Here is a 56723-nt window from a genome sequence, read left to right on the forward strand (position 1 = left end):
TCGTAAACGCATGGGCGCACATCCAAACCCAGAGTGTCGATGCGCCATGCACCGCAAAACCGCGCATTCGACAGCAGGCACACGCCCGCACTTTAGATCAATCCAGCTTGTCGATTTCAGCAAGGAGTGTCTGGCGCAGATCCTTGGCCATCTGAAAATCGACGGGGGTGTGCGTTTCATCAAACACTGTCAGCGCCTTTTCAATTTCGACCAGCGCTTGCTTGAAATAGCTCTGTCGGTCTTTGCGAAAGTCCGGAAAGGCGAAAAAGCGCAAGGCCATGGCTTTGTTGATTTGCGTCGTGCCCCATTGGTACGGCGCGGTGTCGCGAGAGAAAAAGCCGAGCGCGTTGTCAAAATGTGTCATCGACCACTCGATCAGACGATACCCATCTGCGCTATAGGTGTAGGCCGCCCTATAGCCCAAGGTCGCTGAGCCGTTTGGATTGGCGCGCAGCCAAGGCGTCAACTTCGCCCATCGCTTTTTTGCTCAGTTCAGCCCCCGGCTTGCGCAGTGTCGGATGCGCGATGATCCCCTGTTTGGCGAGCGAGTATTTTCTGGTGGCCAGCCCCATACCCGGCTGCGCCTCGTAACGGACCATGGGCATGTAGGCGTCAAAGATATCTCTGGCCCGTTCGATATCGCCGGACCGAAACGCGTCCACAACCAGCCACATCATTTCGGGATACCCAAACCCAGTCATCGCGCCATCCGCGCCCCGCAGCATCTCTTCGAGCAGATACATCCCGCCATTGCCACACAGAATGGAAATGCGACGCGCACCGTCATCGGACGCCGCGCGCAGTGCGGTGATTTTTTCCAAACCGGGCCAGTCTTCGTGCTTGAGCATGACGCAGGTCGGGCAGGCATCGACGATTTTGAGGATGACCGAGGTCGAAATCTGAACACCCGTCGCCAGTGGAAAATCCTGTAGCACAAAGGGGATATCGCCCAAGACATCTGCAGTATTCTGAAAATACCCGATGATCTGCGCATCTGTCCTGAGCCCCATTGGCGGGGCAACCATGACGCCGGATGCGCCTGCATCCATTGCCACGCGGCTTAGTTCGGACATGGCCGCAAAGCCCGGGGCGGAGACACCAACCACAATCGGAACTGTGCTGCGCGTCATAACACGTTGAATGACGGCGACGGATTCGTCTGCCGAGAGCTTGCCCGCCTCACCCATCATGCCCAGTATGGTCAGCCCGGTGGCGCCCTTTTCAATGTAGGCGTCGATCATGCGGTCGAGGCTGTCGAAATCAAGAGCGCCATCGGGCAGGAATGGCGTGGCGGCGATGGTGAACACGCCTTTGGTGGTTTCATCAAGCATGATCGGCCCTTTGTATTTTATGTGACAGGGACAGGCAGATTTGACCAAGGGCGGCGCTGACAGCCGCTTGTGTCGGCTCAACAACCGGGAGGCCTGTCGCCTCTTGGAGTGGGGCGCGGTAGCGCGCCATACCTGCGCATCCCATGATCAGGACATTCGCCCCGTCTTCATCGCGCAGCCGTTTGCCGGTCGCAATCATGGCCGCGAGGCTTTTGGATTCATCCGCCAGATCGGCCACCCCCAGCCCGAGGGCGCGGTCGCCGGCGAGCCGGTCCAAGACCCCCATGGCCCCAAACGCGCGCAGGTGGCGCGGAATGGACGTGGGCAGGATCGCAATCACACCGAAACGCTGCCCGAGGGTCAGCGCCGTCATCACCGACACCTCTTGAATACCAACGACAGGCAGCGCGGTTTGATCCCGCAGCGCATGCAGCCCCGGATCACCAAAGCACGCGATGACGTATCCGGCCGCATCCTGCTGGTCTGCGGCCAGTGCAAGCATCGGCGCGATGGTCAGGTCCGCCTGCCGCTGGCTTTCGATGCCGGGGGGGCCTTGGGCCAAGGTAAGGCAACGGATCGGAATGCCAAAGCGGCGCAAGGGATCAACAGCGGCGTCGATGCCGTCGGTCACCGCTTGAGAAGAGTTCGGGTTGATGACAATGAGCGTTTTCATGCGCCGGGCCGCGTCGCCGTTTGAATTTCGATCTGATATCCCTCCGGATCGTTGAAAACAAAGGCCCGAATGCCGAGTGCATCATTGGCAAACAGGTCTGACAGGGTGTCGAGCGCCTTTGCCTGCGCGTAGGCGTACCAGTCATCGACATCAGGCACGCGGATACAAAGTTGAACCGGTTTGACGGGCGCCCATTTGTTCATGCCCTTGGCTTCGTCTACCAGCCCCACATGCGCACCGGGGCAGATTTGGTAAATCTTGCACCAGCCCTGATCAATCGCCAGTGGGAGGCCCAAGACGTCTTCGTAGAACTGCATCGCGGCAGGTAGATCACGATAGTAAAAGAACGTAATCGCCAGTTCATTTGGCGCATCTGGTCTGTTCATTTTGCCCTCGTTCTTGGGCGTGACCCGGTTGGTTTCGTCGCAAGCTCAGGTCGGTCGATCCATTGGCCGCTTCCGGCGTTGCCAAAGAACGTGCCCTCTTTCACGAGGGTTTTGCCGCGCAGGATGACATGTTCTGGCCAGCCTTGGATGCGGCGCCCTTCCCACGGATTGTAGCCGACGTTGTCGTGCAAGTCGTTGGCGGTGTAGGTCACCTGTTTGTCTGCGTCCCAGATGGCGATATCTGCGTCCATTCCTGTGGCAATTGCCCCTTTGCGCTGCAGCCCATAGAGCTGAGCGGGTGCGAATGAGGTCAGTCTGGCGAACGCCTCGGGCCCACCGCGCCCGTTCGACACTATCGCATCGAACAACAGCGGTAACCGCGTTTCGATCCCCGGCAATCCGTTGGCAATCTGGTGAAACCCAGCATCCGGACCCGCCGACAGTTTGCCCGTTTCGTCAAAGCGATACGGCGCATGATCTGAAGATACGAGGCTGAGCGTTTCGTCATGCAGCGCGCTCCATAGCGCCTCTTGATCGGCTGGGGTGCGTTGTGGCGGCGAACACATCCATTTCGCGCCCTCAAGCCCGGGTTTGTCGAGCACTTCGGCTGTCATAAACAGATAGTGCGGACAGGTTTCAGCCCAGACAGGCGCCCCCCGCGCCTGCGCCGCTTTGAGCGCCGCGGCCCCCTCGCCAGTTGATATGTGGAACAACATCACAGGCTGGTCGAGGTATTCCGCAAAGCGGCAAATACGCTCCACCGCTTCGATTTCTGCCATTCTGGGTCGAGATTTGGCATGATCGCTTGGGCTGACGTGACCTGCCGCGATCAGGCTTTCTTTGGCTTGCGTGATGATCGCGTCGTTTTCTGCGTGTACGCAGACCAAAGCGCCGTTTTGGCGAGCAAGCGCGAAGATCCCAAGAAGTTCGGCGTCGTTCAGTTGGATGTTGTATGTTGTGAAAACCTTGAGCGACCGGTGGCCCGCATGGATCAGTGTGGCCAGATCGTCTTTGAACCCCGCGACATGCGTGTCGGTCAGCGTGATGTGAAAGGCATAATCGATCATCGCCCCCCGCGTGGCGCGCGCAGCGTAGTCTGCGACGGTATCGGCAAGAGACTGTTTGGGGGCTTGGGCGGCAAAAGAGATCACACTGGTCGTCCCGCCCATTGCCGCTGATTTGGTTGCAGTTTCAAACGTGTCGGCGTTCCATTGGCCCATGCCGGACATCTGTTCGATATGCGCATGTGGATCGACGCCGCCCGGCATGACCCACCTGCCCTTCGCCGATATCGAGGATTTCGTGTCCGAAACCGGTGTGCCGACCGACACAATTGTTCCGTTTGCGATTGCTACATCACCCTCGACGATGCCCTCAGGTGTGACAACCCGGCCCTCGCGGATAACAAGGTCTACGTCTGCACCCATCAAAATCCGCCTTTCCTGAACGACCTGCCCCGTTGCACAGCATGCAGCCAATTGTCTGATCTGCAAAGCGCAACACTGTCAAAAACTTGCGCAGGTATCACTTGGCCCACAACTCAAGCAGCGACGCGGCCATGTCGTTCTTGCTATCCGCATAGACGGCCACTTCCAAAGGTTCCTGTCCCAGCCGGTTGGCCAGAGAAATCAAATCGCCCGTCTCGATTTCTCGGTATGCCATGCTGAACGGCAACCAACCGACCCCAAGCCCATTCAGAACCATTTCGCGTATCCCGCTAGAAAAGGCCGTTTCACACACCGGGTTGGCGCTGTGGGCTTGGGTGCCGAAGGGGCGTTCCCGTTTGTGCAGCAGCGCGCCAAAAGAACTGTTTTCGGGGTAAACGATTGCGGGCGTGTCCGAAGGCAGCGTGCCGGTGTCCCGGATTGTGTAGCGAAGGGCGCCGCCGACCACCGGGATCAGGTAGTCGTTGCCCCATTTGCCACGCACCACGTTGGGACCAAATTGCAGGGTCATGGCCCCTTCGGCCTCGTAACACAAAAGCATGTTTGTATCCCCGCGCAGGAACAAGGCGACACAATCGCTGAGGTTGCCGGGCCGAACCCGGAACCGCACCTGCGGAAAGGCCGTTCTGGCCCGCAGCGCCATGTCGGGAAAGGTGGAATAGACCGGAGCATGCTGCGCCGAAATTGCTATTGTGGACGCCGCCGCGTCATGGTGCGCAATTTTTGTGCGCAGCTCTTTCATACGCGACATGAGCGCCCGTATCTCGACCTCGTTTGACTGCAAGGCCGGGCTGATGTCGATCCGGTTGGTTTTGCGGTCAATCACGGGCGTGCCCAACCAGTCCTCAAAACTGCGAATCCGCCTTGAAAAAGCGGGCTGCGTGATGTTTCTGCGCGCCGCTGCACGGGTCATATTGCCTTCTTCCAGAAGAGCCAAAACGTCGTCCAACCATTGCATATCCATTGAGACACCTCGCTTGCCCAAACTTTTTGTATGGGCAGCCATAGGAAAAAGCACTGTTTTTCTAACCCACCACAGGCAACGGTTTCAGCCGACTCACCGCGGAGGAGCTAAAGAGTGGCAAGCACAGACCAAGTCATCGACGAAACACAGACCGATCACGCAGACATGGCAGCAAGCCACTGCAAGGAATTGTCGATCGCGCTTGCCCAATTCCCAAGGGTCTCGTTGGGTCATTTCCCAACACCGCTCGAACCGATGGACCGCCTGAGTGAGATCCTTGGCGGGCCGCGTCTTTGGGTGAAGCGCGATGATTGCACCGGGCTGTCTTCGGGCGGCAACAAAACGCGCAAGCTGGAATATTTGATGGCTGATGCCGTCCAGAAAGGTGCGGACACGATCATCACCCAAGGTGCGACTCAATCCAATCACGCCCGACAGACTGCTGCGGCGGCTGCCAAGATGGGTATGGCCTGCCACATTCTGCTGGAGGACCGGACCGGGTCGAACGACCCCAATTACATTATGAATGGTAATGTTTTGCTGGATCGGCTGCACGGCGCGACAGTTTCTAAGCGGCCCGGTGGCACCGACATGAACCAAGAAATGGCGGCCCTAGCCGACCAGCTGCGCCCGAGCGGTAAGACGCCCTATGTGATCCCCGGCGGTGGTTCAAACCCCATTGGTGCCCTTGGCTATGTCAACGCGGCCCGCGAGCTTGCTGAACAAGCCGCACGCATCGGTTTGAAGATTGACGCGCTTGTCCATGCCACGGGAAGTTCGGGCACCCAAGCCGGTCTGGTCGCCGGGCTGGCCGCGATCCAAAGCGACATCCATCTGCTCGGCATTGGCGTGCGCGCCCCGCAAGAGAAACAGGAAGGCATGGTGTTCGATCTGGCCGTAAAGACGGCCGAACATCTGGGCACCGGCGTCGAGATCGACCGCGATGCTGTCCGTGCGAATTGCGCGTATGTCGGCGGGGGATACGGGATTGCGACGGACGGAATGATCGCCGCAACCAAGCTGTTGGCTCAAACCGAAGGCTTGCTGTTTGACCCGGTCTATTCGGGAAAAGGCCTTGATGGTCTGATCGACCTTGTCGGCAAGGGATATTTCGACGGCATGGACAACGTCGTCTTTCTGCATACGGGCGGCAGCGCTGCCCTGTTCGGCTATTCCGAAAGTTTTGAATTGCCAGGCTACACATCATAAAAAAACCAAAACTCATCAACTAGGAGACCAAAGACATGAAACTCACCAAAACACTGATCAGCTCGGCGCTTGCCAGTGCCCTCTGCGCCCCGGCCTTTGCCGAAGAGGTCAAGATCGGCGTCCCATCGTGGACCGGCGCGCAAGCCATTGCCTATGTGCTGGGCGAAGTTGTCACCTCGCGCATTGGCGGCGAAGTCGAGTACGTCCCCGGCAACAACGCTACGATCTTTCAGGCGATGGATCAGGGCAAAGGCGACATCGACGTGCATCCCGATGTCTGGCTGCCCAACCAAGAGAGCTTTACCAAGAAATACGTGGACGAAGCGGGCACTGTGACGCTGAACACGAACCCCTATGAAGGCAATCAAGGCTTCTGCGTGTCCAAAGCCTTTGGCGAAGCGAACAACATCACCGACATCGCCGATCTGGGTCGCCCGGACGTGGCTGCACTCATGGACAGTGACGGAAATGGCAAAGGCGAGATGTGGATCGGCGCGCCCGGTTGGGCTTCGGCCAACGTGAACGAAGTCAAAACGCGCGACTATGGCCTGCTTGATTTCATCGAACCCATCCGCGCCGAGGAAAGCGTGAAAACCGCCCGTATCAAGGACTCTATCGCCAAGGGCGAAGGGTATGCTTTTTACTGCTACAAACCTCACGCGGTGTGGTTCATGTTCGACGTTGAAATGCTGACCGAGCCAACGTTCGACCCGGCCAAATACACCATGATCCAACCGTCTGACGACGCAGACTGGTACGAAAAATCGTCTGTTGCGACCAAGGACGCTCTTAAGCAGGTTCAAATCGCATATTCCAATTCGCTGGCGGACCGGTCGCCTGCAATCGCGGATTTCTTTGCGAACTTTGCTTTGACAGCGGACGACGTCAGCGGGCTGGCGTTTGAAATCAGTGCAAACGGCATGGAGCCAGCCGCCGCAGCCGCTGCATGGGTCGAGGCGAATTCGGATCGCGTCGACGCGATGCTGGGCCTCTAAGCCTTAATCAAAATGCAGCACCGGCTTATCGTCGGTGCTGCCCACCTTTCCAGCGGGCGTATCCAAACATGACAAGCGACACCGTCATTGAGATTTCTAACGTCTGGAAGATCTTCGGCGCCAAACCCGAGGCTGCTTTGCAAGCCATCCGTGACCGAGGCCTGACCAAGCCGCAAGTTCTCGCAGAATTCAACGCCGTGGTCGGGGTCGCAGATGTGAGCCTGTCGGTAAACCGGGGCGAGATCTTTTGCATTATGGGCCTGTCGGGAAGTGGCAAGTCCACACTCGTGCGCCACTTCAACCGCCTGCTCGAACCCACAGCGGGCAAGATCGAGATCGAGGGCACGGATGTGATGGCCCTTGGTCCCAAAGATCTCCAAAAGTTTCGCAACCAGAAGATCGGCATGGTGTTTCAGAACTTTGCGCTGATGCCGCACCGCTCGGTGCTCGACAATGTGGCGATGCCGCTGGAAATCCGGCAGGTCGCCAAGAACGAACGGATGCGACAGGCCGCAGCCATCCTTGATATCGTGGAACTGGGCGCGTGGGGGGCCAAGTTCGCCCATGAGCTGTCGGGCGGGATGCAACAGCGCGTTGGTCTGGCACGAGCACTTGCCGCCAACCCGGACGTTTTGCTTATGGATGAACCGTTTTCGGCCCTCGACCCGCTGATCCGGCGGCAATTGCAGGACGAGTTCATTCGTTTGTCCAAGATCCTCAAGAAGACCACCGTGTTCATCACTCACGATCTGGACGAGGCCGTGCGCATCGGGGACCGCATCGCCATTATGCGGGATGGCAAGATGGTTCAGATGGGAACTGCCGAAGACATCGTGATGAACCCCGCCGATGATTATGTTGCTGATTTTGTGGCCGGAATATCGCGCCTCAAAGTGGTGCACGCCTCTGCTGTCATGCAGCCCATTGCTGAGTTTACCACCACTCACGGTCCTCTGCCTGCCGATGCTCCGCGCGTCGGCGAGGCCGAAACGCTCAGCACACTGATCAATATGGCTATCGACGATACCAATCCGATCCTTGTCCAGGAGGGCGGTGTAGATGTGGGCGTCATCACTCGTGCAGACTTGCTGCGTACAGTTGTCGAAGGGACGGAAATGTCATGAGAGACGATGATTTCAACCCGCTCGAGGACACCGAGAGCGAAGCGGCCCTCGCCTATGCGGAAGAGCGGAAAGCCAATATTCGCACCTTTGTGCGCACCAGCCCCGATTACTACATCGCCAACTTTGACAAGGTTGGCGCCTCTGCTCGGTTCACCGCCACTTTTAACGTGATGGCAGGCCTGTTCGGCCCGATCTGGTTTGGTGCGCGGGGTCTGTGGTCTTGGGCGCTGTCGTTCCTTGTGATCGAAGCCATCGCCTTTGTTCAAATCGCGCGCGGCCTGTTTGGCGATCTTGGCGCAGACGCCATGGCGCGCATCGCGTCTATCGAAGGTACTCTGGATTTGCGCCGCCAACAGTTGGCAGCAGCCATAGAGGCCGGATCAGATCGCGCAGATGCCTTTCAGCGGGCGGTGGATGGGCTTGAAGCCAATATCGGCGGCATACGCGCCGAAGCTGAGGCGCTGGCAGAAACCGGCCCGACCATCGCCCTGACCGGTCTTGCCATTCTGATCGTCGCCAAGCTGGTTCAGGCCACTGTCGCCAACTGGGCGCTCGAGGCGCGGTTCTCTGACTGGCTTTCGGACCGTTCGCTGCGCTCGGGCATGCCGGTGCCACAGATCGTCTTTTCCGCCGCGTTCATGATCCTGATCGTTGCGGTGGCCATGGTCCACTACAGCTTTCCTGACCGCTTCGCGCTTTTGTCGACCTTTCCAACCGATCCAAACATTCGCCTGACCAGCATCGACGGCGTCGAGGCGTTCTTTAACTGGGCGGTGCTGAACGGTGAGGCGCTGTTTGACGGCATCACATATTGCATCCGCCTTGTGCTTGATGCGCTGGAATTGGTGTTTGTCTCGACCCCGTGGATCGTGATCGTGGCCCTGATCGTCTTGCTGACATGGCTGACTGCGGGCGTGCGCATGTCGATCTATTCAGGTGCGTTCCTTGCGTATATGGGCCTTTTGGGGTTCTGGGAAAAAGCGATGACAACGCTGGCCTTGCTGGGGACAGCAGCGTGCCTTTCGATCCTGATTGGCATCCCGCTGGGCATGTTCGCGGCGCGGCGTCCGCGGTTCTATTCAACCATCCAACCCATCATGGACTTCATGCAGACCATGCCTGCCTTTGTGTTCATGATCCCTGTCATCGCGTTCTTCGGCACCGGCAAACCTGCGGCCGTCGTGACCACGATGATCTTTGGTGGCACGCCCGTTGTGCGCCTCACTGTGCTGGGTTTGCGCGGAGTTCCGGAAAGCGTGCGCGAGGCCGCGATCAGCTTTGGCGCGAACAAGTGGTACTTGCTGACCAAGGTTGATTTGCCACTGGCCAGCCCATCCATTCGGGCCGGGATCAATCAGACGATCATGCTGAGCCTCGCGATGGTTGTTGTCGCCTCTTTGATCGGGGCCAAGGGACTGGGCGAGGATGTGCTGGAAGCCCTTCAATATGCCAATGTGGGTCAAGGTATTCTGGCCGGCTTTGCAATTTTGTTCTGCGCTATGATCCTTGACCGCATCGTTCAGGGGCAGCGCAAGTGACACCGCTTGTTCTGGTCCATGGGTTCATGGGCGGCAGCGCGCAGTGGGACGGTCAGCACAGGGCATTTGCGAATGGGCGCGAGGTCATTGCCGTTGATTTGCCTGGGTTTGGCAAACATGCCCATCTTCCTCCAAGCAATAGTATCGAAGGGTTTGCAGACTGGGTGATCGCGGACCTGCGCGCCAAGGGCGTTGCCCAATATCACCTTCTGGGGCATTCCATGGGCGGCATGATCGCCCAGGAGATTGCGCGCAAAGACAGCGCGCGCACCGAGCGCCTTGTGCTTTATGCCACAGGTGCCAGCGGCGTTTTGCCGGGCCGCTTCGAAACCATCGCGCAAAGTAAGGCGCGCGCGATCGCTGATGGCGCGCGCGCCACAGCGCGGCGTATCGCGGCGACTTGGTTTTTGGACGGCAAAACGGCGCCCGGGTACGAGGCGTGCGCGCAAATCGCGGAACAAGCGTCTTTGGATGCCATTCAGGCCGGGCTCGATGCGATGGAGGCGTGGTCTGGCGCGACAACCCTCAAGAAGATCGGGGCCGAGACATTGATCATCTGGGGCGATCGGGATCGGACCTATGCGTGGGAGCAGACAGAACGGCTGTGGCGCGACATACCGTTGACGCACCTTGCCGTTGTCCCCGGCTGCGCTCATGCGGTCCACCTTGAAAAGGAAGATTTTTTTAACGCATTGCTGGCTGGTTTTATCGAAGCAGGCTCGTAAGCTCCGACGCCAGTTCTTGGATCGGTTTGAGGTCACTCCTTGCCCTCGCTGCTGCCCTGACCAGCGGGAATGAATATTGAACGAGGCTTGGGTGCTGTTTCTCAAGCGATCGCCATGGAGTATGAGACCAAGCAGGCGGCCAAAGCTCAAGGAGGATTCACTGAATATGAAAGCTCTGGTTTATGAAGGGGTCGAGACATTACGCATCCGCGAGGTCGCCAAACCCGAAGTGGGCAGAGACCAGTCTTTGGTCCGCATTTTGGCGTCAGGCATTTGTGGTTCGGACATGCACGCCTATCTGGGCCACGATGACCGTCGGCCTGCGCCGCTGATCCTTGGCCACGAGGCGGCAGGTGTTGTTGAGGGCGGCATCCGCGACGGAGAGCGAGTGACCATCAATCCACTGGTCAGTTGTGGCGTTTGTACCGCCTGCGCGGCTGGCCGACAGAACTTGTGCCCAGAACGCATGATCATTTCAATGCCACCGCGCGAGGGCGCCTTTGCTCAATACTTGGTGATGCACAACGACAACCTGATCCCGGTACCGGACGCCGTGCCGCTGGAAAAGGCCGCGTTGGCCGAACCACTTTCCGTCAGTTGGCACTCGGCGCGACTGGGGTTGGCCGCTTGGGACCGCGCATTGGGCTCCAGTGCACTCATTGTAGGTGGCGGCGCCATTGGGCTGGCAGCTGCGCTGGCGCTGAAGGCGCAGGGCCTTGAAGATGTGACCATCACTGAGCCCAATGATGCCCGCCGTGCGTTTCTGACCGATCAATGCGGGCAGCAAGCTGTGTCCAGCAGCGGCGAACAGTTTGCGATTGTGATTGACGCGGTTGGGTATGCCGCCACCCGTGCAATCGCCTCCGCGCGTTGCAGCCCCGGCGGTGTGATCGTGCATATCGGTTTGGGCGAAGACCTGGGCGGCCTCGACGTCCGTCGCATGACCTTGCAGGAAATCACCTTTATCGGCACCTACGCCTATACGCCGCAGGATTTCCGGGACACGTGCGCTGCAATCTTTGATGGATCACTTGGCGCCCTAGACTGGACGGAAAAGCGCAGCCTTGATGCAGGGCCTCAGGCCTTTGCCGATCTGCGCGCAGGCAGCGTTGCAGCGCCAAAGATCATCTTGCGCCCATGGGACGACTGACAGGTAGTCACAGCTGATGAAAGAGCTTAGGCCGACCGTTAGGTCGCGCCCATCTTTTGGTCTTCCAGAATCATGTCCGACGCCTTTTCACCGATCATGATCGCCGGGGCGTTTGTGTTGCCAGACACGATTTCCGGCATGATGGAACAGTCTGCCACCCGCAGCCCGGTGATCCCGTGAACCCTCAGACGTTCATCTACGACCGCATCCTTGCCGTTGCCCATTTTGCAGGTTCCGGTTGGGTGATAGATTGAGGCGGTGTTGTTGCGTGCCCAATCCAACGTCGCGTCGTAGTCGTCGATCGGCAGGTCTGCATGGGGCCGGTATTCCTCGGAGATCTTCGACGTCAGCGGCGCATGCCGCGCGATGCGGCGAGCGATGTTCACACCCTCGACAATGGTACGGCAATCGGTTTCGGTGCTGAGATAGTTGGGAATGATCTTGGGATAGGTGCGCCCGTCCTTGCTTTGAAGGCGGATTTCACCTTTTGATTCAGGGCGCAGTTGGCACACTGACATGGTAAAGGCCGAAAACGGGTCTGCTCCTTTGCCCGGGTTTTCCGCCGACAGGGGTTGTACATGGAACTGAATGTCGGGGGTCTCAAGATCGTCCCGTGTTTTCATAAAGCCAGTGGCAAGACTGGCGGCCATCGTCATTGGACCTGCCCGGAACATCAGGTATTTCAACCCGATCTTGGCTTGGCCAAACATGCTCGACACTTCGTCGTTCAACGTGGGTTCGTTGCATTTGTAGACCAGTCGAGCCTGCAAATGGTCCTGCATGTTTTTACCAACACCGTGCAGGTCTTGCACCACGTCAATGCCGTGTTCCTGCAACTGTGCTGCTTCGCCAATACCGGATAGCATCAACAATTGCGGCGAGTTGATCGCGCCGCCTGACAGGATGACCTCCTTGTTGGCCTTCACGCTTTGCCATGTACCGCCCTTGTCGCGATAGGACACGCCCGTGACCCGGCGACCGTCCATTTCCAGCTTTTCCACTTGCGCGTGGGTGACAATGGTCAAGTTGTCCCGGCTCTTGACGGGGTTCAGGAAGGCCACGGCCGACGAACATCGGCGCCCGTTGCGCGCGGTCAATTGGAAGAAACCGACGCCTTCCTGTTCTGCGCCATTGTAGTCGGGGTTGAATTTGTAGCCCGCGGATTGCGCTGCCGCCACCCATGCGTCGGTGATGGGACGTTGGATGCGCATGTTGGAGACGGACAGGTTCCCTTGGTCGCCGTGGAATTCATCGGCACCGCGCTCGTTCTTTTCGGATCGCTTGAACAAGGGCAGTACGTCATCCCAGGCCCAGCCGCGATTGCCCATCTGCGCCCAGCGGTCGTAGTCCTGAGGTTGTCCCCGCACATAGAGCAACCCGTTCAGTGACGATGACCCGCCCAGAACCTTGCCGCGCGGCCATTCAATGGACCGTCCGTTCAGGCCGGGATCGGGTTCTGTCTTGTAACACCAGTCCACGTTCGGGTTATGGATCGTCTTGAAGTACCCAACCGGAATGTGAATCCACGGGTTGAGATCGCGCCCACCCGCCTCAAGCAACACAACCTTGTTGTTTGGGTCAGCGCTGAGGCGGTTTGCGATAACGCAGCCCGCTGAGCCGGCCCCAACGATCACATAGTCCGCTTCCATCTTCAAAAAATCTCCCCCGGTATAGAAAAAGTTCTATGAAAACTGGGAATATTAATCTAGCCTTTTTTGATAAGATCAATATCAAAAATTACCATTATGGGAGGAAACAATGGGAATACTTGATCGAGTGAAGGGCGTTTCGCGCCGTGATTTCTTTAGGATTGCAGGCACTTACGGCATGAGCTCAACGCTCTTGGCGGCGGGTACATTTGGTGGGGCAATGACTGCCGCCAACCTCGCGAAGGCTGCAGAATCTACCTACGACAAGCGTTTTGCCAAGGAAGCAAAGTTCACGCTGAAGTTTGGTGCTGCTGGTTTTAACCCGCAAAACCTGCTGATCGAGCGTGCTGGCGCACTCGAATTTGCACGCGACCTCGAAAGCCGCACAGACGGCGAGATTCGCGTTGAATTCATCGGCAACAACCAGATTTGCGGTCAGGTCTCCTGTGTTGAGAAAGCACAGCAAGGCATCGTCGACATCTATGCGGCTTCAACGCAGAACTCTGCGGGTGGTGCGCCATATCTGAACGTTCTGGACTATGCGTATATGTTCCGTAACCGTGCGGACCAGTACCACTTCCTGTACTCGCCCAAATCGCAAGAGCTGCTGCGCGAGCCATATGAGCGTCGTCACGGCCTGAAATTCCTGTTCAGCCACGCTGAACTGCGCGGGATCCAGTTGGGTCTTGCATGGGAAGACAAGCCAACCGTGACGTCTGTTGAGCAACTGTTCGGCACCAAAAACCGTGTAACGGGCACACAGCTGGGTCGCATCGCGATGACAGCCCTGAACCTGAACCCGGTTCCGGTTGCTTGGGAAGAAACGCTCGACGGTCTGAAGCAAGGTCTGATTGATGGCGCGGAAACATGGGCCTCGGCCGTGGCTTACGCCAACATGTCTCCGGTTGTATCTCAGTCGGTTCACCTGAACTTCTTCTGCGGCACAGAGCACACGGCGATGAACGCCGGCGTGTTCGACAGCCTTGGCGGTGAGTTGCAGGATGCAGTGATGGAATCCTCGTACTGGGCGCAAACCCACGTACAGGCGGCCAACGAAGCTGCGCTGGTCAAGACGGTCGGTCAGTCCGATCCACAACTGCCAGGAACAATCTTTGCGCAAAACAACGTGCGCAACGCATTCCTGTCGGATGCAGAGATCAGGAAAGCCGAAGAGATGTGTTCGCCAGAGTTCCAGCCGCAACTGTGGGAGCAGTGGCGCGAGCGGATCAACGGCTGGCAAGGTGGCGCAGACACCTACCAGGAAATCTACGACGAGGTCCGCACGATCCCAGGCGACACACTGCCCGAGAACGTCGAACCCCGCCGCTGGTGGAAAGCGTAATCTCGACTTAACATCAACAAAGCCGGCTCCATCCCGGGGCCGGCTTTTTTGTCCAAGAGCGCAGCAAATGCGCCAATGTGGCTACTTCGGAACGTAGGGAGGATCCCCGGATGTCAATCTGGTCGGATATGTCCACCATCGTCGGTTCGACGTTGAGTGGCGATATTAATTTCAATGTCGTGAAAGCTTATCGGTCAGATGCCGCGTGGCTTGTGTTTGGGCCCCTCACTTTGATTGGCGCCATTGTCTTTTACTACCGCGAAAAGTGGGCGATTGGTTTGGAGGAGCGGTTTGGCCGATCCTTGACCAGTATCACGCACCCGATCATCGCTGCCATCATCACGCTTGGCATGGCCGCCGCGTTTCTGGATCCGGTTGCAGAAGGTCTCAAGACCATAACAGGCGGATACCATCGGGTACTCATCGTCTTCATTCCAATTTTGCTGATGCTTCTTGAGCGCTCTCCAGAGCGCACGATAGTTATTTATAGCTATATTATTATGGCTGTGATTATCTTTATCGGTGTGATCCAGCGATTTGTATTTTCGGTCCAAGTGCCGTGGTCCACGACGATCCCACCGCTCTTCTTCATGGTGATGGCTTGGTACGGGTGTGCATTCAACATTCGCTTGCGCACACACCTGAGCTTTTCCGAATTCAGAACCAAGTTGAGCCGCAAGGGCCAGCTGTTCTGGCTGACCTTTGACAACTGTCTATGGCTGATCTTTTGCGTGATTGTCGTGACGACGACGGCCCGTGTGACCGTCAACACTTACGATAACTTCGCGCTGGTTCTGGGCACGGATGACATCATGCGCTGGTGGTTCATCGTCACGATGCCACTGTGCTTTATCCTTTTGGCGACACGGGCCATCGAAAATATTGTCGAGGATTTCAAGAAATACGAAAGCGGCGGTCCAATGATCGAGCAAGCTGTCATTGGGGGGGAAACGTAAATGTCGGACGGAACCTGGATCACGATTGTCTCGCTTGCCGCGACCTTCCTCTTCATGATGGGCACGCCTGTGCTCCTCGTCATCTTCTACTGGGTCGTCGGGGCAAGCCCCGTTGCCGACCTTGGTCTGGACAACACGGGCTCGGAACTACTCAACGTGTTCAAAGATGGTTTTGCCTTGATGGCGATGCCGCTCTTTATTCTCACGGGGGACCTGATCAACAAGTCAGGGATCGCCAAACGACTATCGGATTTTGCCTATGCCTGTTTAGGGTGGCTTAGGGGCGGGCTTGCGATGGCCTCTCTTGGGGCGTGCGGCCTGTTTGCCGCCATCTCGGGCTCAAACTCGGCCACAACGGCAACCATCGGCTCGATGCTGCATCCTGAAATGGTCAAGGGCGGTTATGATGAACGCTTTTCTGCGGCAACTGCTGCGGCTGGCGGATGTGTAGGGATCATTATCCCACCGTCGATCATCTTCATCGTCTACGGCTTCTTGATGAACCTGCCGATTTCAGACCTGTTTATCGCAGGCATCATTCCCGGCACCTTGATGGTTCTGGCAATGATGGTGGCGTGTTTCATCGTCTGCACGATCAACGGCTGGGGCTTTCTGATCAAACTGTCATTCCGTCGCGTTGTTCTGACGGGCATCGGCGCATGGCTTGGATTCTTCGCCATCGGTCTGGTTCTGTGGGGCATCTACACTGGTAAATTCTCCCCGACTGAAGCGGCTGGTGTGACGGTGGGCTTCTGTATCATCGTGGGGATGATCAGTTTCTATGCCAACAAAATGATGGGCGATACGACGGATACACCGATCGACGAGAAGACCTTTGCGTCTCAGCTTGTGGTCGAAGGCTTCACCCTTAAGGAAATCCCGTCGATCGTTGTGCGTTCGGCGCAGATCTCGGGCATACTTGCACCGCTGATCGCCGTGTCAGTCGTGATGCAGCAAATCCTTTCAGCCCTTGGGGCACAGGAAGCGATTGGCCAATTCGTGACATCCATGGGCGGATACTATCCGGTTCTGTTCACGGCTATGGCCATGGTCTTTGTGGCCGGTATGATCCTCGAATCCCTTCCGGTGACGATCATTCTGGCGCCTATTCTTGCGCCAATTGCCCAATCCGTCGGCGTCGATCCAATCCACTTCTCGGTAATCTTCCTGGTTGGTGCGTCCATCGGCTTTATCACGCCACCATACGGTTTGAACCTTTATGTGGCATCTGGTGTGACAGGTGTGCCGTATTTTAGATTGCTGCGTTATTCGACCATGTACTTGGTTGCACTTATCAGCGTTTGGATATTGGTTGCACTGACACCCGAGCTTGCCTTGTTCCTGCTGCCAGACAGATGATGTGGAGACTATGCCCAACGACACGCAGAATAGCGAAAAGGCGCAGATCGCACCAAACCTGCGTCTTCTCGCAATCATCGAAGAGGTTGCCCGGGCAGGCGTACCCGTAACGCCCGGGGCCCTTTCGGATGCGGTAGGCATTCCTGTCCCAACAATCCACCGGCTTTTGTCGACAGCCGAGGATGAGGGCCTGCTGCAACGCGACGTTGACGGGCGGTCTTATGGACCCGGCAGACGGATGCGGCGCATGTCGGGCAACATCCTGTCCTCGCAACGCATTCGCACAGAGCGTCTTCTCGTGATGAAGGCACTTGCTGAAAAAGTCGGCGAGACCTGCAATCTTGCCGCCCCTGCCCGCTACGGCATGGTGTATCTGGACCGCGTCGAAACGCACTGGCCTTTGCGCATTCAGCTGGCCGTCGGCGCACAGGTCCCGTTCCACTGCACCGCCAGTGGCAAAATGTACCTGTCGTCTCTCAGATCGGACAAGCTGAACCGCGTCCTGAAATGGCTGGAACTTGAGCGTCGGACCGACAAAACGATCACTGACCGCGAACAATTGAAAGAAGAGCTGGCGAATACCCGTCAGCGAGATTACGCGACCGACGATCAGGAATTCATGGATGGCATGACTGCACTTGCGGTGCCAATCAAAGACGGCGAGGGGCGCCTTTTGTCGACGTTGTCGATCCATGCCCCGGAGCAAAGGCAAGAAGTAGAAAGCCTCGTCAAACAGCTTTCAGACCTTCAACGTGCGGCGCAGCGCATCGAAGAACTCTGCGTGAGCTAGGCCAATCTCTACATCGTTGGACTGCGAGTGATTGCGCCCATCCGTTAAGACCCGCTAGGGTCTGCAGATGACAAACGCCCAACCTCCCCGCTTTGCCGCCCGCCTGAATGCTTTTAAAATCGGAGCAGCCGCCTATTGGCCCGGCAAGAACACGATCACCACAGCTGATCTGCTGGCCCGTGCTGCCACTGCTGGATTGAACGCGGCTGACCTAAATTATCCGGATCATTTTGAAAAGGACAGCCCCGGCGATCTGGTGCGGGTGCTGGATGACAACGGCATGGTGCTGAACGGGATGGCGATGCGGTATTACACCGATCCCGGATACAAGCTGGGCGCTTTTACCCACCCCGACCCGTCCGTGCGCCGCGCCGCCATAGATGAGACCAAGCGGGGCTTGGATGTGCTGGCCGAGATGGGCGGCAACCTGATGACCCTGTGGATGGGCCAGGATGGTTTCGATTATTCCTTCCAGATGGATTACGCGCGCGCATGGGGGGAAACAATCGAGGCGATGATCGAGGTCGCCGATCATAACCCTGATCTGGACATAGCGCTAGAATACAAACCCAATGAACCCCGCGCCTTTGCATTGATGCCTGACGCGGCCACGACGTTGTTGGCCATAAAGGAGATTGGGCGCGACAACACCGGCGTAACCCTAGATTTTGCCCATGTGCTTTACGCTGACGAGATGCCTGCCTTTGCCGCCGCCCTTGTGGCGCGCCATTCCCGGATCTTGGGCGTGCATCTGAACGATGGATACGGGAAATGGGACAACGGCCTGATGGTGGGCGCGGTGCATCCCATTCAAACGGTGGAGTTGTTGGTGGAACTGGCGCGGATCAGATACGATGGCGCGCTCTATTTCGACACCTTCCCTGACCATTCCGGCCTTGATCCGGTGGAAGAGGCCCGCACCAATATCGAAGTGGTTGAGCGTTTGCGCCGCGTTGCCGCCCGGTTGGTCGACAACGCAGATTTGCAGGCGGCGATTGCCCGGCAGGATGCCCCACAGGCGATGCGGCTGGTGCAGGCAGCCATGCTGCCGTGAGCGTATTCATCGCCGGATCGCTGCATCTGGACGTGGTGCTGAGCGCGCCGCATTTGCCAAGAGCCGATGAGACTGTGACCGGCAGTGCGGTCGACTATGTCTTTGGCGGCAAGGGCGGCAATCAGGCTTTGGCCGCGGCGCGCATGGGGGCGGACGTGGCGTTTGCCGGTCGCGCAGGGTCAGACCGGTTTGGCGACATGATCCGCGAAGCGCTTGAAAACAGTCAGATCGACCTGTCGCAGTTGCAACGTGATGGTGGGCCAAGTGGCATGAGTGCCGCCATCGTGGACAAAAACGGCGACTACGGCGCGGTGATCGTATCGGCGGCGAACCTCAACATTGATGCACACGCAGTTGAGGTGCCGGATCGCACCTCTGTCGTCGTTTTGCAAAATGAAGTCCCTGAAGAAGTGAATGCGGCCATCGCACGAAAAGCCCGCGCGACTGGTGCGCAGGTTTGGCTAAACGCGGCCCCTGCCCGCCCGTTGTCAGATGCAGTTTTGGACGCAGTCGATGTGCTGATCGTGAACCGGGTTGAAGCGGCGTTTTATGCCGAAACAGCTGGCTCACACCGCGTGCTGACGACTCTTGGAGCCGAGGGTGTTGTGTATCAGGGGCGCAAATGGCCCGCCTTTTCAGTGGATGTCGTTTCCACCCACGGCGCGGGTGACATGTTTGTCGGCGCGCTCGCGGCTGAGGTGGATGCCGGGCGGGCGATTGATGAGGCCGTGCCTTTCGCCCAAGCTGCCGCAGCCTTGCATGTCTCTTTGGAATCGACCGAACGCGTCCGTATGGATCGTGCGCGGGTTGCGGCGTTTCTTGCCGCTCACTCCAGCCGGTAGAACCGCGTCGCCGTGCCACCAAACACGTCTGCGCGCTCCGGTTCAGACAGCGCTTCAGTCAGTTGCTGCGCAAGCCCGTGCCAGTCGGCGTACTCGCCCTTGAGCCGACACACCGGCCAATCGGACCCCCACATGACCCGCGCGGGCCCAAAAGCGCTCAGCACATGTTCGGCAAAGGGGCGCACATCGTCGGTGGTCCACCAATCGTCGGTTTCGGTGATGAGGCCGGAAAATTTACAGACCCCGGATGTGTTTTCAGCCAGCGCAGACATCCCGTCCGCCCATTGCGAAAACGCATCCTTGCCCGCTTGGGCATCACGTATTTGCGGCTTCATGCAATGATCATAGACCACACGCATGTCCGGATAGCGCTGCATCAGGGTCAGGAAATTGGGCAGGTGCTGGGGAAAGCCCAAGGCGTCAAACGTCAGGTCCAGATCGACAAGCGCACCATACGCCCATTGCACATCATCGCGCAGCATCCAGTTCACGTCTGGAATATCCTGGATCATGGGCCGCACACCCAAAAACTTGGGATGCGCAGCAAGGCGTTTGAGGTGCCCAAGATGTGATGGATCCTCAAAATCCACCCAACCGACAACCCCCTTGATGAACGGCGTCGCGTCCGCCAGCCCCAGCATGTATTCAGTTTCCTGAACCGTTGCTGCCGCCTGCACAAGAACCGTGCCATCGATCCCGAGCGCGTCCAGCGTCGGGGCCAGATCATGCGGGCCATAGGCGCGATTGAGGGTCGCGTTATCCTGCGGCATCCAGTCATAATCGCCGCGCAAGGGTTGCCAAAAGTGCTGATGCGCGTCGATTTTCATGTGGGTGCGTCTTCGCGAAGCAGCCCCTTGGCCTTGAGGTCTGCCCAAAGGGCTGGCGGAATGTCCGCATGCGCCGCTGCGAGGTTTCCGGCCATTTCAGAGGTGCCCTGCCCGCCCGGAATGACCGCGACATGGGCCGGATGCAGCAGCGGGAATTGGAAGGCCGCGTCGACCAAGCGCACGTTATGATCCGCGCACACGGCCTCAATCGCGCTGACCCGGTCCAGCACGCCTTGTGGCGCCAGTTCATAGTTGTAATAGGCCCCTTGTCGCGCGCCCGTGGCGAGGATGCCCGAATTGTAGGGCCCGCCTGTCACGATCCCGATCCCGCGTGCCTCGCAGAGGGGCAAAAAGCTGTCCAGCGCCGTCTGTTCCAGCAGCGTGTAGCGCCCCGCCAGCAGGAACAGGTCGAAGTCACCGCGTTCGGCCAGGGTCTGGCAGACCTCCCATTCATTGATGCCGCCGCCGATGGCCTTGATCAGCCCCTGATCGCGCAAGGACACCATCGCGTCATAGCCACGTCCACCAAAGAATTCCTCGATCCGCATGTCCGAGATTTCCTTGGAGCCGTGCGAAAAGATGCACAGATCGTGGACATAAAGGATGTCGATCCGATCCACTCCAAGGCGAGAAAACGAATGCTCGAAAGATCGCATGACGCCGTCATAGGTGTAATCGTATTGCTCGCGCCGCTGGGGTACTTCGAACCATTTGCCCACGCCGCTGCGATGTTCGGGCGCACAGGCCTGAATAAGCCGCCCGACCTTGCTGGAGAGCACATAATCATCACGAGGCTTGTCCCGCAGGAATGGATTGAGCCGGGTTTCAGACAGGCCCAAGCCGTAAAGAGGTGCTGTATCATAATACCGCACGCCCCCGTCCCAAGCAGCATCCAGCGTCGCGCGCGCTTCGGTATCCGAGATCGCCTTGTACAGGTTGCCCAAGGGTGCTGTCCCGAACCCAAGTTCGGTGAACGTCAGCCCGCCGTTGCCAAGCCTGTCGTAGTGCCGCGTTTTCAGTGCCATGCCAGTATCCTCCCGTTCGCTGAACTCTAACCCACATTTCCTTTGCGTGAACAGAGAGCGGGCCATAAAGTTGCGTTTGGGGGGACGTCTATGACAGCGAATTTTGAACAGGTGTTCGGGCGCACAAAGCCTGTCATCGGGATGGTGCATCTGGGCGCTTTGCCCGGCACACCACTACATGACCCGACCTTTGATCTGGTAAAGGGCGCGCGTGCCGATTTGTTGGCCTTGCAGGATGCCGGGTTCGACGCGGTGATGTTTGGCAATGAAAACGACCGCCCTTATGAATTGTCGGTCGACACCGCGTCGACCGCTGCGATGGCGGCGATAATTGGCCAGCTAAAGTCCGACATCACGGTTCCATTTGGCGTGAACGTCTTGTGGGATCCGATGGCGAGCGTGGCTTTGGGTGCGGCAACAGGCGCACAGTTTATTCGCGAGATTTTCACCGGCACCTATGCGTCAGACATGGGTGTTTGGAGCCCGGATGCGGGCAAGGCGATGCGCTATCGCGACCGCTTGGGTCGCTCGGACATGGCAATGTTGTTCAATGTCTCGGCCGAATTTGCCCATTCACTGGATCAACGCCCCTTGGCAGATCGCGCGCGCAGTGCTGTGTTTTCCTCCATCCCGGATGCGGTGCTGGTGTCGGGCCAAATTACCGGCGAGGCCGCGGCACTCAGCGATCTTGAGGCGGTGAAGGCGGTGTTGCCGGACATTGCAGTCATGGCCAACACCGGGGTCAAGCACGACACGGTGCAGGATGTACTGCGGATTGCGGATGGCTGCATCGTCGGTTCGTCTTTGAAGATTGACGGCGATACGTGGAAGGCCATCGATCCCGATCGCGCGCGCGACTTCATGGACCGGGTGCGGGCGGTGCGCGGATGAAGGACCGCATTCGCACCGATCTGCTAGACCTGATGCAAGTGCCGGGCCTTTCGGGCCACGAGGATCGTGTCCGCCGCGCCATACGACATCGATTGGGCGAAGTTGGCGTAAAGGCCGACACAGACCGGCTGGGCAATCTGGTGACGCATTTTCCGGGCGATGGCCCCAGTGTGATGCTGTTCACCCACATTGATCAGCTTGGGTTTATCGTGCGCCGCATCGAGGCGGACGGGCTAATCCGCCTCGAACGTCTGGGGGGCGTTCCGGAACGTGCGCTGGCCGCCCAAGAGGTGTTGATCTGCATCGGCGAAGGGCGCGATGTGCCCGGTGTCATCGCCAACAAAAGCCATCATGCGACCGCCCCGGATGAAAAGTACCGCGTGACACCCTATTCCGAAGTGTTCGTCGATACCGGGTTGGCGTCGGCAGAGGCAGTCGAGGCGACCGGCATCCAAATCGGATCGCCTGTGGTTTATGCACCGCACGCCCGCGCGCTTGCCGATGATCGCATCATGGGCACCAGCGTGGATGATCGCGCGGGCTGTGCCGTTCTTTTGGAAATGGCACGCCTTTTGAACGCCCGCACCAGTGGTCCCCCCGTGCATCTGGCCTTTAGCGTACAGGAAGAATTCAATCTGCGCGGCGCTCTGCCTTTAGCACAGAAATTGCGCCCGGATATCGCGATCCAACTGGATTTGATGCTGGCCACAGACACACCCGATATGGGAGCGCGGGGTGACATGTTCCTTGGGGGTGGGCCGGGCATGAGCCTTTATTCCTTTCATGGGCGCGGCACGCTTAATGGCGTGATCCCCCATCCGGCGATGGTTCATCTTTTTGACGACACGGCGCGCGCGCAAGGCATCCCGTTGCAACGGAGTGCGCAAGTCGGGGTGCTGACTGATCTGTCCTATGTACAGCTCGTCGGGGACGGCGTTGCGGCGGTCGATATGGGCTTTCCCATGCGGTACTCGCATTCCGCGCGCGAAGTGTGTGATCTGAATGATCTGGTGTCGTTGACCCGATTGCTAGACGCCGCACTGGCGCGGATTGGCCCCGATTTTTCGCTGGATAGGGATGACTACACCTGATGGCCTACACGCTTGGCATTGATATCGGCACCTATGAAACCAAGGGCGTCTTGGTGGATACAAACGGCGTCATCCACGCACAGGCCGCGCGCGGGCACAAGATGCTGGTGCCCCAACCCGGCTGGGCCGAACACCGCCCCGAAGAGGACTGGTGGGGCGATTTTGTATTTGTGGCCAAAGCCTTGTTGGCGGACAGCGGCGTTGATCCCAGCGAAATCAAGGCTGTGGCGTGCAGTGCCATCGGGCCGTGCATGCTGCCCGTCGATGAAAACGGCGCACCGTTGATGAATGGTGTACTTTACGGTGTGGACGGGCGCGCCGAGGCCGAAGTGCGTGAGCTGACCGACCGGATTGGCGAGGATACGATCATTGCGCGCTGCGGCAATGCGCTGACATCACAATCGGTGGGGCCAAAAATCCTGTGGCTAAAGCGTCACCGCCCCGACCTGTTTGCGCGCACGGCCCATATCCTGACCTCAACCAGTTTCCTCGTCCAGCGGCTGACCGGCGAAGTGGTGATCGATCATTACACTGCGGCCAACTTTTCGCCGCTCTATGATGTGGCCACGCAAACTTGGATCGACGATCTGGCGGATGACATCGTCCCGTTGGACAAGCTTCCGCGCTTGCTGTGGTCAAACGAGGTGGCCGGCACCATCACCCCGGCAGCGGCCGCCGAAACCGGCCTTGCCGTTGGCACGCCTGTGACCGCAGGCACCATTGATGCAGCTGCCGAAGCGTTTTCGGTGGGTGTCGATCAACCGGGTGACATGATGATGATGTATGGGTCGACCATCTTCATCATCCTGAGGGCGCAAACCCAAGTGGCTGACCCGCGCATCTGGTATGCGCCGTGGTTATTTGAGGGCGAACACGCATCGATGGCGGGCCTTGCCACGTCTGGCACCCTCACGCACTGGTTCCGCGATCAGCTTGCCCCCGATCTGGACCCCGCCACGGCCTTTCCAAAGCTCGCCGAAGAAGCCGCAACATCGCCCCCCGGCGCCAACGGGCTTTTGATGTTGCCTTACTTCTCAGGCGAGCGGACGCCGATCCATGATGTAAACGCCAAGGGCGCGATTTTCGGGCTGAACCTGACGCACACGCGCGGCGACATGTACCGCGCACTGATCGAAGGGATCGCCCATGGCACGCGGCACGTGACCGACACCTTTGCCGAATTGGGACAAAGCCCCGCGCGCCTTTTGGCCGTGGGTGGTGGCACCAAAAATGCCCTGTGGTTGCAAGCCACATCCGACATCACCGGCATAGACCAGATCGTGTGCGAAAAGACGACGGGTGCCAGTTATGGCGATGCCTTCATGGCTGCTTTGGCCGTTGGGCTGGTAGAACGCGCTGATATCAACCAATGGAACCCGGTCCAGCAGACGATCACCGCGCACCCCACTGATACCTATGACCGCGCGCACGCTTTGTTCCGCAAGCTTTATGAACAGACCAAGGACATTGCAGCGGACTTGGGCGCGCTTTGAAGCAAACGGCTGGCGGAAAAGCACGAAAGTTAGGAAAAAACACGCAACGCCCGCGCGACACGGGCGGTCACTCAGCCGCATCAAAGCGGTTGAGGCTCGGAATTGGGTCGCAGTCCGTCGCAACACCGCTATCTTAGCCGCAACGACAAACATAAAAGATGGACCATCCCCCAATGGAAATCAAAAGCACGCATCACTATCCGTCCCGGCGCTCAGCGGTTCTGGCGGACAATCTCGTCTCAGCTTCGCAACCCTTGGCGGCCCAGGCAGGTCTTGCCATGTTGGCCCAAGGCGGCAACGCGGTTGATGCAGCTATTGCCACGGCCATTGCGCTGACCTTGGTGGAGCCGACGGGGAATGGTGTTGGTTCGGATGCCTTTGCGATTGTGTGGGACGGATCAGAGTTGCATGGGTTGAATGCCTCTGGCCGTTCCCCTGCCGGCTGGACGCCAGAGCGTTTCGCAGGCCATGACGCGATGCCCTTTCGCGGCTGGGAAAGCGTCACAGTTCCGGGTGCTGTGTCGGCTTGGGTTGCGCTGTCCAAACGGTTTGGCAAGCTGCCCTTTGCCGATCTGTTCAAGCCGACAATCGATTATGCCGAGAACGGATTTTTGGTATCCCCTGTCATCGCAGCCTTGTGGAGCCGGGCCGAAGCACAATTGGCCGACTACCCCGGTTTTGCCGAGGCCTTTCTGCCCGAGGGCCGTGCTCCCAAAGCGGGTGAGCGGTTTTTCAACAAGCCGCTGGCAAAAACCTTGCGGTCCATCGCTGAATCGGACGGTTCATCATTTTACGAAGGTGCGCTGGCCGAGCAAATTTGCGCCTTTGCCAAGGAACATGGGGCCGCACTAACCACACAAGACATGAAAGCGCATGAGGCCGACTGGTGCGGTACGATTTCGAAGTCGTTTGGTCAGTGCACCTTGCATGAAATCCCCCCAAACGGTCAGGGGATTGCGGCCCTGAGTGCGTTGGGCATTCTGTCACATACCGGCATTCGCGATCTGGACGCAGACGATCCCCAAGCCTTCCATTTGCAGATTGAGGCGATGAAACTGGCCCTGCGCGATGCGGAGGCCTATGTCGCCGATCCGGGGCACATGAGTGCTGTGAGCGCTGACGACCTGCTGGATGACACCTACCTTGCCAGCCGCGCGGCCCTGATCGATGCAACACGCGCGCAGGATTTTGGCGCAGGTGCGCCCAAGAACGGTGGCACCGTCTATCTGACGGCGGCGGATGCGTCGGGCATGATGGTGTCCTTCATTCAATCAAACTATGCCGGGTTCGGTTCGGGCGTGGTTGTCCCCGGCACGGGCATCAGCTTGCAAAACCGAGGTGCCGGTTTTTCGCTGGACCCCGGCAGCCCCAACCGTGTCGGCCCGAACAAACGCCCCTTCCACACGATCATTCCCGGTTTCCTCATGGGGCCAGACGGACCATTGATGAGCTTTGGGGTCATGGGCGGCCCGATGCAGGCACAGGGCCACTTGCAAATGGTTTTGCGCACACAAATCTGGGGCCAAGATCCGCAGATGGCCGTGGATGCGCCGCGCTGGCGGGTGACCGAGGGCCTCGGCATCGCCTGCGAAGACACCATGCCCCGCGCCACCTTGGACGCACTCGCCGGTCTTGGTCACCAGATATCGCTTGAAGCACCCGATAACGCCTTCGGCTTTGGCGGTGCGCAATTGATCCACCGGCTGCCCGGTGGCGGGTATGCGGCAGGGTCCGATCCCCGCAAGGACGGACTGGCGATAGGGTTTTGATCATGAAGGACACGCAATGACAACGACGCTGACGGCCAGTCCAGAAACCTGTGCGTGGGGCTTTTTCGACGCAACTGCGGCCGCGGTGGCCGAAGTGCAAAGCGGAGACGTGATTACCATTGAAACCGTGTCAGGTGGGCCGGGTGAATTGCCGCCGGAGGGCCAAGGGTTCTTTGTGCCACCCGAACTTTTGGACATCCACGCGCGATCCGAACGGCACCTGCCCGGGCACATCCTGACAGGGCCTGTCGCCATCAAAGGGGCCAGGCCGGGCGACGTGCTAGAGGTGCAGATTCTTGATGTCACATGCCGCCAGAACTGGGGCTGGAACCTGATCCGTCCGCTGGCGGGCACGTTGCCTGACGATTTCCAACAGGCGCGCACCGAAATCATTCCGATGGACTTAGAGGCCATGACGGCCCACCTGTCTTGGGGCCTCGAGTTGCCACTGAACCCGTTCTTTGGCGTGATGGGGGTCGCCCCACCGCCCAATTGGGGACGTATCTCGACCATCCAGCCGCGCCAGCACGGCGGCAATCTGGACAACAAAGAACTCGTCGCGGGAACAACGCTTTTTCTGCCCGTTTTTGTCGAAGGGGCGATGTTTTCCTGCGGTGACGGGCACGGCGCGCAAGGCGACGGCGAGGTCTGTGTGACGGCCATCGAAACGGCGCTGAGCGGAACATTCCGTCTGACCCGACGGGACGACATGCAACTGGCGCACCCGCGCGCGCAAACGCCGACCCATCTCATCACTATGGGTCTGCATCCTGATCTTGATCAATGCGTGGAAATTGCGTTGCGCGATATGATTGCGTGGATCGTCGTTCGCACGGGGCTGAGCCGCGAAGACGCCTATATGCTGTGTTCGCTGGCTGGGGATTTGCGAATCACACAAACGGTCAATGGCAACAAAGGTGTGCACATGATGATGCAGACCGCATTGTTGGATCAGTAAGTTTTAGGCAGTGAGGGTGCGCGGGGCAATTGACACCAGTTCAAATGCGGCGCGCGCCCTGCTACTTCACAGCACCGGCCGCCATGCCCTTGATGATGTATTTCTCCAGGAAAATCGCAACAATCACGAGCGGTAAGATCGCGGCCGACGACAGCGCCGCCATCGACCACCAGTTGATCCCCTGAGACCCTGTTTGAGAGGCCACCATCACCGGCAGCGTGGTCGCGTTCGTTGCTGTCAAAAGGGCGGCAAAGAAGTATTCGTTCCAGCACAGAACGAGGCTCAGGATAAACGCCGCGACCATACCGGGCAGAGCAATGGGCAACACGATCTGAAAGAACGATCCCCAGATACCAAGCCCGTCCACAAGGGCCGCCTCCTCCAACTCCACAGGTATCCCCTGAAACTGGTCACGCATGATCCAGATCACGATAGGGAGCACCATTAGGGTATAAAGCAGGATCAGCCCGATGCGGGTGTCCAGCAGAGCGAGCGACTTGTAAAGCACAAGGAATGGCAGAGCGAGCACAACCGGTGGCAGGATCATCTGGCTGAGGAAAAAGAACGAGATGTCCGAATTGCGCATAAAGCCAAAACGGTAGTTGAAGCGGGACAGCCCATAGGCTGCCAATGAACCGAGGATGACAGCAAGCAAAGACGCGGAAACCGCAATAACAGTGCTGTTCCAGAACCGTTTCAGGAACTCTTCGCGCACCGTCGACACTTCGCCGATCAGACGCGGTGAAATGCCGATGCTTTCCCACCCCTTCCAACGCGGTGTGAAATCCCACCACGGGATCAGGTTGCCTTTCATCACATCCGGCGCAAGCTTGAACGAGGTGGTGATCGTCCAGAAGATCGGGAACAGACAGATGATGGCCCATGTGATCAGGGCCGCGTAAATCGCAACGCGGCTGGCCCACCATTTGGTTTTGACACGGGTGTCTGCGGCGTGGTCTTTGAAGACCGCATTTGTCTGGGTGGCGGTCATGCGGGGCGCTCCATCCAGCGGCTTACGAGTTTCAAAAGCAGCGTGACAAAGATCACGATCAGCACAAGGTACACCATCGCAAGCAATGTGCCGTAGCCGACATTCGAGCGGTCCCGATACTCCCGGAAGATAAAGCTGGTAACAGAGTCAGTGGCGCCCCCCGGCCCACCGGAAGTGACGTTGATGATCACATCCGCCAGCTTCAGTTTAAAGATGATCCGGATGACGACTGCCGTGACCGACACCGGCAGCATCAGGGGAAAGATCACCTCCTTGAAACTCTGCCAGCCTGACGCACCATCGACCTTGCTGGCCTCGATCACCTCACTCGGCAAGGCCTGCAAGCCAGCAAGCAGCATGATCATCATAAATGGAATAAACGTCCACGCATCCATCGCCATGATCATAAATCGCGCGATCTCCGGATTGCCAAAAAAGCTTGGCTCAAACCCCAGCTCGCGGATCAATCGGGAAATGGGGCCAAAGCGGACCTCGAGCATCGACTTGCCGATCATCCACGACACAGCCACGGGGCTAAGCATCAGGGGCAGCAGGAACACGACCCGAAAGAATTTTCGCGCCCGGATTTGGGCGTTCAAAAGCAGGGCGAGGCCAAAGGCGATCACGTATTCCACACTGACGGCGAGCACGTAATAAACCATGTTTTTCAAGGCGTTCCAGTAGAACCCGTCATTCCACATCTGCACCATATTATCCCAGCCATTGGGCTGCGGACCATTGGGTGAGGCAAGGTTCCAGTCGGTGAACGAGATATAGAGCGCGAACAGAAGCGGAAAGACGACAAGTGAGATCACAAACAGTGCGGCCGGCAGCACAAACAGCGTGCGCTTGCCCTTTTCCCCGTTCACGATGACCTGCGCGGCACACAGGGCAAAGGCCCAAAGGACATAGGCATACAGGATGGGCCGCCAGGTTTCGAACCCGCTGGCGACGCGGCCCGTTTCGTACATCATCTGCCAGATGGCGAGAGCCGCGCACAGACCGGCAGAGCCCCAGACCATGGCCTTGCCCAGACGGCGGCGTTGGTCCGAGATGTTATCGGCTGTGACGGTATGAAGAAGGTCGCCTTCGGTGCTCATACTGTGACGTTAACGAGGTGGATGTGATGTGTTAAGCTGAAAAACCGTTTTGATGGTTTGCGCTGGGAAAGATGCCGCCGATCACCCCTCGTTACGACAAGAGGATCGACGCCACGCGGTTTTTGTGCTTGCCTCTGGAAAGACGGTTTGAACCTTTTGTCCAATGCGGGGTGACCTAACATGCTTGAAATCAGCACCGGAAAAGTCGTCAGGGTGATCATGCTGACCCGCGAGAACGGCCCCGATGGAGTCCATCTTGCTGAGTATATCGGGAGCCTCAATGACGATGAAAAGGTAAACCTTGTCGCCGTCATGTGGATCGGGCGCGGCAGCTTTGATGCGGATGAGCTAGAGGAAGCATTGGCCGAAGCGCGGGCAGAGGCGACCGCCCCGACCGAGCGGTATCTTTCGGGCATTCCGGGACTGGCCGAGCATCTGGAAAACGGGCTGGAGGCCTTGGGAATTAATGTGACGGATGCCGAGGACCGGTTCTGAGCGCCAAGGCGCGGGCACAGGACCTGTAAACAAACAGGTCTGAAATCGCGCAGCCGCCAGAGGGAAAAGACGCAACCCGTAGGCTGCGTCCTTGATGTATTATCGCGAGAGCATCACAGCCCGAGCGACGCCTTGTAGACTGCGATCTGACTGTCACGTCCGATCTGGTCCGTGATCTCTTCCCAGGCTGCCGCAATCGCGTCCGCGGTTTCCTGAGCCGAGCCATACTGACCGGCATAGCCTTTGGCCAACTCATCCTCAGCAACCGAGTAGTACTGGAAGATACCCGGAATCCGGGGTTCGATGGCCGCGTTGGGGTGGTTGTAACTGTCCGCGTTTGAGCCGAGGTAGTCTTCGACGTATGCGCGGTCGTAACCTGCCTCTTCCCACTCTTCGAACTGGAAGTGCGAGTTGCGGTAAGGCTGGAAGCCCGACGGATAGGCCGAAGCCCAAAGCGACAGGTCTTTGCCACCCAGATGGGCTGCGGCGGACCAAGCGGCCTTTTTCTTCTTCTCGTCGCCTTCCACGGTCGCCATGACGTACACACCCCAGCCGATATAGGCCATGTTGGGTGCCTCGTTACGGGTGTCTTCCCATGCGCCCGCTTGGGCGTTGTACACACGATCCGAGGCCGGGTTGACGCCAAATCCGACAACATCGCCCACAACGGACGTATCAGAGGTGCGCGCGGATGATCCCACATCGCCCCACCACATCAGCATCGAACCTGTACCAGCAAGGAACTGCTGGAAGGCAGTCGTGCCGGGGTCCGCGTTGATCTGGTCAGTTGGGTATGCGCCCGCGTCGATCAGGTCCATCACATCCTGAATGGCCTGTACCCAAGCCGGGTTGTTGACCATCGGTTTCATGGTGTCCGGTTCAAACAGCCATGCTGGCGAGTTTGGATGCTTGGCATAGGCAGACGCGCGGTTTTCAAGGAAGTAGAAGCCGAAGCCACCCCAGCCTTTGAGCGGATCAAGATAGCCGTGTGCAGGCAGTCCGGTTAGCGGGTCTTCTTTGCCGACAAGGTCTTTGGAAACCTGATTGATCTCTTGCCATGTGGTGGGCACCTCTGCGCCGCCAATGCCATCGGGACCAAAGTAGTCTTTACGATACGCAAACGTATGGCAGTCACCGTCGATGGACACGCGATAGGTCTTGCCATCCCACGTGCCGACGGGGGCCTTGAGGTAGTCCACATAGTCATCCATGTCGATCTGCTCTTTGACCCAGTCAGGCATCTCGGATGCAAGACCCTTGCCCAGCACATCACCCTCGAACGGTGCACCCATTTCGATAATGTCGAAATCGACCGTACCGGTGGCAATGGATTGCTGCAGACGCGCGTTATAGTCGGCTTGGGCCAGATCGATCCAGTTGATCTTGGCGCCTGTGTAAGCCTCCCAAGGTTTCAGGAACCCGCGGAACAGGAAGTTGTGAAGGTTCTGGTTGTTCAGACCCATAAAGGTCAGCTCGACACCTTCAAACTCACCTTCGGCCACGTTGCCTTTGGTCGCGCCAAGACACATCTCGCCAACTTTTTGCCAATCACTGTCAGTGGGCGAACCCGCCCCGACACCGGGAATCTTGAGAATTTCTGCGCGGACATTGCCGTGTCCATCCGCCATACCTGTTTTTGGCATCATCGCCAGCGCACCAACCGCAGCAGTGCCTTTGAGCATCTCGCGCCGGTTCATTTTCTGTGCCGCGCGGATGTAATTATAGAGTTCGACTTTCACGTTTATCCTCCCAAGAAAACATTTATCGTTTTGGCGAGGCCAACGGACAAAGCTGAAAAATTACTTTGTTTTATGAACAGGCTGTGCCTGTCCGTTCCCCCACAAGGGTCGAGTATGGTTGATCTTTACCTCAAGTCAACTGACGTCATGCAATGGGCGTGGACAGGGCAAACTGCATTGGCTAGCATCCATTTCAGGGCGGGGAGATTTCAGTATATGGCAGGCGTCAAGATTGAGGACATTCGAAAGTCCTATGGGGCGGTCGAGGTCATCCACGGATTGAACGTCGATATTGCTGACGGCGAGTTCGTGGCGCTGGTCGGTCCGTCGGGGTGCGGCAAGTCTACATTGCTGCGCATGATCGCAGGGCTTGAACCCATCAACAGTGGCACCATCGCCATTGGTGATCGCGTTGTGAACAACCTGCCCCCGTCCGAACGTGACATCGCGATGGTGTTCCAGACTTATGCGCTTTATCCGCACAAATCCGTGGCCGAAAATATGGGCTTTGCCCTCAAAGTCTCCAAGGCGCCCCGCGCCGAGATTGACCGGCGCGTGCGCGAAGCCGCCGAGATCCTCAGCCTGACTGAATATCTGGACCGCAAGCCCCGCCACCTGTCCGGGGGGCAGCGTCAACGGGTCGCCATGGGCCGCGCCATTGTGCGCGATCCGCAGGTGTTTCTGTTTGACGAGCCGCTGTCCAACCTCGATGCCAAGCTGCGCATACAGATGCGTACGGAAATCAAGGAACTGCATCAGCGGCTCAAGACCACCACCGTCTTTGTCACCCATGACCAGATCGAAGCCATGACACTGGCCGACCGCATCGTTGTCATGCAGGCCGGCCACATCGAACAGGTGGGAACCCCACTTGAGCTTTACGACAACCCGCGCAACGACTTTGTGGCGACCTTCATTGGCGCGCCCTCGATGAACCTTCTGGCAGGCACGCGAAGCGACGGGCAGGTCAGCGTTGGTGATCAGAAGTTTGCAGGACCCTCGGGCACCGGAAACATCAAGTTGGGCATCCGTCCAGAACACCTGATCCTTGCCGACGACGGACTCCCGATGCAGGTCAAGGTGGTTGAGCCGACGGGCGCTGAAACGATGGTGTTCCTGCGCTTTGACGATCAGGATGTGACGGCCGTGTTCCGCGAACGCCATGCGTTTGAACCCGGTCAGACGATCCACCTTAAACCTGACCCCGATCACATCCACATCTTTGATGCGGAAACAGGCCAACGCGTGGATGCAGGCTGATGCCGCAGCGCACCGTTCTATGCTTTGGCGACAGCAACATCCACGGCACGCGGGCCATGCGCCACATGGGCGACCGGCGACGACTGGAACGCAATCAACGCTGGCCCACAGTCATGGCCACGGTCTTGGGCCCGGACTGGGATGTCATCGCCGAAGGGCATCCAGGTCGCACCTCGGTCTTTGAGGACCCTATCGAGGGTGCGCACAAAAGCGGGCTGCGTGCTCTACACGCGTTATTAGAAAGCCACCGCCCGATTGATCTGGTGCTGATCATGCTCGGCACAAACGATCTCAAGGCGCGCTTTGGACTAAGCGCCAGCGACATTGCTCTTGGTATCCAACGGCTCGCCCTTGAGGTCCGTCGCTCTGACAGCGGTCCTGATGGCACTGCGCCACAGGTCATGCTGATGGCCCCGGTTCGTGTCCTTGAAATGGGCTGTCTGTCAGAGATATTTTCGGGTGCCGAAAACACCTCTTCAGCGCTGCCCGGCCATCTGGCGCAAATTGCGGCGTCTCAGGATTTCGGTTTTACCGACACAAATTCAGTGGCCCGGGTCGACCCAGTTGACGGCGTTCACCTGAGCGCGGAAAGTCATGCAGCCATTGGTGCACATGTGGCCAAGGCCGTGACGGATTTTATGGCTTAGACCAACTAGACCAACTTGGGGGGGCAAAACATGCTCAAAGGAATTGATCCGATACTGAACGCCGATGTGCTTTATGCGCTGCGGGCGATGGGGCATGGGGATGATCTGATTATCTCGGATACGAACTTTCCTGCCGACAGCGTGGCCCGTGAAACCACGTTGGGCGAGGTCTTGCGCATTGATCGATCTGCGGCCGAAGTGGTCGAGGCGGTCCTATCCCTCTATCCTATCGACACCTTTGTGGATGACGCCGCTGCGCGGATGGAGGTGGTCGATGAGCCCGATACAATCCTGCCCGTGATGCAGGAAGTGCAGACCAAAGTCAGCGCGGCGGGTGGCCCAACCATGATCGGCGTCGAACGGTTTGCGTTTTATGACCGCGCCAAGCAGGCTTATGCGGTGATCCAAACGGGCGAGCGCCGCTTTTATGGGTGTTTTGCACTGCGCAAAGGGGTGATCCCCCCGGACGAAGCCTAAGATGGGTACCGTTGCCATCCTCGGCGTCTTTGTCGCCGACACCGCCTATCGCGCCGCGCGTATGCCCAAGATGGGCGAGACAGTCATGGGCACCTCATTTGCCCTTGGGCCCGGCGGCAAGGGGTCCAACCAAGCCGTTGCCTGTGCCCGGCTGGGCGCGCAAACCCATATGATCAGCAAACTGGGGCAGGACGATTTTGGCCGACTGGCTTTGGACACATGGGCCGAGGCAGGCGTAACCCCGCACGTCGAACAGTGCGCCGACAGCTATACTGGTGCCGCGTTTATCTTTGTGGATGACGCAACTGGCGACAATGCAATCATCGTCTCACCCGGAGCCGCCGCACTCATCAGCGCGGCAGATGTCGACGCCCATGCGACCCTGATCCAAAGCGCGGACGTTTTTGTCACCCAACTCGAACAGCCCATGGCCGCCGCCATGCGCGGGCTTGAGATTGCGCGGACAGCAGGGGTAACGACCATCCTGAACCCCGCCCCCGCCGCAGAACTGCCAGAGGGTATGTTGGCCCTATGCGACTACGTCACTCCCAATGAAACGGAAGTTGAGGCGCTTACCGGCATCGCAGTCCATACACCTGCGGATGCAGAGCGAGCCTGCGATGCGTTGCTCGCTCTCGGTGTGAAAACCCCGATCGTCACAATGGGCGGTCAAGGCGCCTTTCTGCACGGACACGGGCTGGTGCCCGCTGTCGACGCAGGCCCGGTAGTCGAAACCACGGGCGCCGGGGATGCATTCAACGGCGCACTTGCTGCCGCGTTGTCGGAAAAGCGCACGTCACTCGAGGCCGTTCAATACGGCTGTGCCACTGCTGGTCTGTCTGTAACTGCGGCCGGTACTGCGCCCTCGATGCCAACGCGGGAACAGGTTGACGCGCTACTAGGTTAGCGTGCGCCATTCACATTGAGATAGACCGCGTAAAGCGACGTTGTCGCTGTGATGAACAAGCGGTTCAACTTGGGCCCGCCAAAGCACACGTTCGAGACAATCTCGGGGATGTTGATCTTGCCGATCAAGGTGCCGTCGGTGTCGATGCAGTGCACGCCGTCCTCTGCCGAGGACCAGATACGCCCGTCCCGATCAAAGCGGAAACCATCAAACAGACCTGCGGTACAATCGGCAAACACCTCGCCTCCGCTCAGTGACTGACCGTCTGCATTGACGGTGTGACGGCGGATATGCGCAGGGCCTCCGGGCGTGTGGGTGGCCCCGGTATCGGCAATGAACAGCTCGGATTCATCCGGGGAAAAGGCCAGTCCGTTGGGTTTGACGTAGTCGGTTGTGACTTGCGTCAGCCCCCCCGTTTCAGGATCACAGCGATAGACATGGCAAGCGCCAATCTCGCTTTCTGCCCGCTCCCCTTCATAGTCCATCAGGATGCCATAGCTGGGGTCGGTGAACCAAACGGAGCCATCCGATTTCACAACCACATCATTTGGGGAATTCAGGCGTTTGCCCTCGAACCGATCTGCCAGCACCTTGATCGATCCGTCATGTTCGGTGCGCGTCACCCGGCGGGCCAGATGTTCGCAGGACACAAGCCGCCCCTGCCCGTCCACGGTGTGTCCGTTGGTGTTGTTTGACGGATCGCGAAACACTGACACAGACCCGTCCGTTTCGTCCCAGCGCATCATCCGATTGTTGGGGATGTCGGACCACACAAGGTACCGGCCAGCCGCGAAATAGGCAGGCCCCTCGACCCAGCGCATACCGGTGTGCAGCCGCTCGACCTTTGCATGGCCGATAAAGCAGGCCTCGAACCGAGGATCGAGCACTTCGAAACCAGTGCCGTCTAGGGTGCCAAACATGGTGTCTCTCCTCTGGGTGCCGCTTAGTTGACAGGCGTCAACAATGCCTCGCCTGCAAAGTAGGCCGCAAGATTGTCACGTTGCAACTGCCCCATGGTTTTGCGGGTCTCGACAGTGCCAGAAGACTGGTGGGGGGACAGCACAACGTTGTCGAGTTGGAGAAAGCGGGGATCAATATCAGGTTCGTTCCGAAACACGTCCAGCGCTGCACGTCCCAAAGCGCCACTTTCGAGCGCGTCCAGCAAGGCGCTTTCGTCCAGGGTCGTCCCGCGCGAGGCGTTGACCAAAAACCCGTCAGGCCCCAACGCGGTGATCGCATCGGCACCGATAATGCCCATTGTCTCAGGCCCGCCCGACACAGTGACGACCAGCGTTTGAACGGTGCGCACAAGGTCAACGATATCGGCGTGATGCGTCCAGCCCGGCGTGTCCTTTGCGCTGCGGGCATAGTAATGGATGTCGCAGCCAAAGGGCACGAGGCGCTCGGCCACCGCGCGGCCAATGCGACCAAGACCGACGATCCCTACGGTGCTGCCCGACACTTTGCGTTGAAGTGTATAGGCGCCGCGCGCGGCCCAGCGTCCTGACCTGATCCAGTCCGACGCACCAATCATCCCGCGTGACCCGGCGATCAACATGCCCACGGCAAGGTCGGCCACATCTTCGGTCAAGACATCTGGCGTATTGCTCACCCGAATGCCCTTTGAGGTCGCGTACTCTACATCAATCGTGTCGAACCCAACCCCGTAATTGGCAATCATTCCCAACTTGGGGAAAGCGTCCATGATATCTGCACCCAAGTTGTCATGTCCGCGAAAAGCAAACGCCTCGACCCGCTCAAACGCCTCATTGGGCAAGCTGTCGAGCGGGGCTCCATGTGGCAGATTATAGACCACGTATTCCGCCTCCATCGGGACAGTGTCCCAGTCGTCATAGGTCTCAAATGTCAGGATATGGCGTTTACTCATGAGCGCTCCAATGTGGGGGCTGTGGTGTTCAATGGGGGTGCAAGTGATCAAGGTGGTCTTTGTTCGGAACCGCAGTTGGCTGCGCATTGCCCGGATGGGCCGGGTCATCTCCCCAAATTGCATGGTAACTGGTCACCGCCATGCCGCGCCGTTCCATCATCACAACCAATGCACCCAGTGTGACCCACCACAGTACCAACACCACCCACATCCAGTTCGGGGCGTTCGCGTGCAATAGTCCGTAAATGATCGTGACCGCGGCCAGCACCAACACACCATAGCCCACCGATTTGTGCACTGCCTCAAAAACACGGCGGCGGCGTGTCATATCATAGTGATCACCGTTCAAACTACCATCCTTGGCGGGTTCGGTCGGCCCCCCCTTGCTGCCCCGAAAGAGCCCAAGAAGGACCTGGACCGTCAGCCCTGCCAACACCCCGCACCCCAAAATCCCGTGCAGGCTTGCGTCACGAAATTGCACCGGCAGCACCAGCACGAGGGCCGTTACAGACAAGCCCAGAACCAGCATCTGACCCATCCAATGTGCGCGCCACCATGTCTGATTGTCCAACTCGCGCGGCCAGTCTTGTCCGGGCATCACCTTGAAATAACGTGCAAAAAATACAGCCATTGGGGAAAGAATGCCCCAGGCCAGCACCATGAACCGGCCATGCCAAGCCACAGCAAACTCCACCAGATGCGGCGCATCCGCATTGATGGGAGAGAGCAGCCAGTTCAGCATCAGCCCTTGACCGCACCAGCCGTCATGCCGGTGATAATCTGACGCGACGCGAACAGGGTAAAGATAATCGGCGGGATCGCCAGCAACATGCCCGTGGCCATGATCACCCCCCATTCGACGTTGAATTCGGACATGTTGTTCACAATCAGGATCGGCATCGTGCGCGTGTCACGATCCGACAGGGCTGAGGCCAGCAGGTATTCGTTCCACGCGATGCGGAATGTGAAAATGGCCGCCGCCGCAAGCCCGGGTTTGATCAGCGGGAGAACGACTTTGAAGAACACCTGAAACGGCCCTGCCCCGTCAACACGTGCGGCCTCTTCGAGGCTACGCGGCACCTGCACGATAAAGCTTTGCAAGATCCAGATCACGAAGGGCAGGTTCATCGCCACATAAATCAGAATGATGCCTGAATGCGTTCCAGCAAGGCAGACATCGCCCCGCCCGCCAAAGGTGTCGCGGATCGCGCCGCCGATCAGCCCATCGCGGTCCAGACAGAATTCATTGTTCCACAGGCCGAAAACAGGCACCAGCAACACCGCCGGGGGCACCATACGCACCATGAGCGTGCTCAAGGACACGGTATCGCGCCCCATGAAACGGAACCGCACCAGCGCATAAGCCGCCATGCACCCGATCACCAAGGTTAAAACGGTTGAAATCAGCGCGATGATCAGTGAGTTGATGAACGCCCCGCCGAACTTGAGCGAGCAGAAATCAACGTGATCTGGTTCGTACCAAAGCACATCGCACAGCGCCTTTTCGTAGTTTTGGATCGTGGGCAGAAAGATCAGCCCCGAACTGCCCGAGATGATATCCACGTCCAGCTTGAACGAGTTCATGAACATCAGGATCACAGGCCCCACGGACATGAAAACCAGCAACGCGATGACCGCATAGAAAGCTGGGTTCGCTTTTGTGTTTGGGCTCGCCATCAGTCGTCCTCCTCCACCAACGCTTGCACCCTAGCGGCGCGTGTCTCTTGCCAACGGTTGAAGGCGAACATCGCCACAGTCAGCAGCAAGAGCAGTATAAGCAGGTAGTTCGACATAGCAGCGGCCACGCCCAACTCGCGGAATTCGGTTGCGGTACGCGAGATGCGCAGGGCAAGGATTTCGGTGGAAAGGCCCGGCCCCCCTTCGGTCATCACAAGGATCACTTCGAGCACTTTGAAGGCATCGATCAGGCGCAAAAGGCCGGTGACGATCAGAACAGGCATCATTAAGGGCAGTTTGATGTGAATGACCTGCTGCCAGGCCGTTGCCCCATCAATGCGCGCCGCTTCAAGGGCGGAACGGGGCAAGGATTGCAGCGCGGCCAGCGACAGGATGAAGATAAACGGGGTCCATTGCCAGATATCGGCAATGATGATGGACATCAGCGCGTGCTGCCCCAACCAGTCGACGGTCGGCAGGCCGATCCCGTCAAGAAAGCGGTTAAAGGTGCCCACCGTGGGGTGATACATGTAACGCCACATTAGGCCCACCACGACGGGGGCGATCATCATCGGCAGGATGAACATGGTGCGCAACACCGAGATCCCGCGAATGTCACGATCCAGCAGCAAGGCAAGGCCCACGCCCAGGACCATCTCGATGCTGACAACGAAAAAGGCAAAACGCAGCGTGACGCCAAGGCTTTCGTGGAAATTCGGGTCACCCCACAAGGTGATGTAGTTCTTGAGGCCCACAAACTCGGCCTCGCCAATGGTCTGGCTGGGGTTCCAATCGCGGAAACTGCCCCAGATCATGTAGCCCAGCGGGTACATCAGGGCGAGCGCCATGATGACGATGGCGGGTGCCATGAACATGTATGGGGTCAGGCGGTTGGCCATGGCAGTACGCATGACGGGAACCTCATTTTCAACGATAGGCTTCGGGAAATCCGGGGCGCGCGCAAGACGCAACGCGCCCCAGCTGGAGGGTCAGTTTAGTTCCAGGTGTAGTAGCCTGCGTCTTCCATCACGGCTTTGGTCCGTTCGGCCACCCCATCCAGCGCTTCCTGGATGTCGAGGTCTTCGGTCAGAACTTTGGACAGAGTAGTACCCAGATCGGCATTGATCTTGCCCCAGACGGGAATGATCGGACGCCAGTCAGGGTCGGCGTACTGCAGCGCTTCACCAAAGGTCGCCATGTGTGGGAACTTGGCGTTCACATCCGCATCTGCGTGTGTCGAGAAACGCGACGGGTTGCCGCCGGCCATTGCCACCAACTTGTCGCCCTCTTTCGAGGTCAGCCACTGCATCAGCAAGAACGCCGCTTCTTTGTTTTCCGCGTTGGCAGGGATGCCGATGCCGAAACCACCAGTTTGGCTGGCGCGCTTGACGCCCATCGGGTGCATCGCCCAACCCACTTTGCCGACCACTTGGCTCTTGCTTGGATCATCGATTTGCCCCGCCACAACGGTGGTGTCGAGGAACATCGCTGTGTCGCCATTCAGGAACGAGCCCAGCGCTTCGCCAAATCCAAAGTTCGTCGCCCCTTCGGGGCCGCAATCCACGATGGATTTCAGCGCTTCGGCCGCTTGCACGCCGGCGGCATTGTTGACGACCGGGTTCCATTCGTCATCAAAGATCGCACCGCCCAGTGTGTTCAGGTGCAGCAGAAAAGCGTGCGCTGCGTGGTGGCCAGAGGCCGCACGCGAAGACAAACCGCCCATACCGGGTTCCAGCTCGGGGATCTGGCAGGCAATCTCGAGCATCTCGTCATATGTCTCAGGCACTTCGAGCCCGTGCTTTTCAAAGATGTCCTTGCGGTAGCCCAGCACGGACGTTTCCGACCCATAAGGAATACCAAAGAGCGAGCCCGTCGAGCCTTGCAGATACCCTTTGTCACCGCCGGCAAAACCTATGTTGTAGACATAGCCGTCAATTAGATCGCCCGCGTCATAGGCTGGGTTGGACAGCTTGGGGTTCATGAAATACTTGGCGAGGTTTTCCAGCTGGTCGGCATAAACATAGTCCGCCTTGGAAAACACCACATAAGCGATCAGGTCGTATTCGCCCTCGTCCTGTGCCAGCTCAAGCGTTTGGCGCTCGCGCATCTTGAGGTACGGCAGTTGGTCAACCTCGACTTCGATACCGGTTTGCTTGGTGAATTCTGGCAAAATCTGCATCACCGCGTTGTAGTGCGGGTGGGCGGGGAAGTTCACGATCAGGGTCGTGCCTTCATATTCGGCATAAGGATTGGCAAAGGCCGCCCCTGTCATGAACGCCATGGTCGTCAGACCTACGGCTGTTGATTTCAGCCCTTTAATCATCAGTTCCTCCCATTGAACTTTGTTTGCGCGCAAAATTGCGGCTTTGGTTTTGCGCGCTTACAGCGCGACTTCGGTATTTCGATCGAACAGATGCACACCACCCGGATCGATCGCGAATGTTAGGGTTTGGCCCAAGGCCACGGGCGTTTGCGAGTTCACTTCGACCATCACCCGCGCAGGACCGCATTTGCAGAGCAAGACAGACTGGGCGCCCACGTATTCCGAAACTTCGACGTCCAGTTTCAGCGCGCGTGCAGGTTCGGCATCCGCTTCAAAGGCCAGATCAGAAGGGCGAATACCCAGGGTGATCTGCTTACTATTGTGCTTTTGTGCTTTGGCGGCTTTTTCGCCGATCAGCTGCACATCGAACCCGTCGCCTTTGACAAAGACACCGCCATCATGTTCGACGATCTCACCATCGAGGAAATTCATCGGGGGCATGCCCATGAAACCGGCGACAAACTTGTTCACCGGGCGCTTGAACAACTCTTCGGGCGTGCCTTGCTGCTGGATATAGCCGCCGTGCATGACCACGATCCGATCGGCCAGCGTCATCGCCTCGATCTGATCGTGCGTGACGTAGATCATGTTTTTCTGCACCCGCTGGCTCATCAACGCCAGCTCGGCGCGCATCTGCCCACGCAGTTTGGCATCAAGGTTCGAAAGCGGCTCATCAAAGAGGAAAATACCGCTGTCCTTGGCCAATGCGCGCGCCATCGCGACCCGCTGACGTTGCCCGCCGGACAGGGCGCCGGGCTTGCGCGCGAGGAATTCGGTCAGGCCAACAGTGTCGGCCACTTCGCGCACCTTCTTTTCGATTTCTGCTTTCGGTCGGCGGGCCAGACGCAGGGCAAAGCTGATGTTCTGGGCGACGTTCATGTGCGGGTAAAGCGCGTAGTCCTGAAACACCATCGCCAGATCGCGATCTTTCGGCTCAAGGTGGCTGACAGGTTTACCATCCACAAAGATCTCGCCTTCACTCACCTCCTCCAGCCCGGCGATCATGCGCAAAGTGGTTGATTTTCCGCAGCCCGAAGGACCGACCAAGACGGTGAACTCGTTGTCCGCCATCTCCAGATCGATCCCATGCAGGACCTGAACATCGCCGTAGCGTTTGATCAGATTTTCAAGGCGAATGGTCAGCATATCGGCTCTCTCCCCCCGATGTGTTACCGGTCACATTAGGAGATGTGACCGGTAACACAAGCAAAAAGAGTCGTTTTACTTCAACAACCCGCCCACAAGCTTACGGTTTTGTACTTTCGCGAAATTCCAGATCAACATCGACGCTGACATGTTGACGTGCCGCCTCGGTGTGATCGGACGCCTCGAGCAATCCGGCGATCATGCGCCCGGCTGCCTGCCCAATGGCCTGAGGATCGACCGTGACCGTCGTGATCGTCGGCGAGGAAAAGCGCGACACCTCGAAATTGCCGAACCCCAGAATGCCGATATCATCCGGCACCGCCTTACCCGCACGACGCAAGGCCGACGTCAGGCCAAACGCGGGTGCATCCGACACGCAGAATATACAGTCGGTGTCGGGATAACGCGCGAGCAGCTCAGGGGCGGCGGCGGCGCCATCTTCGATGGACAGGGGAGGTTTTCCCAGGCGCAGAATTCGGTGGTCGGACAAACCGGCCTCTTTCATCGCCGCACTGAACCCTTTGCGCCGGGCCGCGCCGCGCGTCCAATCGTCTTCGACCTCACCCAGAAACGCGATATTGCGATACCCGCGCGCAATCATCGCTTGTGTCATTTGCCGTGCTGCGGCCACATTGGAAAAACCGACCGTATGGCCAATAGGCTGCTCGGGCCGCTCCCACAATTCGACCACAGGCACATTGGCATCCCGCAGTAACGCGATGGTGCGCTCGGTATGCCCGTCATAAGACAGCACTATTGCCTCTGGGCGCCGGCGCAGCATGGTCTCAACCAGCTCTTCTTCGCGGTCGCGTTCGTAGTTGGTGTAGCCCAGCAGGATTTGCTGCCCGATCTTTTCCAGCTCTTCAGTCAGCGCCTGAACCGTTTCGGCAAAGTGCAGGTTGTTAAGTGAAGGCACCAGCACAGCGACAAAACCAGACCGTTTGGTGGTCAAACTGCCCGCCATCTGGTCCGGGACATAGTTCATCTCGCGCACGATCGACAGGATGTGTTCACGGGTCTCGCGCGAAACCGGGCTGTCTTTTTTCAACGCGCGCGACACAGTCATGCGCGACACGCCTGCGGCGTGCGCCACATCCCGCATGGTCACCGTGGATTGCGATTTGAGGGGCTTTTTCACGCTGGCACCAAAAAAGTGTTATCGGTCACATATTGCGCAACCACAGTGCGACGCGCAAGTGTGCCCTCCCCCGTTCGTTTTCGCTTGGCCCGGTTGTCTGGCCTGCGCATGCTGGGTAGGCGCATATATCGCATGCGCACGCCGTGTTCGCCCCCACTTGGCGACATAGGTATGTGTGCATTGGGGGACCTACGTTGCTTACGATCACGTCTGTTGAAAAATCCTATCTCCACGAAGACGGCCGCATTCCTGTGTTGCAGGGCGTGAGCCTCGCTTTGGATCAGGGCCAAACTCTTGCCCTGACAGGTGAATCCGGCAGCGGCAAAAGCACGCTATTGCACATCGCGGCTGGCCTTGAGGCACCGGACGCGGGGTCTGTTCATGTGTTGGGGCAGGATATTACAGCCATGGATGACAGCGGGCGGGCCGCCATGCGCCGCCGCGACATTGCACTTGTCTTTCAGCAGTTCAACTTGATCCCGTCCCTGACCGTGGGGGCCAACATCTCCTTTCAGGCAGCACTTGCGGGCACCATCGACACCGCCCACGTCACGGCTCTTGCCGAGGCGTTGGGCCTGTCGGATCAACTCTCCAAATATCCAGAGGCCCTGTCAGGTGGCCAGCAACAGCGTGTCGCCATTGCACGCGCGCTTGCGGCCCGTCCCAAACTGCTGCTGGCCGACGAACCCACCGGCAATCTGGACGAAAAAACGGGAGCGACTGTGCTGGAACAAATGCTGGAACTTGTCCGGCAAAGCGACACAGCGCTGATGGTGGTCACCCATTCGCCCAAGGTCGCCGCACGCATGGATCGCACGTTGGAATTGAGCGGTGGCAAGGTGTTATGATCCGCACCTGCCTCATCGCCCTGCTGTCCCACTGGCGGCGCAATCCCGTCCAGTTGTTCGCCTATCTGGCCGGGCTGGCCATTGCGACGGCTCTTTGGTCCGGCGTGCAGGCGATCAACAGCGAAGCGCGCGCCAGCTACGATGCCGCGGCCGCAACCCTTGGCGAAGGGCGGTTTGATCGGTTGATCCCCAAACAAGGCAACGCTATCGCCCAAGACACATATGTGACCCTGCGGCGCGCCGGTTGGCTGGTGTCCCCGGTCTTGGACGTACGGCTTGGGGATGTGCGGGTGATCGGAGTGGAACCTGTGACGTCGCCCACGGGTTTTGCCGGACTGACATTCACCGAAGAAACACCCGCACTGATGCCCGGCGAGCCAGACCTGTTGTTTGCCAACGCAGAAACCGCGGCGGCACTTGGGGATCGGGCCCGCGTCAGCGTGAATGAAAACGTTGCCCCCGGTGTGGCCGTCGGCGACATCGGCACAGTGCAGCGTCTTTCAGGGCGCGATGATCTGTCGACCCTTGTCTTGCTGCCCGAACAGCCCATCGGTCGTCCCGATCTTGAAACCATCGCCCCTGGCTTGCGCTTGCAACCTTCCCAGCAAGTGGCGGATGTCGCCCAACTCACCGACAGCTTTCACCTCAACCTCACAGCCTTTGGGCTGCTCAGCTTTGCTGTGGGTCTGTTCATCGTACACGCGACCATCGGGCTGGCGTTTGAGCAGCGGCGCGGCATGATCCGCACCATCCGTGCGCTTGGGGTGCCCTTGCGGACTCTGGTGACGCTGATCACGGTCGAGATGTTGGCACTGGCGGCTATTGGGGCCGCACTTGGTATCGTCATGGGCTATGTGATTGCCGCCCTTCTGCTGCCGGATGTCGCCGCCACACTGCGCGGGCTGTACGGGGCGGAGGTGTCGGGCACACTGGGCTTTCGCGCTGAATGGTGGCTGTCGGGGTTCTTGCTTGCACTGCTTGGTACCGCCATCGCCTTGGCAGGGCGCATTTGGCAGATCGCTCGCATGCCGCTGTTGGCGAGTGCGCGGCCCCGTGCGTGGGTGATGTCGGGGGCGACGCGCTTTGGTGTACAAAGTGTCGCCGCGCTTGGCCTCCTTTCGACGGCAGTGTTGCTTGTGGTCTTGGCTGACGGGTTGATCCCTGTTTTCGCCCTGCTGGGATGTCTGTTGATCGGCGGCGCGCTGGCGCTGCCAGTGCTGGCGTCCTACGCACTGAGGCTGTTTGAGGCGCGCGCCTCGCAGCCTATTTGGCAATGGTTTTGGGCCGATACACGCCAGCAACTGCCCGGCCTTAGCCTTGCATTGATGGCCTTGTTGCTCGCCGTGTCGGCCAATGTCGGCGTGTCGACGATGGTGTCGAGTTTCCGGCTGACCTTTGTCGGGTTTCTGGATCAGCGCCTTGCCCCAGAACTGTTTGCGCGCGTGGACAATGCCGAACAAAGCGCGCAACTGGAGGCGTATCTGATCGCCCAAGGTATCGAAACGCTCCCCCTTCGATCCGCCTCTGCCCAGATCGAAGGCCGCCCCGTGCAGGTCTTCGGCGTGCGGGTCGGGCCGACATACCGCAACAATTGGGTGTTCTTGGCAGAAGAAAGTGACGCATGGGATCGCGTGGAGCGCGGCTCGGCGGTCATCGCCAATGAACAACTGGCCAGACGCCGCAGTCTGTGGGTTGGGGACAGCGTGCAGATTTCACCTGACCTGACCCTCCCCATTGCCGCTGTGGTGGGCGATTATGGCAACCCTGAAGGTCAGATTGTCGTCTCAGAGGATGTGTTCACCACCCTCTATCCCGACAGCTTTGCCGCGCAGTTCGGTATGCGCACCGGCGACGCGACAGCCTTGCGAACACAGATCGTCGACCAAGTCGGTCTGCCCGAAAACACTATGATCAATCAGGAAGCAATCAAGGCGATGTCTCTAGAGGTGTTCGAACGCACCTTTACCGTCACCGCAGCCCTCAATGTGCTTACCCTTGGCGTTGCCGCCTTCGCCATTTTGATGAGCCTTTTGACCCTTGCCGACCTGCGCGTGCCCCAACTTGCCCCCGTCTGGGCCATTGGCGTGACGCGAGCCACATTGGGGCGGCTGGAGTTGTTTCGCGCCTTAGGATTAGGCCTATTGGTCTTTGCCTACGCTATCCCTTTGGGCCTCGCCTTGGCATGGATTTTGCTGGCCTTGGTCAATGTAGAGGCTTTCGGGTGGCAACTGCCGATGTTTCTGTTCCCGTTGGATTATCTACAACTGGGGGCCTATGCCCTTGTCGCCGTTGCACTTGCAGCTGCATGGCCCGCATGGCGCTTGATCCGCACGCCTCCGGCCGCCCTTCTCAAGGTGTTTGCGCATGAACGTTAGGCTTTTCCTTCTTCTGTGCCTGTTGCCGCTTTCTGCGCTGGCCCAGGGGTTTTCAGGCCTCGGGTCGGAAGCAGACGCAGAATTTTCCAGCCCCTCCCCGAACCCTGCTTTCGCTTTCCCCGCCGATCACGGGCCCCACCCCGATTACCGGATCGAATGGTGGTACCTGACGGCCACGCTCGAAGCCGCAGATGGCACAGCTTACGGTCTGCAATGGACCCTCTTTCGCTCAGCCCTCGCGCCGGGAGAAGACGAAGGATGGGCCTCTCCGCAAATCTGGTTTGCACATGCCGCCGTCACAACGCCCAACGCACATCTCGCCTCCGAAAGGTTCGCGCGCGGCGGCATAGGCCAAGCAGGCGTTCAGGCGTCCCCCTTCCGTGCGTGGATTGACGAATGGGCGCTTGAGGGGCCGGATTTCGACAGCCTGTCCCTGTCCGCACATACGCCTGACTTTGCTTATGACATGACGCTTGAGGCGCAAGGGCCGCTGGTCTTTCACGGCGATGCGGGCTTTTCCGTGAAATCTTCCGAGGGACAGGCCAGCTATTATTACTCCCAACCTTTCTATGACATCTCCGGCACCCTGACCCTGCCGGAAGGACAGGTCACGGTCAGCGGTCAAGCATGGCTCGACCGGGAATGGTCCTCGCAACCTTTGAGCGACACGCAATCTGGCTGGGACTGGTTTTCGCTGTCCTTTGATCAGGGGGCCAAGCTGATGGGGTTCCAGCTACGCCAAACGGATGGATCAACGTTCAGTTCGGCCACATGGATCGAGGCGGATGGCACGACGACGGCTTACGCGGATGGCGCATTCACCGCCCGTCTTCTGGAAACGAGCAATGTCGCAGACCGGGACATCCCCACCCGCTGGCAAGTCGCCTTGCCTGACCGCCACGTGGATGTGACAGTCAGCGCGATGAACCCGGATGCGTGGATGGGCCTGTCGATCCCCTATTGGGAGGGACCGGTGGGCATCACAGGCTCGCATACCGGGCGCGGATATCTGGAGATGACAGGATATGAGTGATCCAAACGATCTGGCCGCCTTTCTGGATGAGGCATGGCAACACCTTGGGCGCGGCGTGGCCGATGCAAAGTCACCCGCCCGCTATCCGACCTTTGCCACCATCTCGCCCGATGGCTGGCCCGAGGCGCGCACCGTCGCGATGCGCGCAGCAATCCGTACTGAGGGTTTTGTTGAGGTGCATACCGACATTGAGACCCCAAAAATCACCGCCCTGCGCCACAGCCCCCGCGCCAGCCTGCACATCTGGCTGCCACGTGCGGATGTGCAAATCCGGCTGCAAGCGCAGGTCGAGATCCTGACCGGACCCGAGATCGATGACGATTGGGCGCGGGTGCCTGTGGGCTCTCGGGTATCTTACGGCACCCAGCCCATACCCGGCACGCCGATTTCATCCGTCTATGACTATGATAAACCGGCCCTGCGGGATCGCTTTGCGGTGCTGCGCTGTCATCTGGTGGACATCGACCTTGTCCATCTTGGCGCCCAGCACAGGCGCGCGGTTTACCGCGCTGATACCAACTGGCAAGGGACATGGGTCGCCCCATGAAAAAGGCCCGGACAAACTCGCCCGGGCCATTGTGAACAGTTCGTGAGTGGAGCCGTTATGGCCAGCCAACCGTGTTAAAGATGCGCTGCGCCTCTGGCACGTTCTTGGCCACTGCACTCAGATCAACGTCGTCGGGCTTGAACAGGCCAAGGGCCGCAACAGACGGGCTGAGCGCGACACCGGGCACGGCCGGGTATTCATCGTTCCCTGCGGAAAAGTACTGCTGCGCCTGATCGCTGGCGAGGTATTCAAGAAAGGCCACCGCGTTGTCGCGGTTTGGCGCATTCACCGCCACGCCACCACCTGACAGGTTCATGTGCGCGCCTTCTGCGTTCTGAGACGGGAACACCCATCCTATGTTTTCGCGCGCCTCTGCAGGCAGGCCGTCAACGTCACGGCGGATCGATCGGGCAAAGTAGTACGTGTTCGAGATCGAGATATCGCACTCACCCGACACCAGACCCCGCAGCTGGTCGGTGTCGCCGCCCTGAGGTTTGCGGGCAAAGTTGTCGACCACCCCCTGCGCCCAAGCTGTGGCCGCCTCGGCGCCTGCATGTTCGATGACCGAAGCCAGCAGGGTTTGCGAATAGACGTTGGTGGACGAGCGGTGACACACCATGCCCTTGTAGGCAGGGTCTGCGAGGTCGGCATAAGTCTGGGGCGGGTTTTCAACGTCCGTCTTGTCGTAAAAGATGATCCGCGCACGCTGGCTGAAACCAAACCACTGATTGTCGCTGTCTTGCAAATAGGCCGGGATACGCGCCTCAAGCAAATCACTGTTCACACTTTGCAACACGCCTGCTTCTTTGGCGCGTTCCAGACGCGATGTGTCCACGGTCAGCAGGATGTCGGCAGGCGAATTCGCCCCCTCGGCTTCCATCCGGGCAATCAGTTCATCTGCTTTGCCCTCAATCCGGTTGATGGTGATCCCGGTGGCTTCGGTGAAGTCGGAATAAAGACGCTCGTCAGTGTCGTAGTGCCGCGAGGAGTAGAGGTTCAATTCTCCCTCAGCAGCAGCAGCAAGAGGGCCAAGAGTGACCGCGGCCGCAGTGAGGGCAGTGGTGAAAAGGAAGGATGAGCGGGTCATGGGAACTCCATTGAGGTTGTTTACTAAAACACTCAGATACTATTTTTCGACGCAACACAAGTATCCCTACTAAAATAGTCGGAAATATTTTATCGATCCGTTTGCAGGCGATTACGGCTTACGCAGCGTCCGTGAAATCCACGTGAATATGGTTTCCATCCGGGTCCCATATGTTGAAGGCGACAAGGCTCAGTTCATCAATTCCAGACTTTTGAAATGTGACGCCCCGATCCCGCAACCGCGCCTCAAATCCGGCGGCATCTGTGGCCCGCAGCGCAAAATGCTCCAGTTTCAGCGTAGCCTCGGATCCAACACCTGCATCCTGCGAAACACCGACCAGATGCACGACGGCTACGTCACCTGCATAAAGCCACGCGCCAGGAAACCCGAAATCCGGGCGCGCGCCATTATCCAACCCCAGCACATCCACATACCAATCAATCATTACCTCAAGCTGCTCAGTGCGCAAATTCACGTGATCCAGTCTGGTGATTTGCATATGTCTCTCTCCCAAGTTGGCCCATCATTTCAGCCATTCCCCGGAGGGTCAAATCACGCTGACCCGACCGATCCGCGCAACAGTCCAAGCAGATCGCCAAAGCGGGTACCAGGGCGCAGCATCCGCGCCCGCATGTCCCAGATAGCGGCCTTGCGGTGCTCGGACAGGCCACCAGATATGGCATGAAACTTGGTTTCGACCTCAGACAAGGGCATCGGCGCCTCAGGCCCGCCACGAGCATGCACATCTCCCGACGACAGCACCCGCCCATCCACATGCGTCACCGTCACATCGGACCAGCGTCCCATGGGAAAGCGGTCGGAATGGCGGGGGTCTTCGGTGATGGTGATCTGTGGCAACACAGCTGCGACTGCGGCGTCGCGCAAGCCTGCGCCGGACACATGCTCGGGCCCAATCCGTCCATGGATCAGGCGCACAGCCAGAGCAAAACCAAGCGAATATTGTGCCTGCGACGTGGTCTCCGGCATGCCCGGAAACAGCGCAGCGGACTGCGCAAATGTATTGACCTGAATGCCTGCAATATCGTCGGCAGTCAGTTTATGCATGGCGATCAGGTCACCCAGCGCATCAAGGGCTGCGTGGGCCCACCGGCAGATCGGGTACGGTTTGATGTAATTCTCTGTGATGGTCCAAGTCTGGCCCAGATCAGCCCAAAATGGGGCCGCCTCGGGCGCCTCAACCGTGATGGCGGGTGCACCTTCGAACCCGTCTTCGGCCATCAGCACGGCCATAGCGCCCACCAAGGCCCCCATGCCCGATCCGTCGTGCAGCATTGTGGGGTTCGCGATCTCGCGCATCATCTGGCTGCGTGGGCCGTGATACTCGGCAATCCCCAAGGCGTGCCGCAACTGTCCGGCGTTCATGCCCCGCAACCGGCAACCAAGGGCCGCAACCCCCAGCGCGTTCCATGCACCCGATGTGTGATAGTCGCTCACAGTGGCGTGCAACGTGATGGCCGCGCGGGCCGACAGTTCATAAGACATCACAAGAGCGATCAAAGCGTCGCGCGCGCTCAGATCGGGCAGATGTTCGGCAAAGGCGCACAAGGCAGGCACAACTGCGCAGCCGATATGCCCCTTGGTCGGGTTGTACCCGTCATGGGCGTCCAGATTGTCGATCTGTGTCGCCAAAGCAAACGAAGCACCGGGAATAGAGACGCTCCGCCCATCAAAAAGAAGCGGCGCGGCATCTTCAGGCCCGCCAGCGGACATGAACCGCACTGCATGATCCCGAGCGATCCTTGCAGGTGCGAGATCAACCGCCCCTGCCCCAACCCCCAGCGTGTCGATCAGCAACGTGGCTGCCATTTCGACTGCATCTTCTGGAATATCGACCGGATCGAGGGCGAAGGCGGCTATTTCGTCATAGGTCATCTCGTCAGCCTGACCCGACCTCACACAGCGCGCTGTCCCGTTCCCGACACAAGGGTCGCCCGTTCGCGACGTATCAGGTCAGCCGCGCTCTTCGGGCGGCACATCATCGTTCAGAAGGATGCGCGCAGCGTCTCCTGCCGGGTCGTCATACTGGTCATGGCGCAACGTCCAGACAAAGGCGAACAACGCGCCAAGGCCAAGGATCAGCGAACAGGGCACAAGGATGACAAGGATGTTCATGGGCGGGCTCGCGTTCTGAGGGCGTTCAGGGTGACCGTAATCGAACTGGTCGACATGGCAAGGGCAGCCATCAGCGGTGTGGCAAAGCCAGCAAGCGCCAGCGGGATCGCGATCATATTATAAAGAGCAGCAAGGCCAAAGTTCTCAAGAATGCGCGCGCGGGCAGAGCGCGCGATGTGGATCACGTCCGGAATGCCAGACAGATGCTGGCCCAGCAGCACAACATCAGCAGCATTCTGACTGGCCTCAAGTGCAGTGCCGGGGGCGATGGAGGCCCAGGCCTGGGTCAGCGCCAACGTGTCATTAAGCCCATCACCCACCATCAACACCTTTTTGCCCGCGTCCTGAAGGTCGTGGATCAAGGCCTGTTTGCGCTCGGGACTGACACTGGCATGCACGTGTTCGACCTTGAGCATCTCAGCCATCCGATCTGCGTTGGCCTGACTGTCCCCGGTAAGCATATGCACCTCAAGGCCCATGTCCCGCAGCGCGCGCAACGTGTCAGCCGCTTCGGGCAACGCGCGTTCGCGGCGTTCAAGCGCAAAGATATCGTCACCGAGTTGCAAAACGGTTCCGGAGCCTCGCCCAACCCAGCCACTGTCACCGAGCGCGACCGGCATGTCTGCGAAAGTGCCTTTGATGCCAAGGCCCCGATGCTCGCTGATCTCGGTCACATCCGCCGCCGAAACGTCGGACAGGGCAGACAGAACCGAACGGCTGAGGGGGTGGTCCGACGCCTCGGCCAGCGCCTTGAGCACGCCGCGCGCCTCTTGCGTCATGTCCGCACCCGGCACCAAGGCGCTGTCGCTCAGCGTGCCGGTCTTGTCAAAGACGACAGTGTCCACTTCGGCCAGACGCTCCAGCGCGGTTTCGGACTTCACCAAAACTCCGGCACGGAACAATCGCCCCGTCGCAACGGTAGAAACCGCAGGTACAGCCAACCCCAGCGCGCAGGGACATGTGATGATCAGCGTCGCAATGGCAATGGTAAGGGCGTGATAGATGTCGCCCGTCGCAAAGGACCAGCCAAGGAACGCAGCAAAGGACAGCCCGTGCACAAGTGGCGCGTAGATACCGGCGGCTTGGGTGGCAAGGCTGGTGTAGCGGCTGCGCGCGCCTTCGGCGACGCTGGCAAGATGGATCAGGCGGCGCAGGGTGGACCCGGCGGCATCCACTGTGGTGCGCAAGGTTATGGGCCCGCTCAGCATGACTTCGCCCGCAGACAGAACCGCGCCCTCAGACACTGCGATGGCGTCGCTTTCACCACTGAGTGCACTGCGGTCCACCTGCGCCTCAGACGCCAACAGAACGCCATCCACCGGGACGCGGGCACCGGCAGCCAGCCATAGGGTGTCGCCTGCCTTGATCTCATCCACCGGACAACTGACGCGGCTATCTCCGGTCACACGGATCACGCGGTTCGGCTCCAGTGCCGCCAAATCCGCCGCCGCAGACCGGGCCGCGCGACGCATACGGGTCTCAAGCACGCGGCCACCCAGCAGGAAGAAAGTCAGCGACAAAGCCGCATCAAAATAAGCGTGTTCACCGCCCACGCTTGTCTCATAGAGGGACAGGCCACAGGCCAGCACAATCGCCAGCGAAATCGGCACGTCCATATTCAGACGCCAAACGCGCAACGCGCTCCACGCCGAGACAAAGAATGGCTGCGCACAAAACAGCGCGGCTGGCAGTGCAATAGTGGCGGCGATCCAATGCAAGAAATCGCGCGTGCTGTCCGTGGCCCCTGACCAGACAGCAACAGACAAAAGCATCACGTTCATCATCGCAAAACCAGCGATGCCAAGGCGCAGCATAAGCCCATCATCAGAGGTTTTGTTTTGCGCCGCACGCGCCTCGTGGGCCTCAAACCCGATCCCTGCAAGGGCACTGACCCAAGGGGCCGGGTCGGCCTCGGGCGTGGCGGTGATGGCAACGCGCTTGCGGCTGAGGTTGACGCGCGCCGCTGCGATATCAGGGCGCGCATTCAGCAAGGTTTCGACGGCCTGAATACAGGCGGAACAATGAATGGTGGGAAGGATCAGCTCATGGGTCGGCACACCCCCGCGCGCCGCATTGGACGCCGCCATGGGCGCGCCTGCGACGCAACCGGGGCAGCTTGCCAATGTCATGGGGCGATCCGTACGATCACGCGCTGACGAAAGGCCGTGCCATCGGGTGCCTCAGCCGCCAGCCGCAGATTCCAGTTGCCCGCACCAAGTGCAGGGATATCCGCGACAAAACGGGTGCCGTCGTGCAGGAACTCCGGTGTGATATCCTCCCCCACATGGGTGGCGCGGCCCAGCGTCGCGGACTTGATATGGGCCACAACCGGACCGATGGCATCGTCGATCAACAGGTGCAACTCTCCGTCCGTGACGTCTGCCGACACCGTCCAGCCCAGCGCCTCTTGCGCGGCCCGGTCGTCATCAAACGCCTGGCTGACCACATAGGAATTTCGGGTCTCAAGGCCCGGAAAGGTCGCGACCGCCTGAAAGGCCAGTGTCAGGTTCACGCCGATGATCACGGTAAAGGCGGCGCCAAAGATCGCCAGAACATGCCAGCCGGTCAGTTGCTTTGTCATGGTGGCCTACCCTTTTCCGTTAAAGATGGTGGCGACGCCTGCACGGTCGTCTGTTTCGATGTCTTCGACCCACAGACGCAGATCAGTGATTTCGGCATCCGCTGCGGCATCCTGTGGGCGCGCAATCACGTAGACACGGGCCTGCAAAGTCTCGTTGGCAGGGACAGTCACGTGGTTGGGTACGGCCCCCGTCGTTTCAACATCAATGCGCAGAATGTCGTCCGAAGTGAGCATGACGCGGAACTCGCGGTCATCGGCCGTCAGATTGCGAATACGCAGCGTGTAGGTATTGCGCACTGACCCATCCGACAAGGTGACAAACTGCGGATTGCGGATCGGCTCCACCGTCAGGTCGATGTCCGACCGAACAAACAGCGCATAGACAAGCGCGACGCCAATCAGGCTCCACATCGCGGTATAAAGGATCGTGCGCGGGCGCAGAACGTGCTGCCACAAGGGGCGCGGTGGCGCGCCCGCGGTTTCGCGTTCTTCGTCGGCAAGGGCAAGGTAGTCGATAAGGCCACGCGGTTTGCCGATCTTTTCCATTATGTCGTCACAGGCATCAATGCACAGCGCACAGGTGATACACTCCATCTGCTGCCCGTCGCGAATGTCGATACCAGCAGGGCAAACGTTGACGCAGGCCATGCAGTCGATGCAATCGCCCAAGTTTTCCGCGCCTTCGGCTTTGCGATGCTTGCCGCGCGGCTCGCCGCGCCAGTGGCGATAGGCGACCGTCAGCGTGTCATTGTCCATCATCGCCGCCTGAATACGCGGCCAGGGGCACATGTAGTTGCAGACCTGCTCGCGCATGAAACCGCCAAAGACGAACGTGGTCGTAGCAAGGATAAACACGGTCGAATAGGCCACCAGCGGCGCATTGAACGTGAACAAATCAACAAGCAGCGTGGGTGCGTCCGCAAAGTAAAACACCCAAGCCCCGCCCGTCGCCAACGCAATGACGAACCAGACAGCCCACTTGGTAATACGCAACCGCGCCTTGCGGGCAGACCATTTTGCATTCCAAAGGCGGACCCGCGCGTTGCGGTCTCCTTCGATCCAGCGCTCCACAAGGATAAACAAGTCGGTCCAGACCGTCTGTGGGCAAGCATAGCCGCACCAAACCCGGCCAAGCGCCGAGGTGAACAGGAAAAGTCCCAGACCAGCCATGATCAAAAGGCCCGCAACGAAGTAGAATTCGTGGGGCCAAATCTCGATCCAGAAGAAATAAAACCTGCGCCCCGCCAGATCGATCAGGACGGCCTGATCAGGCAGGTTGGGGCCTCGGTCCCAGCGGATGAAGGGGGTCAGATAGTAGATGGCAAGGGTCACACCCATGATCCACCACTTGAGCGTGCGATAGCCGCCTTTGACGCGCCGAGGAAAGATCGGCTCGCGCGCAGCATAAAGGGCGGGCGGTGTGTCCGGTGTTTGTGTCATATTCAACTGTCCTGTTCGTTATACCACATTGCAGATGAATTGGGATGATTGCTTTGACTTGGATCAACAGGACCCAATAATGGTCCCGGCCCCTGCTAGGTACGAACAGGACAGGGGCCGGGTTGGCTACGCTCCTCCCATGGGGGGGCAAGTAATTGCCCCATCGCAGCGCAGCCTATTGGCGGACCGGCTTATTCGCCGCCGCCAAGCTGGTGGAGATAAAGCGTGACCGCTTTGATCTCTGTTTCGTCCAGACGCGGGCCCCATGCGGGCATGACGCCAAAGCGCGAGTAAGTGATTGTCTCTGTCAGGGTGTCGCGGTCCCCGCCATAGAGCCAGATCGCGTCCGTCAGGTTGGGCGCTCCCAACTCACGGATGCCCTCACCAGCGTCGCCGTGGCAGGCCGTGCATTGTTCGACGAACAACGGCGCCCCCTGTTCGGCAAGGCCAGCATCATGCTCCTGACCGGATATCGACAGCACGTATTCCACCGACGCCGCGATTTCCTCTTTTTCAAAGATGTCGCCAAAGGCGGGCATCTCTGTCCAACGGGCATCAGGGTCGGTTTCGTTGCGAATGCCGTGACGCACAGTGTACTCGATGTCGTCCAGCGTGCCGCCCCACAACCAGTCATCGTCCAGCAGGTTGGGATAGCCTGCCGCCTGCACACCGGCCGCACCCGATCCGTGACATTGCGAGCAATTGGCAAGGAAGACAGACGCCCCTCCGGCCACGCCGTAGCGGTACGCCGGATCATCAGGGGCCAATGCAGCCAAATCCGCCGAAGCCAGACGCATGGACACTTCGGCATTCTGTGCCTCGACCACTGCGATCTGTTCGACCACCTCGGCGCGGGTCGAATACCCCAGCACCCCGGACGTGGCAGAGTTGATCATCGGCCAGGCTGGAAAGGCGATTGTGTAGGCAACACCCCACACAATCGTGCCGTAAAAGCACCACAGCCACCAGCGCGGCAATGGGTTGTTCAATTCTTTGATCCCGTCCCAGTCATGGCCGGTCGTATCGACGCCGGTTGCGTCATCTATGTCTTTTTGGTCAGCCATTACTTGGCCTCCATGTCTTGGGATTGGACCTCGCCATCATTGCGAAAGGGAATGTTGGCGGCGTCTTCGTTGGCGGCCCGCGCACTGGGGCGGAATGCATACAGACACGCGGCGATGTAAAAAATCACCATCGCAAGCAGCACCCAGCTGTCAGCAAGTTCGCGCAGGAAAGAATAGGTATCCATGGTTCAGTCCTCCGTTAACGGCTTGCGTCTGGGGTGAAGGTCGAAAAGTCGACCAG

The 56723-nt window shown here is 59.0% G+C and carries 56 protein-coding genes (1 of these 56 running past the window's edge); 26 read left to right on the forward strand and 30 right to left on the reverse strand.

Annotated features, from left to right (window positions below; genetic code table 11):
• Positions 1 to 97: 97 nt before the first annotated feature.
• The 6 genes from DHN60_RS10095 to DHN60_RS10120 all read right to left on the reverse strand — a co-directional run bounded on the left by DHN60_RS10095 (position 98) and on the right by DHN60_RS10120 (position 4799).
• The gene (locus tag DHN60_RS10095; RefSeq protein WP_108837161.1) at positions 98 to 424 is read right to left on the reverse strand and encodes a hypothetical protein; all 327 of its coding nucleotides are present in this window, start codon (positions 422 to 424) and stop codon (positions 98 to 100) included.
• Positions 414 to 1331, reverse strand: coding sequence for a dihydrodipicolinate synthase family protein (locus DHN60_RS10100; RefSeq protein WP_108837162.1), 918 nt, complete (start codon positions 1329 to 1331; stop codon positions 414 to 416). The genes DHN60_RS10095 and DHN60_RS10100 overlap by 11 nt, the downstream gene beginning before the upstream one ends.
• Positions 1324 to 2004 (reverse strand): aspartate/glutamate racemase family protein, encoded by a 681-nt coding sequence (locus DHN60_RS10105; RefSeq protein WP_108837163.1) that lies wholly within the window; start codon positions 2002 to 2004, stop codon positions 1324 to 1326. Before DHN60_RS10105 ends, DHN60_RS10100 begins: the two co-directional genes overlap by 8 nt.
• The gene (locus tag DHN60_RS10110; protein WP_108837164.1) at positions 2001 to 2390 is read right to left on the reverse strand and encodes a VOC family protein; all 390 of its coding nucleotides are present in this window, start codon (positions 2388 to 2390) and stop codon (positions 2001 to 2003) included. The genes DHN60_RS10105 and DHN60_RS10110 overlap by 4 nt, the downstream gene beginning before the upstream one ends.
• Positions 2387 to 3817, reverse strand: a complete 1431-nt coding sequence (hydA, locus tag DHN60_RS10115) for a dihydropyrimidinase (RefSeq protein WP_108837165.1) — start codon at positions 3815 to 3817, stop codon at positions 2387 to 2389. The genes DHN60_RS10110 and hydA overlap by 4 nt, the downstream gene beginning before the upstream one ends.
• 97 nt (positions 3818 to 3914) lie before the next feature.
• Positions 3915 to 4799, reverse strand: a complete 885-nt coding sequence (locus DHN60_RS10120; protein ID WP_108837166.1) for a LysR family transcriptional regulator — start codon at positions 4797 to 4799, stop codon at positions 3915 to 3917.
• A gap of 195 nt (positions 4800 to 4994) precedes the next feature.
• Between DHN60_RS10120 and DHN60_RS10125 the strand changes: the two genes are divergently transcribed.
• From DHN60_RS10125 to DHN60_RS10150, 6 genes are all read left to right on the forward strand, one after another.
• Complete coding sequence (locus DHN60_RS10125) at positions 4995 to 6008, forward strand: D-cysteine desulfhydrase (RefSeq protein ID WP_234423604.1); 1014 nt, start codon at positions 4995 to 4997, stop codon at positions 6006 to 6008.
• Between the two features lie 35 nt (positions 6009 to 6043).
• Complete coding sequence (locus DHN60_RS10130) at positions 6044 to 7003, forward strand: glycine betaine ABC transporter substrate-binding protein (protein ID WP_108837167.1); 960 nt, start codon at positions 6044 to 6046, stop codon at positions 7001 to 7003.
• Positions 7004 to 7071: 68 nt separating this feature from the next.
• Positions 7072 to 8127 carry a glycine betaine/L-proline ABC transporter ATP-binding protein gene (locus DHN60_RS10135; protein WP_108837168.1) on the forward strand — a complete coding sequence of 352 codons (1056 nt, stop codon included), beginning with the start codon at positions 7072 to 7074 and terminating at the stop codon, positions 8125 to 8127.
• Entirely contained in the window at positions 8124 to 9665 is a 1542-nt protein-coding gene (locus tag DHN60_RS10140; RefSeq protein WP_108837169.1) for a proline/glycine betaine ABC transporter permease, read from the forward strand. The genes DHN60_RS10135 and DHN60_RS10140 overlap by 4 nt, the downstream gene beginning before the upstream one ends.
• Positions 9662 to 10390: an alpha/beta fold hydrolase gene (locus DHN60_RS10145; RefSeq protein ID WP_108837170.1), complete on the forward strand. Its 729-nt coding sequence runs from the start codon at positions 9662 to 9664 to the stop codon at positions 10388 to 10390. The genes DHN60_RS10140 and DHN60_RS10145 overlap by 4 nt, the downstream gene beginning before the upstream one ends.
• Positions 10391 to 10556: 166 nt before the next feature.
• Complete coding sequence (locus DHN60_RS10150) at positions 10557 to 11540, forward strand: zinc-binding dehydrogenase (RefSeq protein ID WP_108837171.1); 984 nt, start codon at positions 10557 to 10559, stop codon at positions 11538 to 11540.
• 38 nt (positions 11541 to 11578) lie between these two features.
• Here the strand turns inward: DHN60_RS10150 and DHN60_RS10155 are convergent, their stop codons facing one another.
• On the reverse strand, positions 11579 to 13189 hold the full coding sequence (locus DHN60_RS10155; RefSeq protein ID WP_108837172.1) for a GMC family oxidoreductase: 1611 nt from the start codon (positions 13187 to 13189) through the stop codon (positions 11579 to 11581).
• Positions 13190 to 13298: 109 nt separating this feature from the next.
• Here DHN60_RS10155 and DHN60_RS10160 point away from each other — a divergent pair, with 109 nt between their 5' ends.
• From DHN60_RS10160 to DHN60_RS10185, 6 genes are all read left to right on the forward strand, one after another.
• Positions 13299 to 14531: a TRAP transporter substrate-binding protein gene (locus tag DHN60_RS10160; protein ID WP_108837173.1), complete on the forward strand. Its 1233-nt coding sequence runs from the start codon at positions 13299 to 13301 to the stop codon at positions 14529 to 14531.
• A 110-nt stretch (positions 14532 to 14641) separates the two neighbouring features.
• Positions 14642 to 15487, forward strand: coding sequence for a TRAP transporter small permease (locus tag DHN60_RS10165; RefSeq protein WP_108837174.1), 846 nt, complete (start codon positions 14642 to 14644; stop codon positions 15485 to 15487).
• The gene (locus DHN60_RS10170; RefSeq protein WP_108837175.1) at positions 15488 to 16846 is read left to right on the forward strand and encodes a TRAP transporter large permease; all 1359 of its coding nucleotides are present in this window, start codon (positions 15488 to 15490) and stop codon (positions 16844 to 16846) included. It begins immediately after the preceding gene.
• 10 nt (positions 16847 to 16856) lie between these two features.
• Positions 16857 to 17636, forward strand: coding sequence for an IclR family transcriptional regulator (locus DHN60_RS10175; protein ID WP_108837176.1), 780 nt, complete (start codon positions 16857 to 16859; stop codon positions 17634 to 17636).
• Positions 17637 to 17703: 67 nt separating this feature from the next.
• Positions 17704 to 18690 (forward strand): sugar phosphate isomerase/epimerase, encoded by a 987-nt coding sequence (locus DHN60_RS10180; protein WP_108837177.1) that lies wholly within the window; start codon positions 17704 to 17706, stop codon positions 18688 to 18690.
• A complete protein-coding gene (locus DHN60_RS10185; RefSeq protein ID WP_108837178.1) occupies positions 18687 to 19532 on the forward strand; it encodes a PfkB family carbohydrate kinase in 846 nt (281 codons plus the stop codon). Before DHN60_RS10180 ends, DHN60_RS10185 begins: the two co-directional genes overlap by 4 nt.
• Here DHN60_RS10185 and DHN60_RS10190 read toward each other — a convergent pair.
• The gene (locus DHN60_RS10190) at positions 19517 to 20359 is read right to left on the reverse strand and encodes an amidohydrolase (RefSeq protein ID WP_108837179.1); all 843 of its coding nucleotides are present in this window, start codon (positions 20357 to 20359) and stop codon (positions 19517 to 19519) included. The two genes, DHN60_RS10185 and DHN60_RS10190, sit on opposite strands and share 16 nt — an antisense overlap.
• Complete coding sequence (locus DHN60_RS10195) at positions 20356 to 21384, reverse strand: aldo/keto reductase (RefSeq protein ID WP_108837180.1); 1029 nt, start codon at positions 21382 to 21384, stop codon at positions 20356 to 20358. Before DHN60_RS10195 ends, DHN60_RS10190 begins: the two co-directional genes overlap by 4 nt.
• Before the next feature lie 90 nt (positions 21385 to 21474).
• Here DHN60_RS10195 and DHN60_RS10200 point away from each other — a divergent pair, with 90 nt between their 5' ends.
• The 5 genes from DHN60_RS10200 (at position 21475) to DHN60_RS10220 (ending at position 27586) form a co-directional block, all read left to right on the forward strand.
• On the forward strand, positions 21475 to 22275 hold the full coding sequence (locus DHN60_RS10200; RefSeq protein ID WP_108837181.1) for a BtpA/SgcQ family protein: 801 nt from the start codon (positions 21475 to 21477) through the stop codon (positions 22273 to 22275).
• Positions 22272 to 23366, forward strand: coding sequence for a M42 family metallopeptidase (locus DHN60_RS10205; protein WP_108837182.1), 1095 nt, complete (start codon positions 22272 to 22274; stop codon positions 23364 to 23366). The genes DHN60_RS10200 and DHN60_RS10205 overlap by 4 nt, the downstream gene beginning before the upstream one ends.
• Positions 23366 to 24859 (forward strand): FGGY-family carbohydrate kinase, encoded by a 1494-nt coding sequence (locus tag DHN60_RS10210; protein WP_108837183.1) that lies wholly within the window; start codon positions 23366 to 23368, stop codon positions 24857 to 24859. The genes DHN60_RS10205 and DHN60_RS10210 overlap by 1 nt, the downstream gene beginning before the upstream one ends.
• A 173-nt stretch (positions 24860 to 25032) precedes the next feature.
• The gene (locus tag DHN60_RS10215; protein WP_108837296.1) at positions 25033 to 26628 is read left to right on the forward strand and encodes a gamma-glutamyltransferase family protein; all 1596 of its coding nucleotides are present in this window, start codon (positions 25033 to 25035) and stop codon (positions 26626 to 26628) included.
• A 16-nt stretch (positions 26629 to 26644) separates the two neighbouring features.
• A complete protein-coding gene (locus DHN60_RS10220) occupies positions 26645 to 27586 on the forward strand; it encodes an acetamidase/formamidase family protein (RefSeq protein WP_108837184.1) in 942 nt (313 codons plus the stop codon).
• Between the two features lie 61 nt (positions 27587 to 27647).
• On the opposite strand, the gene DHN60_RS10225 is transcribed toward DHN60_RS10220, so the two are convergent.
• Together DHN60_RS10225 and DHN60_RS10230 are read right to left on the reverse strand one after the other, a co-directional pair.
• Positions 27648 to 28577, reverse strand: a complete 930-nt coding sequence (locus DHN60_RS10225) for a carbohydrate ABC transporter permease (protein ID WP_108837185.1) — start codon at positions 28575 to 28577, stop codon at positions 27648 to 27650.
• Positions 28574 to 29677: a carbohydrate ABC transporter permease gene (locus DHN60_RS10230; RefSeq protein ID WP_108837186.1), complete on the reverse strand. Its 1104-nt coding sequence runs from the start codon at positions 29675 to 29677 to the stop codon at positions 28574 to 28576. Before DHN60_RS10230 ends, DHN60_RS10225 begins: the two co-directional genes overlap by 4 nt.
• A gap of 180 nt (positions 29678 to 29857) precedes the next feature.
• Here DHN60_RS10230 and DHN60_RS10235 point away from each other — a divergent pair, with 180 nt between their 5' ends.
• The gene (locus tag DHN60_RS10235) at positions 29858 to 30172 is read left to right on the forward strand and encodes a DUF3775 domain-containing protein (protein WP_108837187.1); all 315 of its coding nucleotides are present in this window, start codon (positions 29858 to 29860) and stop codon (positions 30170 to 30172) included.
• Positions 30173 to 30285: 113 nt separating this feature from the next.
• Here the strand turns inward: DHN60_RS10235 and DHN60_RS10240 are convergent, their stop codons facing one another.
• Positions 30286 to 31911 (reverse strand): substrate-binding domain-containing protein, encoded by a 1626-nt coding sequence (locus tag DHN60_RS10240; RefSeq protein ID WP_108837188.1) that lies wholly within the window; start codon positions 31909 to 31911, stop codon positions 30286 to 30288.
• Positions 31912 to 32127: 216 nt separating this feature from the next.
• On the opposite strand from DHN60_RS10240, the gene DHN60_RS10245 reads away from it, so the two are divergent.
• Genes DHN60_RS10245 through rbsK form a run of 4 tightly spaced genes read left to right on the forward strand, consistent with a single transcriptional unit; the run spans position 32128 to position 35202 of the window.
• Positions 32128 to 33171 carry an ABC transporter ATP-binding protein gene (locus DHN60_RS10245; protein ID WP_108837189.1) on the forward strand — a complete coding sequence of 348 codons (1044 nt, stop codon included), beginning with the start codon at positions 32128 to 32130 and terminating at the stop codon, positions 33169 to 33171.
• Positions 33171 to 33818: an SGNH/GDSL hydrolase family protein gene (locus DHN60_RS10250; protein ID WP_108837190.1), complete on the forward strand. Its 648-nt coding sequence runs from the start codon at positions 33171 to 33173 to the stop codon at positions 33816 to 33818. Before DHN60_RS10245 ends, DHN60_RS10250 begins: the two co-directional genes overlap by 1 nt.
• A 30-nt stretch (positions 33819 to 33848) precedes the next feature.
• Positions 33849 to 34295: an RbsD/FucU family protein gene (locus DHN60_RS10255; RefSeq protein WP_108837191.1), complete on the forward strand. Its 447-nt coding sequence runs from the start codon at positions 33849 to 33851 to the stop codon at positions 34293 to 34295.
• Position 34296: 1 nt separating this feature from the next.
• Entirely contained in the window at positions 34297 to 35202 is a 906-nt protein-coding gene (gene rbsK / locus DHN60_RS10260) for a ribokinase (protein ID WP_108837192.1), read from the forward strand.
• Here rbsK and DHN60_RS10265 read toward each other — a convergent pair.
• From DHN60_RS10265 to DHN60_RS10300, 8 genes are all read right to left on the reverse strand, one after another.
• Positions 35199 to 36122 (reverse strand): SMP-30/gluconolactonase/LRE family protein, encoded by a 924-nt coding sequence (locus DHN60_RS10265; RefSeq protein WP_108837193.1) that lies wholly within the window; start codon positions 36120 to 36122, stop codon positions 35199 to 35201. The two genes, rbsK and DHN60_RS10265, sit on opposite strands and share 4 nt — an antisense overlap.
• 23 nt (positions 36123 to 36145) lie before the next feature.
• Complete coding sequence (locus DHN60_RS10270; RefSeq protein WP_108837194.1) at positions 36146 to 37090, reverse strand: 2-hydroxyacid dehydrogenase; 945 nt, start codon at positions 37088 to 37090, stop codon at positions 36146 to 36148.
• A 28-nt stretch (positions 37091 to 37118) separates the two neighbouring features.
• Positions 37119 to 37832: a cytochrome b561 domain-containing protein gene (locus DHN60_RS10275; RefSeq protein ID WP_108837195.1), complete on the reverse strand. Its 714-nt coding sequence runs from the start codon at positions 37830 to 37832 to the stop codon at positions 37119 to 37121.
• The gene (locus DHN60_RS10280; protein WP_108837196.1) at positions 37832 to 38767 is read right to left on the reverse strand and encodes a carbohydrate ABC transporter permease; all 936 of its coding nucleotides are present in this window, start codon (positions 38765 to 38767) and stop codon (positions 37832 to 37834) included. Before DHN60_RS10280 ends, DHN60_RS10275 begins: the two co-directional genes overlap by 1 nt.
• Entirely contained in the window at positions 38767 to 39678 is a 912-nt protein-coding gene (locus DHN60_RS10285) for a carbohydrate ABC transporter permease (protein WP_108837197.1), read from the reverse strand. Before DHN60_RS10285 ends, DHN60_RS10280 begins: the two co-directional genes overlap by 1 nt.
• Positions 39679 to 39761: 83 nt before the next feature.
• Positions 39762 to 41090, reverse strand: coding sequence for an extracellular solute-binding protein (locus tag DHN60_RS10290; RefSeq protein WP_108837198.1), 1329 nt, complete (start codon positions 41088 to 41090; stop codon positions 39762 to 39764).
• A gap of 57 nt (positions 41091 to 41147) precedes the next feature.
• Positions 41148 to 42236 carry an ABC transporter ATP-binding protein gene (locus tag DHN60_RS10295; protein ID WP_108837199.1) on the reverse strand — a complete coding sequence of 363 codons (1089 nt, stop codon included), beginning with the start codon at positions 42234 to 42236 and terminating at the stop codon, positions 41148 to 41150.
• Between the two features lie 100 nt (positions 42237 to 42336).
• Positions 42337 to 43374 (reverse strand): LacI family DNA-binding transcriptional regulator, encoded by a 1038-nt coding sequence (locus DHN60_RS10300; protein ID WP_234423601.1) that lies wholly within the window; start codon positions 43372 to 43374, stop codon positions 42337 to 42339.
• A gap of 194 nt (positions 43375 to 43568) precedes the next feature.
• Between DHN60_RS10300 and DHN60_RS10305 the strand changes: the two genes are divergently transcribed.
• From DHN60_RS10305 to DHN60_RS10320, 4 genes are read left to right on the forward strand one after another with little or no spacing between them, the layout of a single operon-like run.
• Positions 43569 to 44222 (forward strand): ABC transporter ATP-binding protein, encoded by a 654-nt coding sequence (locus DHN60_RS10305; RefSeq protein ID WP_108837200.1) that lies wholly within the window; start codon positions 43569 to 43571, stop codon positions 44220 to 44222.
• Positions 44219 to 46597 (forward strand): FtsX-like permease family protein, encoded by a 2379-nt coding sequence (locus DHN60_RS10310; protein ID WP_108837201.1) that lies wholly within the window; start codon positions 44219 to 44221, stop codon positions 46595 to 46597. Before DHN60_RS10305 ends, DHN60_RS10310 begins: the two co-directional genes overlap by 4 nt.
• Positions 46587 to 47630 carry a lipocalin-like domain-containing protein gene (locus DHN60_RS10315; protein ID WP_108837202.1) on the forward strand — a complete coding sequence of 348 codons (1044 nt, stop codon included), beginning with the start codon at positions 46587 to 46589 and terminating at the stop codon, positions 47628 to 47630. Before DHN60_RS10310 ends, DHN60_RS10315 begins: the two co-directional genes overlap by 11 nt.
• Positions 47623 to 48177, forward strand: a complete 555-nt coding sequence (locus DHN60_RS10320; RefSeq protein ID WP_108837203.1) for a pyridoxamine 5'-phosphate oxidase family protein — start codon at positions 47623 to 47625, stop codon at positions 48175 to 48177. Before DHN60_RS10315 ends, DHN60_RS10320 begins: the two co-directional genes overlap by 8 nt.
• Positions 48178 to 48232: 55 nt before the next feature.
• Here DHN60_RS10320 and DHN60_RS10325 read toward each other — a convergent pair whose 3' ends face one another.
• The 10 genes from DHN60_RS10325 to ccoO form a co-directional block, all read right to left on the reverse strand.
• Complete coding sequence (locus tag DHN60_RS10325; protein WP_108837204.1) at positions 48233 to 49264, reverse strand: extracellular solute-binding protein; 1032 nt, start codon at positions 49262 to 49264, stop codon at positions 48233 to 48235.
• Between the two features lie 118 nt (positions 49265 to 49382).
• Complete coding sequence (locus DHN60_RS10330; protein WP_108837205.1) at positions 49383 to 49763, reverse strand: VOC family protein; 381 nt, start codon at positions 49761 to 49763, stop codon at positions 49383 to 49385.
• 53 nt (positions 49764 to 49816) lie between these two features.
• Complete coding sequence (locus tag DHN60_RS10335; RefSeq protein ID WP_108837206.1) at positions 49817 to 51157, reverse strand: MmgE/PrpD family protein; 1341 nt, start codon at positions 51155 to 51157, stop codon at positions 49817 to 49819.
• 78 nt (positions 51158 to 51235) lie between these two features.
• Positions 51236 to 51397 (reverse strand): cbb3-type cytochrome oxidase assembly protein CcoS, encoded by a 162-nt coding sequence (ccoS, locus tag DHN60_RS10340; RefSeq protein WP_108837207.1) that lies wholly within the window; start codon positions 51395 to 51397, stop codon positions 51236 to 51238.
• Positions 51394 to 53526, reverse strand: a complete 2133-nt coding sequence (locus DHN60_RS10345) for a heavy metal translocating P-type ATPase (protein WP_108837208.1) — start codon at positions 53524 to 53526, stop codon at positions 51394 to 51396. Before DHN60_RS10345 ends, ccoS begins: the two co-directional genes overlap by 4 nt.
• Positions 53523 to 53978, reverse strand: coding sequence for a FixH family protein (locus DHN60_RS10350; RefSeq protein WP_108837209.1), 456 nt, complete (start codon positions 53976 to 53978; stop codon positions 53523 to 53525). The genes DHN60_RS10345 and DHN60_RS10350 overlap by 4 nt, the downstream gene beginning before the upstream one ends.
• Before the next feature lie 6 nt (positions 53979 to 53984).
• Positions 53985 to 55418, reverse strand: a complete 1434-nt coding sequence (ccoG, locus tag DHN60_RS10355) for a cytochrome c oxidase accessory protein CcoG (RefSeq protein WP_108837210.1) — start codon at positions 55416 to 55418, stop codon at positions 53985 to 53987.
• A gap of 191 nt (positions 55419 to 55609) precedes the next feature.
• Positions 55610 to 56482, reverse strand: coding sequence for a cytochrome-c oxidase, cbb3-type subunit III (gene ccoP, locus DHN60_RS10360; RefSeq protein ID WP_108837211.1), 873 nt, complete (start codon positions 56480 to 56482; stop codon positions 55610 to 55612).
• On the reverse strand, positions 56482 to 56667 hold the full coding sequence (locus tag DHN60_RS10365) for a cbb3-type cytochrome c oxidase subunit 3 (protein WP_108837212.1): 186 nt from the start codon (positions 56665 to 56667) through the stop codon (positions 56482 to 56484). Before DHN60_RS10365 ends, ccoP begins: the two co-directional genes overlap by 1 nt.
• 14 nt (positions 56668 to 56681) lie before the next feature.
• Positions 56682 to 56723, reverse strand: the final stretch of a protein-coding gene (gene ccoO / locus DHN60_RS10370) for a cytochrome-c oxidase, cbb3-type subunit II (RefSeq protein ID WP_108837213.1). Its footprint extends 684 nt past the window's final position; only the last 42 of its 726 coding nucleotides appear in the window; its start codon lies beyond the right edge, outside the window; it ends in the stop codon at positions 56682 to 56684.

Origin of the sequence: Tateyamaria sp. Alg231-49 (genome assembly GCF_900143535.1) — a bacterium.
Lineage (GTDB): Bacteria > Pseudomonadota > Alphaproteobacteria > Rhodobacterales > Rhodobacteraceae > Tateyamaria.

What these genes read in the sequence shown, in the direction of transcription:
- DHN60_RS10100 (WP_108837162.1), bottom strand. Translation starts at nt 1,331, where the DNA reads ATGCTTGATGAAACCACCAAAGGCGTGTTCACCATCGCCGCCACGCCA.
- DHN60_RS10105 (WP_108837163.1), bottom strand. Translation starts at nt 2,004, where the DNA reads ATGAAAACGCTCATTGTCATCAACCCGAACTCTTCTCAAGCGGTGACC.
- DHN60_RS10110 (WP_108837164.1), bottom strand. Translation starts at nt 2,390, where the DNA reads ATGAACAGACCAGATGCGCCAAATGAACTGGCGATTACGTTCTTTTAC.
- hydA (WP_108837165.1), bottom strand. Translation starts at nt 3,817, where the DNA reads ATGGGTGCAGACGTAGACCTTGTTATCCGCGAGGGCCGGGTTGTCACA.
- DHN60_RS10120 (WP_108837166.1), bottom strand. Translation starts at nt 4,799, where the DNA reads ATGGATATGCAATGGTTGGACGACGTTTTGGCTCTTCTGGAAGAAGGC.
- DHN60_RS10130 (WP_108837167.1), top strand. Translation starts at nt 6,044, where the DNA reads ATGAAACTCACCAAAACACTGATCAGCTCGGCGCTTGCCAGTGCCCTC.
- DHN60_RS10135 (WP_108837168.1), top strand. Translation starts at nt 7,072, where the DNA reads ATGACAAGCGACACCGTCATTGAGATTTCTAACGTCTGGAAGATCTTC.
- DHN60_RS10140 (WP_108837169.1), top strand. Translation starts at nt 8,124, where the DNA reads ATGAGAGACGATGATTTCAACCCGCTCGAGGACACCGAGAGCGAAGCG.
- DHN60_RS10150 (WP_108837171.1), top strand. Translation starts at nt 10,557, where the DNA reads ATGAAAGCTCTGGTTTATGAAGGGGTCGAGACATTACGCATCCGCGAG.
- DHN60_RS10155 (WP_108837172.1), bottom strand. Translation starts at nt 13,189, where the DNA reads ATGGAAGCGGACTATGTGATCGTTGGGGCCGGCTCAGCGGGCTGCGTT.
- DHN60_RS10160 (WP_108837173.1), top strand. Translation starts at nt 13,299, where the DNA reads ATGGGAATACTTGATCGAGTGAAGGGCGTTTCGCGCCGTGATTTCTTT.
- DHN60_RS10165 (WP_108837174.1), top strand. Translation starts at nt 14,642, where the DNA reads ATGTCAATCTGGTCGGATATGTCCACCATCGTCGGTTCGACGTTGAGT.
- DHN60_RS10170 (WP_108837175.1), top strand. Translation starts at nt 15,488, where the DNA reads ATGTCGGACGGAACCTGGATCACGATTGTCTCGCTTGCCGCGACCTTC.
- DHN60_RS10175 (WP_108837176.1), top strand. Translation starts at nt 16,857, where the DNA reads ATGCCCAACGACACGCAGAATAGCGAAAAGGCGCAGATCGCACCAAAC.
- DHN60_RS10180 (WP_108837177.1), top strand. Translation starts at nt 17,704, where the DNA reads ATGACAAACGCCCAACCTCCCCGCTTTGCCGCCCGCCTGAATGCTTTT.
- DHN60_RS10190 (WP_108837179.1), bottom strand. Translation starts at nt 20,359, where the DNA reads ATGAAAATCGACGCGCATCAGCACTTTTGGCAACCCTTGCGCGGCGAT.
- DHN60_RS10195 (WP_108837180.1), bottom strand. Translation starts at nt 21,384, where the DNA reads ATGGCACTGAAAACGCGGCACTACGACAGGCTTGGCAACGGCGGGCTG.
- DHN60_RS10200 (WP_108837181.1), top strand. Translation starts at nt 21,475, where the DNA reads ATGACAGCGAATTTTGAACAGGTGTTCGGGCGCACAAAGCCTGTCATC.
- DHN60_RS10205 (WP_108837182.1), top strand. Translation starts at nt 22,272, where the DNA reads ATGAAGGACCGCATTCGCACCGATCTGCTAGACCTGATGCAAGTGCCG.
- DHN60_RS10210 (WP_108837183.1), top strand. Translation starts at nt 23,366, where the DNA reads ATGGCCTACACGCTTGGCATTGATATCGGCACCTATGAAACCAAGGGC.
- DHN60_RS10215 (WP_108837296.1), top strand. Translation starts at nt 25,033, where the DNA reads ATGGAAATCAAAAGCACGCATCACTATCCGTCCCGGCGCTCAGCGGTT.
- DHN60_RS10220 (WP_108837184.1), top strand. Translation starts at nt 26,645, where the DNA reads ATGACAACGACGCTGACGGCCAGTCCAGAAACCTGTGCGTGGGGCTTT.
- DHN60_RS10225 (WP_108837185.1), bottom strand. Translation starts at nt 28,577, where the DNA reads ATGACCGCCACCCAGACAAATGCGGTCTTCAAAGACCACGCCGCAGAC.
- DHN60_RS10230 (WP_108837186.1), bottom strand. Translation starts at nt 29,677, where the DNA reads ATGAGCACCGAAGGCGACCTTCTTCATACCGTCACAGCCGATAACATC.
- DHN60_RS10235 (WP_108837187.1), top strand. Translation starts at nt 29,858, where the DNA reads ATGCTTGAAATCAGCACCGGAAAAGTCGTCAGGGTGATCATGCTGACC.
- DHN60_RS10245 (WP_108837189.1), top strand. Translation starts at nt 32,128, where the DNA reads ATGGCAGGCGTCAAGATTGAGGACATTCGAAAGTCCTATGGGGCGGTC.
- DHN60_RS10250 (WP_108837190.1), top strand. Translation starts at nt 33,171, where the DNA reads ATGCCGCAGCGCACCGTTCTATGCTTTGGCGACAGCAACATCCACGGC.
- DHN60_RS10255 (WP_108837191.1), top strand. Translation starts at nt 33,849, where the DNA reads ATGCTCAAAGGAATTGATCCGATACTGAACGCCGATGTGCTTTATGCG.
- rbsK (WP_108837192.1), top strand. Translation starts at nt 34,297, where the DNA reads ATGGGTACCGTTGCCATCCTCGGCGTCTTTGTCGCCGACACCGCCTAT.
- DHN60_RS10265 (WP_108837193.1), bottom strand. Translation starts at nt 36,122, where the DNA reads ATGTTTGGCACCCTAGACGGCACTGGTTTCGAAGTGCTCGATCCTCGG.
- DHN60_RS10270 (WP_108837194.1), bottom strand. Translation starts at nt 37,090, where the DNA reads ATGAGTAAACGCCATATCCTGACATTTGAGACCTATGACGACTGGGAC.
- DHN60_RS10275 (WP_108837195.1), bottom strand. Translation starts at nt 37,832, where the DNA reads ATGCTGAACTGGCTGCTCTCTCCCATCAATGCGGATGCGCCGCATCTG.
- DHN60_RS10280 (WP_108837196.1), bottom strand. Translation starts at nt 38,767, where the DNA reads ATGGCGAGCCCAAACACAAAAGCGAACCCAGCTTTCTATGCGGTCATC.
- DHN60_RS10285 (WP_108837197.1), bottom strand. Translation starts at nt 39,678, where the DNA reads ATGCGTACTGCCATGGCCAACCGCCTGACCCCATACATGTTCATGGCA.
- DHN60_RS10290 (WP_108837198.1), bottom strand. Translation starts at nt 41,090, where the DNA reads ATGATTAAAGGGCTGAAATCAACAGCCGTAGGTCTGACGACCATGGCG.
- DHN60_RS10295 (WP_108837199.1), bottom strand. Translation starts at nt 42,236, where the DNA reads ATGCTGACCATTCGCCTTGAAAATCTGATCAAACGCTACGGCGATGTT.
- DHN60_RS10310 (WP_108837201.1), top strand. Translation starts at nt 44,219, where the DNA reads ATGATCCGCACCTGCCTCATCGCCCTGCTGTCCCACTGGCGGCGCAAT.
- DHN60_RS10315 (WP_108837202.1), top strand. Translation starts at nt 46,587, where the DNA reads ATGAACGTTAGGCTTTTCCTTCTTCTGTGCCTGTTGCCGCTTTCTGCG.
- DHN60_RS10320 (WP_108837203.1), top strand. Translation starts at nt 47,623, where the DNA reads ATGAGTGATCCAAACGATCTGGCCGCCTTTCTGGATGAGGCATGGCAA.
- DHN60_RS10325 (WP_108837204.1), bottom strand. Translation starts at nt 49,264, where the DNA reads ATGACCCGCTCATCCTTCCTTTTCACCACTGCCCTCACTGCGGCCGCG.
- DHN60_RS10330 (WP_108837205.1), bottom strand. Translation starts at nt 49,763, where the DNA reads ATGCAAATCACCAGACTGGATCACGTGAATTTGCGCACTGAGCAGCTT.
- DHN60_RS10335 (WP_108837206.1), bottom strand. Translation starts at nt 51,157, where the DNA reads ATGACCTATGACGAAATAGCCGCCTTCGCCCTCGATCCGGTCGATATT.
- ccoS (WP_108837207.1), bottom strand. Translation starts at nt 51,397, where the DNA reads ATGAACATCCTTGTCATCCTTGTGCCCTGTTCGCTGATCCTTGGCCTT.
- DHN60_RS10345 (WP_108837208.1), bottom strand. Translation starts at nt 53,526, where the DNA reads ATGACATTGGCAAGCTGCCCCGGTTGCGTCGCAGGCGCGCCCATGGCG.
- DHN60_RS10350 (WP_108837209.1), bottom strand. Translation starts at nt 53,978, where the DNA reads ATGACAAAGCAACTGACCGGCTGGCATGTTCTGGCGATCTTTGGCGCC.
- ccoG (WP_108837210.1), bottom strand. Translation starts at nt 55,418, where the DNA reads ATGACACAAACACCGGACACACCGCCCGCCCTTTATGCTGCGCGCGAG.
- ccoP (WP_108837211.1), bottom strand. Translation starts at nt 56,482, where the DNA reads ATGGCTGACCAAAAAGACATAGATGACGCAACCGGCGTCGATACGACC.
- DHN60_RS10365 (WP_108837212.1), bottom strand. Translation starts at nt 56,667, where the DNA reads ATGGATACCTATTCTTTCCTGCGCGAACTTGCTGACAGCTGGGTGCTG.